The organism is Stenotrophomonas sp. STEN022, from assembly GCF_056760155.1.
Map to the genome: position 1 here is coordinate 1 of NZ_JBRREG010000026.1, position 50,562 is coordinate 50,562.

Below are 50,562 nucleotides of genomic sequence, written 5' to 3' on the forward strand. Positions count from 1 at the left end.
GGCGATTACCTCTGGCGCAGCAGCGCCAAGATCGGCGCGGGCAAGTTCAGGCCGCTACGGCCGCTGCAACCGGCTTAGCGTGCTTTATTTTCCGTTTTCTGAGACGACCCCTTATCGGCTATGACAACGCCCGCATAGGCTTGCGGCGTAGACACTACGCTGTGCGAAAGACGGTTGGAAAGCGACCTGCGCAGCGCCCATATCTGCAGTCGATCCGGAGAGTCAGAGATGGAGTTCTTTCGCAACCTCAGCATCGCCAGAAAACTCGCAGTTGCTTTCACCCTGACCACGCTGACCACCCTCGCCATGGGCGGCTTTGCCGTACAGCGCCTGCACCAGGCCACCGCCCAGCTCGACCAGGTCAGCACCCGCTACATGCCAGCCGTGCAGTATCTGGAGCGGATGCGTGCGGATCTGGCCGAGATCCGCATCGCCGAGTTGTCCCAGCTTTCCCATCTGAACGAGCCAGCCTTCGTTGCCGAGTACAACCAGCGCATCATCGAACAGCGGCAGAAACTGGCCGAACACCGCAAGCAGTACGAAGCATTGCCCGCCGACAGCACGCAGCAGAGTCTGTACGCCGAACTGGGCAAGACGCTGGAGGCCTACTTCAGTGCGCATGCCTTGATTGAGAAGGCGATCAACGAAGGTCAATCCGAACTGGCCCAGACCATATCCAACGATCAATCGCGCGTCAGCCGCCGCGACCTGTTCGACGCGGTGGAGAAACTCAGCGGTCACGTTGCCTCGGTACTGGACAAGGAAGTCGCAGCAGCCAAGGCTGCGCAGACACGCAGCACTACCGCCATCATCGTCTGCATGCTGTTGCTCGGCCTGTTGTCCGTCGCGCTGGGCGTGGTGATCGTGCGCGCCATCGTGCGTCCGGTGAACGATGCACTACGCGCCGCGGACGATGTCGCCAATGGTCGCCTGGACAGCAGCATCGACGGCAGCCGCAAGGACGAAGTCGGCGCCCTGCTTGCATCGATGCAGCGCGTGCAGAACCAGTTGAAGGCCGTTATCGGCGCACAGATCGAGATGGCGCGCGAACACGACCAGGGGACGATCAGCTTCCGCATTGACGAGTCCCGCTTCCCCGGCGAGTACGGACGCATGGTGCGCGAAGTCAACACGCTGGTTGCGCAGCACATCGGCGTCAAGATGCGGGTCGTCGAGGTGATGCGCCACTACGCCCGTGGCGATCTGTCGGTGGACATGGATCGTCTGCCTGGCGAGAAAGCCGCCATCACCCAGGCCATGGACAACACCAAAGCCAGCCTTTCGACGATCAACAACGAAATCAAGCGCCTGGCCCATGCAGCCGCGGCCGGCGACTTCAGCCAACGTGGCAATGCAGACCAGTTCGAGCACGATTTCCGCGACATGGTCGGTGGCGTCAACTCGTTGATGGAGACCACGGAGGACAACCTTGGACACCTTTCGCAGCTGCTGAAGGCGGTTGCCCAGGGCGATCTGACCCAGCGCATGGAAGGCGATTTCCGCGGGGTTTTTGCCCGCATGCGTGACGATGGCAACGCCACCATGGATCAGTTGACCAGCATCGTCTCGCGTATCCAGGCGGCCAGCGGCAGTATCAGCCTGTCGGCCAGCGAAATCGCCACCGGCAACGATGATCTCTCACGCCGCACCGAGCAGCAGGCGGCCAACCTGGAGGAAACCGCTGCATCCATGGAGGAACTCACCTCCACCGTACGCCAGAATGCAGAGCATGCGCGCCAGGCTGATCAGCTCGCACGCGGTGCCGCCGAGGTCGCAGCACAGGGTGGCAGCGTGGTTGGGCAGGTGGTGACCACCATGAGCGCGATCGAAGCCTCGTCGAAGAAGATCGCCGACATCATCAGCGTGATCGATGGCATCGCCTTCCAGACCAACATCCTCGCCCTCAATGCAGCGGTGGAAGCAGCGCGTGCCGGCGACCAAGGTCGCGGGTTTGCGGTGGTTGCCTCTGAAGTTCGCACGTTGGCGCAGCGTTCGGCGGCAGCGGCCAAGGAGATCAAGGGATTGATCGACAACTCGGTCGACAAGGTCGCCGAGGGCTCGCAACTGGTGCGCAACGCCGGCAACACCATGGACGAGATCGTTGCCTCGGTGCAGCGCGTCACCACCATCATGGCTGACATCTCCTCTGCCTCGCAGGAGCAGTCCACCGGTATCGACCAGGTCAACCAGACCGTCATGCAGATGGACGAAAGCACCCAGCAGAATGCTGCGCTGGTCGAAGAAGCCACCGCCGCAGCACGCTCGATGGAGGATCAGGCGCTCCAGCTCACCGAGGCGGTCGCGCAGTTCCGACTGGCTGGCTCGGTCAGTGCAACGTTGGCCAAGGTCGCTGCCAGCCCAGGCGCGGCGCCGCCGCGTGGACGGCCAGCATTGCGCGCCATCCCCAAGCCGGCCAGCCGCACACCGGTTGCCAGCACGGATGACTGGCAGGAGTTCTAAGCCAGCGATGGAGATGGCGGGCAGGACCTTTGGTTCTGCTCGCCATCGTCGGGCGCCATGGCGTTCCGCTGCGCGTTGTTGACGCCGTACAGCATCTGCCCATCCTTGCGTCAGCCAGATTCCTTGTGTCGCCCTGCAGCGATCCCTCCGGTTACCGCCACGCTTCAGCCCGCGACATACTCGCGCTCTGCGACGTCCGCCCCCAGCACCGACACACCCGGGAAGACACCCGCCGCGTCATAGCGCTGGCGCAGCCGCTGCAGTCGCCACCAGCTGTCCTCCGAGTAGCAACTGGCTACCTCTTGCGAGCGCGTCTCAAGGTCGAACTCATTGATGTAACTGCCGGTCGCAAATCGGGCCAGCTCGTCGTATACGCCGCGCAGCCAATCCCGGTTCAGCTCGTCCTCGTCCTCGTCGTTCCACTGCGCGTAGGTGGATACCGACATCCGCCCGTGCAACGAGTACGCCGCGTCGCCATAGCCGCGCTCCGGCCGCATGATCACCAGCGATAACGTCCTCGGCGAAGGCCGGGCCCGCATGCCGGAAAGCAGCGCATCAGCGACCTGCTCCACCGCGTCGCTCATGATGTTGTCGGCCCGGTAGCGCTTGCTGACCATGGCCTGTTGGGTCTGCTCATAGATGGGGTCGAAGCTGCCCAGCGCCCGCTCACCGAACTCCCCCACCCACGGATCCACATCCGCGCGCAAAGCCTCATGCAGCACGGTGGCCTGCCTCATGTCGTCGCAGAAGACGCTGGCGCTCAAGGCTGCAGGCAATCCCTCCGCACCACCCAGCGCCACCATGATCTGCATGCGCGGATCATCGCGCCGCGTGCACAGTGCCCGCAGCACATGTTTGAGGTTGACCGCATCCACCGGGTAGCTGCGTGCCAGGATTGCCTTCGGCTTCGGCCATACCTTCAGATGGAAACGAACCACCGCGAAGAACAAGCACGGACCGCCACCACGCGCCGCCCACAGCACTTCGGCATTCTCGGTCTCATTGGCATGCAGCAATCGTCCGTCTGCAGTCACCACATCCACTGCAATGACATTGAAAGTGCTCATGCCACCCCATGCATCGCAGTTGATGCCCAGACCGCCGCCGAGCAGGAAGCCCGCCAATCCTACGTTGCTACCATGGCCGGTTGGAAACGCCAACCCATGCGGTGCCAGGGCATCGGATAGCATGCCGCTGGTAACGCCAGGCCCAACCGTTGCCCGCTCGTGCTGTGCATCCACGTCTATCATGTTCAGCGCTGACAGATCCAGCAATACGCCACCACGGTGGAAGAAACTGCCAGCATAGCTATGCCCGGATCCCTTCAAGGCTACGCGCAGCCGGTGCGAGCGGGCGAAGTTGACGCTCTTGACTACATCGTCGATGGACGCGGCGCGGACGATGTACTCCGGATAGCGCTCAAAATCACGCTTGTTCCACGCGGTGCTGTAATACCAGCTGGCGTACTCGGCGTGATGACGGGACCTGACCCTGCCCTCCAGCGTCTGCGAGAAGGCGCAGAAGTCGTCGGGAAGAATCTTCGGATGCAGCGTGCCCATGTCAGTTCCCTTGGAGTGGCGAAACGGATAGAACTCAAGCGGCCACAATGCTGGTCGCCGAATACAGCGGCAGGGGCTGCAGCCCCAGGCGGGTCTTGATGCGCGCGTTCAAACGCCCAGCTTCGATGGTGCGCACACCGGCGGCCAATGCCCACTCGTAGGCATACGCAAAACTGACCGTGTAGGGACTGTACTCGGTCAGGTCATAACGCATGCCCGCCGACCAGATGCACATCAGCGGACCATCAACGAAGCAGATGAGTCCGCCCACGACCACACCCTTGTCTTCAATCAGCACAAGCCGCACCAGCCCATCGCAGGTCCGCACGAAACGGGCCAGCGCCTGCGCAGGGAAGTACTGCGGGGTGCCGTTGCGCGCAGTGGTCTGCTGACACAGTTCGGTCAACTGCTCCAGGCGCTGATCGAAAGGCGGAGCGTGCAGCCCGATTTGCGCGTTGGCGGCAGCGAATTTGCGCAACTGTCGGGTCATCTCATAGCGCCCATCCCTGGGCAGCGCCTTCAGTACCGCGTCGAACCCATCGAAGCGGCTCATGTCCATGAAATACCTGTCAACCAGATAACGAACTTCCAGACCCTGCTCCGCCAGCTGTTGTCGTGCTGGCTCGTGCGCCACGTTCAGAACCCCCACATAGTGCGCGTGCAGAGAAACTGCCAGCGCTTTCAAGGCGCGCACCAGTGCTGCCTCGACGGCGGCACCAGGCAACGCCATCACTTCGCTGTCAAAGCAGTGCATTACATGACTGAACAGCGCGCTCTGGCCGCGGTCACTCTCTATTCCCGCAGTCCGCGCCAGCAACCCGAACGGATCGACGGTATGCACTGATTGCAGATAGGCAGGCAAGAACCCTACCAAACGACCATCAGTGCGTGCCAGCAGATAGAACGCGCCGTTGATCGCCAGCAACGGTGAGTGCTCCGCGGCGCGCAGGAAGCGCCAATCGTAGAAAAAAGAAGCCTGACTCTCCCGATGGAAGGCACGGTACTCAGTCTCATCCACCGCTTCGATGGAAAGTCGCACTTCCACTTCAATGGACATTACCTGATCCTCAGGATCGCTCAGCACCCCGGATGTTCGGCCGGGGGCAGGAACGAATAGTTGGTTCATTGGCGGCAACTCCGCGGTCGCCGGAAAACACTATCTATTTGCAATCGCAGCTAGCGCTTGCGACACCCGATGATTGCCGCATGTGGCTCATGCACATACGCCTGCAGTGCTGGCGGCACCTCGGGTAAATCGTGCTTGGCCGCGAGCGTTGGATTGGACCATTGGATCGCGTCCGCGCCAGCCTTGCGCAATGCCGCCTCAATTGCCTGTTGCGACCAGTACCAGGCGTGCACGCTGGCGTCGTACTGGCGATAGCGCAGATCCAGACGCAGGCGCCCACCTTCGCGATGTGGCTGCGTGCTGTCATCCGGCGTCAGCATGAAGCCGCAGCCTTGGTAATAATTGGGCGCAGGTGCGTATTGCGGGTGGATGGGCAGGGCAATCAGCCTGCCACCCGCACGTAGTGGCGCCAGCATCTGCGCCGCCATTTGATCGAGCTCAGCCAGCGTCGTGGCATAAGGCAGCACATAGACCGCCAGCACTACATCGAACGCCGCATTGCCAGCCTCCTCCAAACTGGAGCAGAAACTGATGTCCAGCGCATCGCGCTGGGCGCAACGACGCGCATAATCGAGCATGCCTTCGGCAAGGTCATAGCCGACCACCATGCGTGCGCCGGCACGCTTCAGCAACCGTGAGTAGTAGCCGCTACCGCAGCCGAACTCGAGGACATCCAAACCTTCCAACCGCCCCAGCGCAGCGAACACGCTTGGTGTCTCGATGTACTTGCGGAAGGGCCATGTCGCCATGTCCTCATAGAGCGCTCCCAACTGATCGAACTGATCTGCTGCTTCCTTGCTCATCTGCTGTTCCCTTGCTTATGAGGGTACTGCGGTGGAAGTAGTCGCAGATGCTCAGGGATCGCAATATGCAGAACAGTGATAGATCTCACAAATCATCGATATTTCACACAAAACTCTCAAAGATGAAACCTACATTCAGCCGCCATCAAGCTGGCATGGAAGTGTTATTTCGATTATCTGCAAGGCAGTTGTTCCACAGCGGCCAAACACCTTAACGCTGTCGGCAAATCCCCGATGCATGGCGGAACTCGTAACAGTCCGGCTAAAGATGCTAAAAAGGCGGCCGTTATCACACTTTGCAGCGCATTGATCAGCGCTGCGCCGATCATCGACCCAACCGCAACCGTGTCCATGCCCGACCAAGAATCGCCCGCACCGACGCCCTCCCCGCACGCCGGCAACCTGTATGCCGACGACCGCTACATGGTGCGCAACCCGCATCAGGTGCGGCACCTGTTGCAGGCCATGATCGATCAACGCTCGATGATCAATGTGCACCCGGACGGGCGTGACCAGGCCTTCCCGTCAGCGGTATTGGACGTGGACATGCGCCACCTCGTACTGGATGCCAGCCCGGTGCCCTCGATCAACCGCACGGTCGAGACCGCCAACGACCTGCTCTGCTTCGGCCAGGTAGACAAGGTCACGGTGCGCTTCCAGTTGGAAGGCCATCGACGTATCGAGCGCGACGGCCATGTCGCCTTTGAAGTGCCACTGCCGGAAGAGGTCTATCACCTGCAGCGGCGCGAGTTCTACCGACTGGAGACCCCGGTTGGCGATTCGCCGTATTGCGTGCTGCCTGACCCAGACGGCGGCGAGGCCACTCGCTGGCGGGTGCTGGACATAAGCGCCGGCGGCATCGCACTGCTGCTGCCGCCCGATCAGAACCTGCTCAAGCTGCAGAACCGCTACAACTGCCTGCTGGAGATCCCTGAAAGCGCCCCGATTCCAACCCCGTTGGTGGTCTGCAACCTGCGCCAACAGAAGCAGCCCAATGGCACGGAGATGACCCGCATCGGGCTGCGCTTCGACGACCTGCCGCGCGGCGCGGACAACAGCATCCAGCGCTATATCTTCCGCATTGATCGTTTACGCAAGGCACGCAGCAATGGCGATTGAGGTGGACACCCTGGCGGACATCCGAATTTGAACCCTGGACGACGGCACTTTCTCCGCCCAAAGCCGCGCACAACCCCGCCTGCATCCGCAGGCGGTGTCCAGGTCGGAACGGCGCTGTCAGGGCCTCCGAGATGACGGAAAACTGGCGGCCTGAAACTTGATGCATCGCACATTTCAGCCTCGACGCCGAATCACATCGGGGCTTCTCCCGCTGGCCTCCTAAAGTCCCTTGCCACAACGCCGATACCGGTGCTTCAGCCGCATCACATCGGCAGCCCGCCAGGACCAGGATCCGCCATGAATGACTCCCGCAGCACCTCCGCCGACACCACCGGTGGCGAATACCTCAGCTTCACCCTCGGCAACGAGCACTACGGCGTGGATATCCTCAAGGTGCAGGAAATCCGCGGCTACGACGCAGTCACCCGCGTCCCAGACGCACCGGACTACATCAAGGGCGTGATCAACCTGCGCGGCACCATCGTGCCAGTCATCGACCTGCGCCTGAAGCTGCGCCTGGACGAAGCCCGCTATGACGCCTTCACCGTAATGATCGTGCTCAACGTCGAGGACCGCGTTGTCGGCATCGTCGTGGACAGCGTTTCCGACGTTATCCCGCTCAACGCAGAGCAGATCCGCCCGACCCCGGAGTTTGGTGCCGCCGTCGATACCCGGTTCATTTCCGGCATCGGCACCCAGGACGATCGCATGCTGATCCTGCTGGATATCGAGACCCTGCTCGACACCGCCGACCTCGGCCAACCGAGCGCTGCCAACGAAGCGGCCTGAACAGCCGTTTCGCAAAGCCGATCACATTTTCGCGCATGCAACTCAAGCGCGGCATCCGCAGGCCGATAGCCATTGCATGCCTGTCCTCCCCGACCGGCCCCCAATCCCTTCCCGGAGTTTCCGATGTACAAGCACGTACTTCCGCTGTTTGCTGCCACCGTACTGGCGACCGTCGCGTTCGACGCCGCCGCCGATGCCGAGATGATCCCGCCGGAAACCGCCGCGCGCTTCGCCGGCAAGGACGGCATGGTCTGTGGCAAGGTTGAGAAGGCCCGCTACGCCGAAGGCTCCGAAGGCCAGCCGACCTTCCTGCACATGGGCGGCATGTTCCCGCGCCACACCTTCTCGGCGCGCATCGCCGGCAGCAACCGCAGCAAGTTCGGCTTCCCGCTGGAGACCCTGGAAGGCAAGACCGTCTGCGTGATCGGCAAGATCCAGCGCGACGCGTCGCGCGCCGAAATCGAAGTGGCATCGCCGGCCAACCTGAAGCTGGCAAACATCAAGTAATCCGCCTTTCGTCACGCCGGCTCAGCCGGCGTGTCACCCCGCGCCCGTGACATGGCGGGGCCTGTTCCCGGAGATCACGCAAGATGCAGTGGATCAATTCGCTGAAACTGAAACCGAAGCTGATGCTGACTTTCGGCGTCGTGCTGTTCGTCATGTTGTTGCAGGGCGTCGTCGCGTATCGCGGCCTGCACTCACTGAACAACGCCACCACCGACCTCGCTGAGAAGCGTACCCCCAGCCTCCGTACCACCGGTGAGTTGAGCGGTATGGTCAGCGAGTATCGCAACGCGTCCTATCAGAGTTTGATCCGCGCCAGCGACGACGTAAAAGCCGACGCAAAAACCCGCGCGACCGAACTGCGCATGCAGATCGATACCACCATCGCCGCGTATCCAAAGCTGATCGACAGCCCGGAGCAGAAGAAACTCTTCGACACGTTTGTCGCCGACTGGGGCAAGACTGCGGCCTCATACGACGCGGTCAGTGAGATGCTGGCACTGGACCTGCCGGATGACGCCATCGATACCTTCGTTGGCGAAACCCGCAATCTGCACCGCAAGGCCTATGCGGCACTGCAAGCGCTTGCTGCAAACGACAATACCCGAGCCCAAGCCGCAGCCAAACAGGCCGCGGAAACCTATCGCGCGTCGGCCCTGCTGATCATCATCGCCGTTCTGGTCGGTGGCGCTGCCGGCTTGGCGCTGATCTGGCTGTTCGCCCGCTCGCTGGTCAACGCAATGCGCGGTGCGGTGGATGTGGCCAATGAGGTTGCAAGCGGCAAGCTGGACGGTACCATCGACCTGTCCCGTGCCGACGAGGTAGGCGACCTGCTGCGTGCCATGCAGCGCATGCAGCGCGACCTGCGCGAACGCATCGAGCGCGAGCAGATCGTCGCCAACGAGAATCTGCGCATCCGTACCGCCCTGGACTATTCCTCAACCGGCGTGTACCTGACAAACAACGATCTCAGCATCGTCTACGCCAACCGCGCCTTGCTCGATACGCTTGACCAGTACAGCGAGCAGATCACCACTGAATTGAGTCACTACGACACCTCCAAGCCGCTGATCGGGCAACCGGTTACCGCGCTTGAACACCGTGGCGAAGTCGACAACAAGGTGCTGGAAGCGCTGGATAAGAACGGCGTATTCAAGCGCGAGATGCGTTTTGGGGATGCCGAGTTCGCACAGACCATCTCGGTGATCCGCGACGACAACAATGTCGCCGTTGGGCACGTCGTTGAGTGGCGCGATCGCAGCACCGAAGCCCAGGTCGAGAAGGAAGTTGCGCGCATCATCGAGGCTGCCGCCGCCGGCGACCTGAGCGGCCGCATCGAGACCGCAGACAAGGACGGCTTCTTCCTGCAGCTGGCCAGCCAGATCAACGGCCTGCTCGACGCCAATGCCAGCAGCCTGGAGCAGATTTCCGCCCTGCTGTCGGGTCTGTCCCGCGGCGACCTGACCGTGCGCATGCACGGCGAGTACCAGGGCGTATTCGCCACCATGCGTGACGATGCCAATGCCACCGCCGAGCAGCTGACCGGCATTGTCGGCCGCATCAAGCAGTCGTCGGTGTCGATCAACTCGGCTGCCACCGAGATTGCCGCAGGCAACAACGATCTGTCCCGTCGCACCGAGCAGCAGGCCGCCAACCTCGAAGAAACGGCTGCGTCGATGGAGGAACTGACCTCCACCGTGCGCCAGAACGCCGAGTCGGCACGCCAGGCCAACCAGCTCGCCATCGGCGCTGCCTCGGTAGCCTCGCAGGGCGGCGAAGTGGTCAGCCAAGTGGTGACCACCATGACCCAGATCGAGCAGTCCTCGCGCAAGATCGCTGAAATCATCTCGGTCATCGACGGCATCGCCTTCCAGACCAACATCCTGGCCTTGAACGCTGCGGTGGAAGCCGCACGTGCTGGCGAACAGGGTCGCGGCTTTGCCGTGGTAGCCTCGGAAGTTCGTACGTTGGCACAGCGTTCTGCGGGTGCGGCAAAGGAAATCAAGGGCCTCATCGACGACCCGGTCGGCAAGGTCGCCGATGGTTCGGCGTTGGTCCGCAAGGCGGGCACCACCATGGGCGAGATCGTCGCCTCGGTGCAGCGCGTGACCGACATCATGGCCGAGATTTCCGCTGCCTCTCAGGAACAGTCCGCCGGTATCGAGCAGGTCAACCAGACCATCGTGCAGATGGACGAAACCACCCAGCAGAACGCCGCACTGGTGGAAGAAGCCACTGCCTCGGCCCGCTCGATGGAAGAGCAGGCTGCGCAGCTGGCAAGCGTGGTATCCGTGTTCCAGCTGGAAGAAGGCGCTGCAGTTACCGGCAACCCGGCTTCCGTACGTGAACCGGCGCCCCGCCCTGCCGTCCAGGCAGCAGCACCGGCACCGCGTCGTCGCACCGCAGGCGCACGCACGGCTGTAGCTGAACTCGCCGACTCGGATTGGCAGGAGTTCTAATCAGCAGGTTTCTCGGCGTTGACGGCAATGCCGCCAACCCGGGCAACTGAGTCACCCGAAATCCGATGCCAGTCCCTGGCATCGGATTTTTTTCTTGTGGGAGCGGCGCAAGCCGCGAAGCCACATCACCATCAGTCGGCGCAACACGAGCGTTTCAAGCACCAACGGCTTCGCGGCTGACGCAGGCCCTACAACAACTCCAGCAAAGCTCGGTGCCTGATCCGCTCCTGCTGCGCGCGGCACCAGCCGCGAATCTGCCACGCCATAAGTCGACCGACCACGGCACCTCAAACACTGCCAGCTTCGCGACTGACGTCGCTCCCACAAACAGCTGCCACAGAAACCGTCGCCCTTCTTCGCATACGTGAACGGATCAACTGCTCCCGCCAGCCGCTCACGTCCTGCCCCTCAATTCGCGCCCCTTCCGGCCGATAACCCGTTATCCCTTCACGCAGCGCTGATACCGCAAGGTAACCGGCGGATTCGATGACTATCTCCTCGCTCTGGAACAACTACATTTCCAATATCTCGGTCAGGCGCAAGCTGAACCTGTTGACCGCGCTGATCGTCATTGGCGTCATCGCCTTGTCGGTCATCGCGGCGCGCATGCAGTACCTGGACCTGTACGAGACCCGCAAGGAGGCGCTGCGTGCCCAGGTGGAAATGAGCTACGGCGTGCTCGACCACTACGCCAAGGAAGCAGAAACCGGTGCTATGCCGCTGGAAGACGCACAGAAGTACGCGATGGCCGCGCTACAGAAGATGCGCTCCGACGGCGACGTCAACTATTTCAACATCTACAGCAACAAGTACGTGCTGTTGATGCATCCATTCCGTGCCGATCTGGTTGGCAAGGACATGAAGGACTTCCGAGGCGAGGATGGCGTGCGCCTGTACTACGACCAGGTCGAGGCTGCACGCAAGGGCGGTGGCTACGTTGCCTACAGCTGGGCCAAACCAGGCAAGGATGGTGTGGTCGGCAAGCTCGCCTATGCCGGGATGTATACCCCATGGAACTGGGTGGTATCGAGCGGCGTCTACATGGACGACCTGCAAGCTCAGGCCCTGAAATTCACCGCAATCATGACGGTCGCTGGCGGTGTGCTGGTACTGCTGGTATTGGCGCTGAGTTGGATCATCGGTAACCGCATCGTACTGCCGCTGCGCAACGCAACCGCCGTCGCCACCGCCATTGCCAACGGCCGCATGGACAACCGCATCGCTGCGCCCAGCAAGGACGAGACTGGCCAGCTGCTCAGCAGCATGTCGCACATGCAGGACCAACTGCGCGCGGTGATTGGTGCGCAGGCCGAGATGGCACGCCAGCACGATGCCGGCATGATCCGTTATCGGATCGATTCCAGCAGCTTCCCCGGCGACTACGGGGTAATGGTGGAAGAAACCAACGTCCTGGTCAGCAATCACATCGACGTGAAAATGCAGGTTATCGCCTTGGCGCAGCGATATGCCGTTGGTGACCTCAGCCAGGACATGCCGCTGCTGCCGGGCGACAAGCGCGTCATCACCGACACAATGGCCGCAATCAAGCGCAACCTCGCCGCCATCAACAGCGAGATCAAGCGCCTGGGCGGCGCAGCAGCTGCCGGCGACTTCAGCCAGCGCGGCGATGAGGACCGCTTCGAACACGACTTCCATGCCATGGTCCGTTCACTGAACAACATGATGCAGGTCAGCGACGACAACCTCAGCGAGGTATCGCGCCTATTGCAGGCGCTTGCCGATGGCGACCTCACCGTCAAACTGAGCGGCGACGCCCAGGGTGTCTTCGCCAGCATGCGTGAAGATGCCAACAGCACCGTCACCCAGCTTGCAGGCATTGTTTCGGGCATCCAGCAGTCGGCTGACAGCATCAATCTGGCCGCGGGCGAGATTGCCACCGGCAACGCCGATCTCTCGCGCCGCACCGAGATGCAGGCTGCCAACCTCGAGGAAACCGCTGCTTCGATGGAGGAACTGACCTCCACCGTTCGCCAGAACGCGGAGTCCGCCCGCCAGGCCAACCAGCTCGCCATCGGTGCTGCCGGCGTGGCCTCGCGCGGCGGTCTCGTGGTCGACGAAGTCGTCACCACCATGGGTCAGATCCAGCAGTCCTCACGCCGCATCGCCGACATCATCAGCGTGATCGATGGCATCGCCTTCCAGACCAACATCCTGGCACTGAACGCTGCGGTCGAGGCCGCGCGAGCCGGTGAACAAGGTCGCGGCTTTGCGGTGGTTGCCGCCGAGGTCCGCACCCTCGCCCAGCGTTCGGCGGCTGCCGCCAAGGAAATCAAGACGCTGATCGAGGACTCGGTCGAGCGCGTGGACGAAGGCTCGCAGCTGGTGCAGCAGGCCGGCTCGACCATGGGCGAAATCGTGACCGCGGTACAACGCGTCACCGACATCATGGCCGAGATTTCCGCCGCTTCGCAGGAACAGTCTGCCGGCATCGAGCAGGTCAACCAGACCGTCATGCAGATGGACGAGACCACCCAACAGAATGCCGCCCTGGTGGAGGAAGCCACCGCCGCTGCGCGCGCGATGGAAGAACAGGCCACGTTGCTTGACGAGGCAGTGGCGGTATTCCAGCTGAGTGCCAAGCCTGCCGTGGCAAACCCGTCACAAACCCTGGCCTTGGCCAGCTGAGCGCACAGACCCCATGATCGATATGGACAGCAACGAGCGGGACTTCGAGTTCAACGACCGTGACTTTCGCCGCGTCTGCGAGCTGATCCACGCGCGTGCAGGCATCGCACTGGCGCCGGCCAAACGCGACATGGTCTATGGCCGCTTGTCGCGGCGGCTGCGCAACCTGGGCCTGCGCTCGTTCAAGGATTACCTGGACCAGCTGGAACAGCACGGCGGCGAGGAATGGCAGGCATTCACCAATGCGCTCACCACCAACCTGACCTCGTTCTTCCGCGAGCCGCATCATTTCGACAAGCTTCGCGAGGAACTGCAGGCGCGTGCGTCACGTGCGCCGCTGAAGCTGTGGTCGTGCGCTGCCTCTACTGGCGAGGAGCCCTACTCCATGGCGATCACCGCCTGCGAGGCGTTCTCATCGATGACTCCGCCGGTGCGCATCATCGCCACCGACGTTGATACCCAGGTGCTGGCCACCGCCAGCCAGGGTGTCTACGCGATGGACCGTATCGCAGGATTGGACCCGGCAATGAAGCGTCGCTACTTCCAGCGTGGCAGTGGTCCCAATGAAGGCAAGTGCCGGGTAGTCCCTGCCCTGCGCGCCCTGATCGAGTTCCGTCCGCTCAACCTTCTGGCCAACCGCTACGACGTGGGCGGCCCATTCGATGCGCTGTTCTGCCGCAACGTCATGATCTACTTCGACAAGCCAACCCAGCGCGGCATCCTGTCGCGGCTGGTGCAGCACATGGACGATGACAGCCTGCTCTACACCGGTCATTCCGAGAACTACCTGCACGCAGCCGATCTGATCCAGCCGTGCGGCCGCACCTTGTACCGCCGCAGCCGCAGGAATGGCGCATGAAGAACCCGCAGCACTACCCCGATGAGGTGATGCGTTACCGCGACACCCGTTTCCAGACGATTGCCGCCAAGCTGCTGCCAACCCAGTACCTGGTGGTGGACGACGATACCGCGCTGACCACTATTCTCGGCTCCTGTGTGGCGGCCTGCATCCGCGATCCCATCCTCGGCATTGGTGGCATGAACCACTTCCTGCTGCCAGAAGGCAATGTAGGCGACGGCGCGCCCGCACGTTACGGCAGCTATGCCATGGAACTGTTGATCAATGACCTGCTCAAGCGCGGCGCCCACCGCAAACGCCTGGAAGCCAAGGTGTTCGGTGGCGCCAACGTACTCAAGGGCTTCACCAGCAATCCGGTGGGCACCCGCAACGCCGAGTTCGTGCGCCAGTACCTGCGTGCTGAGCACATCCCGATTGTTGCTGAAGATCTATGCGGCATTCATCCGCGCAAGATCTGGTTCTTCCCGATCACCGGTCGCGTAGTGGTGCAGCGCTTGCCGCATGCCCACGATGCCGAAGTGGTCGCCACCGAAACCGCCGTTCGCGCCCGCCTGTCGCACACCCCGGTCAGTGGTGGCGTGGAGTTGTTTGAATGAGCCTGCAGGCACCCTGCCGGGTCTTGATCGTCGACGACTCGGCCCTGGTCCGCCAGGTGCTGACCGAGATCCTCGCCGCCGACCCGGCCATCGAAGTTGTAGGCACCGCCGCCGATCCGCTGCTGGCTCGCGAGAAAATCAAACGGCTCAACCCCGATGTGCTGACCCTGGACGTCGAGATGCCGCGCATGGACGGCTTGGCCTTCCTCGAGAATCTGATGCGCCTGCACCCGATGCCCGTGGTGATGGTGTCGTCGCTGACCGAGCGCGGCGCCGATACCACCCTGCAGGCCTTGTCGTTGGGCGCTGTGGATTTTGTCGCCAAGCCAAAGCTCGACGTCGCCCGCGGCCTGGACGCGTACGCAGAAGAAATCCGCAGCAAGGTGAAGATGGCGGCCCGATCGCGGGTACGCACCATCGCCGGCGGCCCACGTCGGCTGCCGCAGCGGCCGGCCAGCGCCAACAGTCTCGGTTTCCGCACTACCGATCGCCTGATCGCGATCGGTGCTTCAGCTGGCGGCACCGAAGCCCTGCGCGTGGTACTCGAGATGATGCCAGCCGATGCGCCCGCCATCGTGATGACCCAGCACCTCCCGGCCAGCTTCAGCACCGCCTTTGCCGAGCGTCTGGATCGTCACTCGGCGATGTCGGTACGCGAAGCCAGCGACGGTGAAGCCATTTTGCCCGGCCATGCCTACCTACCCGCTGGCGGTCGCCACTTGCGGGTGATACGCGATGGTGCGCGCTGGCGATGCCGGGTTGACGACGGCGTGCCTGTCAACCTGCACAAGCCCGCGGTCGATGTGCTGTTCCGCTCCGTTGCACAGAATGCCGGCGCCAATGCAGTTGGAGTGATCCTGACCGGCATGGGCGAAGATGGCGCTCGCGGCCTGCTGGAGATGAAACAGGCCGGTGCGACCACTTTGGCCCAGGACGAAGCAAGCTCGGTCGTATGGGGAATGCCAGGTAGCGCCGTGCGCTTGGGTGCCGCCGACGAAGTACTGCCGTTGGACAGGATCGCCGCGGGTTTTTTTGGCGCCGCCGGGGGCTTAACCCGGGGCCTGAGGGGCTACACCGGCCTATCTGGCCTCCGCTTGGCGCCTACACATGGCAGCCAGCACCGCGATGACCTCGGGCAGTTCGCTCGCAATGAACCGTGCGTTTGCTGTGACCTCGCCGAGCTCTACCTCAGGCTGTTCACAAAGAAGCTCAATTCGTTCGCAGATCTCCATCAGATGCGTAACCTGCAACAGACGCACGCCACCGTTGATGCGATGGACAAGGTTGGACATCCCCTTCGGTTCGAATCGTGGCAGCAAAGCCAGCAGCTCGGCCAGGTCACGTACGAAGCTCTTGTGCGCTTCAACGACCAGACTACGTGTCATCGCAGCGTCACCTCCGGTCAACTCCTGCAGCGTCGCGGCAATGTCCTGGATCTGTTGCAGACGCGGCTCTGCTGCCCCGATATCGGCAGCCTCACCCAGCGCAACCAGCATGCTGGAAAGCGTGCTGAGGCTGACCGGCTTGAAAAGACAATCATTCATGCCCGAGGCTATGCACTTGGCCCGCTCCTCCGGCTGCGCGTTGGCGGTGAAGCCGATGATCACGCAAGGCGGCAAGCCAGCAGCTTTTTCATGCCGGCGAATGGCCTTTGCCATCTCATGGCCATTCATCACCGGCATGTTGCAGTCGGTCACGACAATATCGACGCGTTCCTCAAGCCAACAATCAAGGCCTTCACGCCCGTCGGATGCGCTGCGTACGCGCTGCCCAAGAAATACCAACTGTTGGGTCAACAGGCTGCGATTGGCAGAGTGGTCATCAACCACCAGTACCTTCAAGCTTGGGTGCTTGGCATCCACCGTCTGCACAGCTTCGGCCGCTCCCGGAATCGCAGGCAGTACCTCCAACGGCAGATTCAGCACCACCGACGTGCCTTCGCCAAGCCTGCTGCGGATGGATATATCTCCCCCCATCAGCTCACACAGGAACTTGCATATCGGCAAACCAAGACCGGTACCACCGCGCGTGCTGTGGCCGTGATCGGCCTGCGCGAAGGGATCAAACAGGCGCGCGATATCAGCATCTGCGATGCCTATTCCGGTATCTGAAACTTCAAGTTGCAGACCCAGCTGCGCTCTTCCCACCGAGACAGCGCTGACCCGGATCGTGACCTTCCCACGATCGGTGAACTTGATGGCATTGCCGACAAGATTGGACAGCACTTGCTTGAACCGCATCGGATCTATCGACACATCACGATCCACGCTTGGGTCCAGCTCCACTATCAGATGCAAGGCCTTCTGCCGGGCTAGTCCATTGAACACCCGCACAACCGACTCGGTCATCTCGCGCAGATTTGCACGCTTGGGGCTTAGGCTGACGTGGCCAGACTCGATGCGCACCACGTCCAGAATGTCACCGATCAACTCCAGCAGACCGTGTGCCGAATCATATGCAACCGCAATGGCCGCCCGATCGAGACGCCCCTGATCGGCATGCCTCTGCGCAAGCTCGAGCATACCGATGATGGCGCTCATGGGTGTGCGTATCTCGTGGCTCATGGTCGCCAGGAAGGTGGTCTTGGCCCGGCTCGACTGGTCAGCGGCGTCGAGCGCACGGCGCAGCTCTTCCATCAGATGCAAACGGTCACTCACATCGATCCAGCCGCAGACCACTCCTTTCGCCTGCCCTTGCGAATCGAAGTATGGGTAAATCCAGTGGTAGATGCTCAGCACCCGACCTGGCAGGTGCAGCGTGCGATCCACTTCCAGCGGCTTGCCGTTGGCCATCACCCACAGATAGTCGTCGTGGAAACTCTGGGCTTCAAACGGGTCCAGCTTCGCACCTTCCATCGATGTCTTGCCGAGCACCTTCTTCTCGGTAACCGCCAGCATGTCAAGATAGTTGGTGTTGCAGGTCACCAGACGCCCCTGCTGGTCGCGAACGTAGATTGGATGTGGCGTTCCGTTGATCAAGGAACGCATGAAACTCAACTGCTCACCAAGCGCGTCCTCGGCCACTTGGCGACGACGGTACTGCGAACGGATGTGCACATTCCATATAAGCGACACCAGGATCAGAAGCAGTGCTCCAGCGGTGATCTTGTAGATCAGTGCACGGAAGTCGGTCCACGTTGCCGGCGATGCATCCGGACGCGGACGCCAGCGGTTCTGGAAGATATCCACCTCATCTGGGGGAATCAGCAACATCGCCTTGTCGATGATGCTGGCAAGCTCCGGCTCGTCCTTGCGCGTGGCGATAGCCAGCCAAGCAGGTGTATCTTCAACCACATCAGATACACGCAGTTTCTCGTTATGCAGCACCGATGTGTAATAGAGCGCCATTGGCAGGAATGCGATAGTGCCGTCCGCCTTGCCGTCCTTGACCAAGTCCATGGCAGCAGCCAAGGTATCGGTCTCGATGAAACGATAGTCTGATGCAGGCAACAGCATCTCCCTCAGAGCGTGGTGGGCTGGCAACGCAATCCGCTTTCCGCGCAGATCAGACAGTGACACCGGGCTACCAGCTTCCTCACGGGTAACTATGCCGAAGGAAGTCTGCACGAACGGCCTGGAAAAAGTGAAACGCTGCGCACGCGAAGCAGTTGGAATCAACATGGTAACGTCCGCCGTCTTCGCCTCGAGCGCTGCCATCTGCTGATCGAGCCGCGAGACCCTGACCGGCTCGAACTCCAAACCGGTACGTTGCGAGATAGCACGCATCATGTCAGCGCTCAAGCCACTGAAACGCCCATCGGTATCAAAATAGGAAAGCGGCGCCGTGTCGTTGCTGGTAGCGAATCGCACGACCGGATTGTCATTCATCCAGCGCTGCTCGGCAGGCGTCAGCTCGATCCGTGCTGAGGGCACGATACCACCGCCACCGGACCAGCGCTTCAGAATATCGCTTCCATGAGTCTGTTGCAGCTTGCTGAGCGCAAGATTCACGACGCGTTCCAAGGTCAACGCATCCTCATGCACGGCGAACGCAAACCCGCCGGTATCTATGCGCGGCGCAACCAACGTCCGAACATAGTTGAAGTAGCTGAGATTTACCAGGTAGTTGCTGGAAACCGTGTCTCCCAGATAGAGATCCGCGCTGCCGAACGCCAGCGAGGCCAACGCCTGCTCGCGCGATCGGTAATTGGAAATGACCGCATCCGGATACAGATCGCTTATCTGTACCCGTGGGAGATAGTCTTCGGCCACCGCAATACGCATACCAGCAAGTGCTGGCGGCATGCGCCGACGTTCCGCCTTTCGCACGTAGAGTACCGGCATGTCTTCAACATAGCGCTGCGTCAAACGCACCCCATGCCCGGCCAACTCGTAGTTGTTGGCACTACCAACCATATCGACCGCACCACGCTCAAGTGCACGCAAGGCTGCCGCCCTGTCTGGGTAGCGAACAACACGCAGCTCCACACCAAGCATCTCGCCGATCGCCCCGAATGCATCGGCAGTGATCCCTTCATAGCAGTCATTCCCCGAGAACACTTCCAGTGGCATGAAGCTTGGCGAGGCAACGCCCATCACCAGGACACCTTTGGCGCGCACCCAGGCTGCATCTTCTTTGCCCAGGTCAAGGGCAGCACTTGGAATGCTGGTACGAGCCAGCAACGTCACGTCCCTGACCACGTCGTTGGCAGCCAGAGCGGAGTGCGCCGCCAGCATCAGCAGGGCGCCAAGGAGCCATGCCGCCAGTAGGAAGCGACGCCCCAACACGATGTGCGGCATGGTTGCGATACCCGGAAGTTCAATCAACTGGTGGCGAGGCTGTGCTGGAGCTTGAACAGCTCTGCATCGGTACGAACCCCAAGCTTGCGAAATGCGGCTTGTTTCTGGCCGCTGATAGTCTTCATGCTGCGCATGAATTTGCGCGATATCTGCGAAACTGACATCCCGTCCAGACAGCAGCGCAGCACCTCACGCTCCTTGGGCGAGAGTGAAGGATCATTCAGCAGGCGCTGCGCGCCTTTGACATCGGGAGATGGACGCCCTGCGGCCAACGGCTGTCGCCCCAGGCGATAGGCCAACCCGGGTGATACATAGGTCTCGCCCGACGCAATCTTGCGAATAGCATCAACCAACAACTCAGCGCTTTCTGACTTTCCAAAAAATCCGTTTGCACCAACACTTAGCGACAGATTGACGACGGAAGGAGACTCCGCGGAGGAAGAAACAAGTATGCAAAGCGTTGGAAATCGGCGTCGTATCAGTCCGATAAGATGCAAGCCATCCAGTTCACTTGCACCAAGCGCATAGTCAAGCACCAGCAGATCGGCCGGAGTATCACCCAATGCAGCAAGCAGATCCCGGCTATTTGAGTAGACGCCAACAACCTTCATATCTGCTTCGCGTGATAAACGCAGCTCCAATGCCATCTGTATTAAGTAGTGGTCGTCCAACACCGCAACACGGAGTGGCGCCATGATTGACCATTTCACCGAATCAACTCCTCTACACTGCAAAGCCCAGCAACACCAATCAGAAGCCGGACAGCATGCTGGCCGGCGTTCTCCATCAACCCAGGCAAGCAGCCAGAGCGATCATTCTGGTCATCCAACATCGGGGCGGACTTTGACCCGAAGATCAGCGCCATTTTCTGCATTCAAAGTTCCGTTGTCCGTCGCATTTCCACGTGCAGCACAACCCGGCGATTGGGCGCATGGCAGACACGCTGTTGCTCAGCGCTACCGTAACAACCGTGCTTCACCAGCGCTCGGCTTCCCGCGCTTGTTGAATACGTCATCGACTGCGGAACACCATGGCTGTTCAAGGCGCCACGAGCGATTTCTGCCCAACGCTTGCCCAGCAGCTGACTGCCTGCCGAGGCACCTATTGGGTCAGTATTCCCCTCCACTTCAACACGGGTTATCTGCGCACCGTCCTGCTGCAGGTTCGCAAGCAACGATTGAATTTGCTCATTTCCGGACGCACTTGTTCCAAGGAGGCCACTGATCACCGAATCAACCGGAAGAACGTACTCACGAACAACCAGCGTTGGCGCGTCGAGGTAGCCGTAATGACGACAGGGTTCGGCCATGGAGGCGCGCGACAACAAGTGGGTCTGCTGCCGTTTCCCAACCAGTTCTACGGAAGCCACTGCCTTGGTCATCGCTAGCGGGAGATTCCCATCCTCTTCCCGAACCTTGAGGTAGTAGGTCGAGCCACCTTGCAGCGTCGCTGCGTACAACTCGTCATTCTTTCCCGAATAAGCTGGTGCATCATCAAGGTAGGCGCCCAGGATGTGACGGCCAGGCGCCGTACAAAAGGTGGTATAGCCACCGGGCTTCAGAGCGGTGATGAACTCCCTGTCCAGATAGACATTCGCGACAGCGGCAGCGTTGGCATCTGTGGAGCGATAGTAAACAACTTGAGCTTGGTCCTGCCCTACTGCCGCCACCACTGAGAACTGCCTGTCGAATGTGCGATCAGTTCTCCCCGCTACAGGCCCAGCCGCGGACACTGCACTGGTGGAAGCGAGCAGAATCAATACAGTCATTCCTTTTATACGATCAACTACCGCGCAGCACATCTGTACATCACTCCGTAGTGCCCGCTCACGCCAACTGATGTGACAGGCCAAATAGTCAATATCAGGCAGCAGCTCAACGCCACCGCTCAGATCCAGCGCTTTACTCGCGATGCGCGTATGCCTGAATGACGACGCGGCGGTTCGGTGCATTGCAAGCAATCAAGCGCGCGCGATCGCCCTGACAGTTGTCGACCAACAGCTCGCGAAAGCCTTTGGATTGAACAGATATTGACCCCACGGACAAACCGCTATCAGCCAGCATCCCGCGCACAGTCTGCGCGCGCAGCATACCCAACGCCTCATTGGCGGCCTCGCTACCGATTGCATCGGTATGACCCACCACATCAATCCGATCAAGCCCAATGCCTTCTTTATTCAGTTGGCTCGCAATTGCAACCACAGCATCACGGCCGTTCTCGCGGACATCGGCATAGCCGGCCTTTCCGAATGCAAACAATACGTCGCCGGACAGGGTGTACTCCTGGCGCTCTAGTGCGGCGGCGTAATTGCACTGAGTCACAGAAGACGCACGCGACAGGACGTGAACCTGACGCCGGCTGCCGGCAAGCTCGCGTTCTGCGTCCAAACGGGTGACCACCGTCGGCAGCAACGCAGCGTCCTCGCCTACCTTCAGGAAGTAGGTCATACCAGCCTCCAGCCTTGTTCGCGGCAGTGCCTGCTTGCCTTCATAGTGCGGTGCATCGTCCAGTACAGCATTCAGGCCGTGCGCACCCGGCGCGATGCAGAACACCGTAAATGCGCCTGGCAGAAGGCTAGTATGGAACTCACTATCGATGTAAACATGCGCTGCACTGGCCTTCTGTCCAGCTGCTCCATCACGGTAGTAAACCACCTGGCTCTGATTGGCCGCCACCGCGGGTACCGATTGATAGGCATCGCCAAAAGCAGACGCAGGGATCTCTGCATGCGCGGTGGCATACGCAAGAAAACATACCGTTACCCCAGCAACCGCCGATACCGCCCGTTTCGCCGTTCCATTCAAAGACATACCATATTCCTCACTATCGATTCTCCGGCCCGCGACTCCGCGTAAAAGCGAACGATTCGCTTCTGCGGTGAAGGAGCCCCCATTCTTCAGACGCTCAGATGAAACCGGCCATTCAGCGTGGCCGCGTCGAAATTCTCCGGCGAGCCGTGAGCGGCCGCCTCGTTGCTACCAGTATGTTTGTCACCAAAGACTCAATACATAGGGAAAGTCTCAAAATTCACTTCACTGCTGCAGGCGACGCAAAGGCGCGGCATGCGGTCCCACAACGGCATCCCACGTTGCCATTCAAATGAATACGGGGTCCCCCAACAGGGCAGTTATCCGCCCGCGCCCAGCCAACTCAGCAGCACCCCCGCACTTGCGTACTGCCTGACTACTGCCTGGTATCCATCAAATCGACTCGAAATTTCGCCAATCTGATTGTTGTAGTGTTCACTTTCTGAAGACAGGACATCGAGCAACGTACGCCGCCCAAGGTGATACCACTGTTCGTAGAACGCCGCGCGAATCTTGTCCGACTCCAGAGACAGACCACGATAGAGATCAGCGCGATCGGCGAGCGAGCGAGCATCCTGGTTCGCTGCACGAATACGGTACTCAAGGTCCTGCACCTGTTGCTCGGCAGCCATCCAGCCTGCTTGCGCGCGTTGCCGCGCGGCTTGCTCTGATGCACGGCCTGCGCCACCGCGAAACGCGGACCAGGACAGCGTCACTCCGGTCTGCCATGCAGACTCACGCCCATAAATGTCATCGCCGGTACTTTTGCTCACCACCCAGTTGACCTGTGGCAGAAGCGCAGAGCGCATCGCATCGGCCTGCATATCCAACGATCGTGCCGAAGCTCTGGCCTGCAGCACGGCGGGATGCCGCAGCGATGTGGCCAGCAGCCAGGGCAACTCAGGCAACCGAATATCCCAGTACTGCGATCTCGGAAGGTTTGGCAGTGCACGGTCACCCACCATCCGGCGCAGGTTGATCTCGATGTCACGTGATTTGGAGTCTGCTGCGCTACGCGAGGCTTCGGCCTGCAGCAATCGTGCCCGTGCCTGGGTCAGCTCACTTACCCGACCGGGATCATCAGCAACGATACCTTCAAGCATCTTTACCAGCTCCGCCATACGATCGACATAGCGCTGACTGGTTTCGACAACGATACGTTGCTTGGCGAGTTCAACCAGATTTGAGGTCACTTCGTAAGCCGAAAACTCCATCTGCGCCTGCACCGCAGAATCCGCGGCGTCAGCAAGATAGCTGCGACTTTCGATGGTCTTGCGAACCCGACCCCAGTCCAACAGTGTGGTGGTTATACCGAGGCTCAGCGATGGATCACTGAACCTCGAAGCGGCGTTTGAGCCAAACTCACGGGAAAGGCCGCGAGCACTGATATCCAACTGCGGATAGCGCTGACCTTTTGCCTCGGAGATATCGGACTTGGACGCTGCATATTGCGCCAACGCACCGGCTACCGCCGGACTGCGGCCATTCGCAGCATCAACCATACTCAGGAACATGCTGCGCAGCTCAACCTCTGGCACCTCGCCCATTCTTGCAACTGGTGTGGCCAGAGCAGCGGCATCAGTCACGGGCAGCGATGTGCTCAATGGTGCGATCGGGGCGACCAGAACCTCAGCCGCCACCGGAGCAGCTTCGCTGGAAACATCCGGCACACCTATCCGTAGCAATGGAAGGCGTTCGAGCACGAGTACATCCTCCCTCGGCCCATCGGATACTGGAACCGCCAGGCTTTCGCGAACCGATCGCACGACAACGGACGTTGAACTGGCTCTCTCCGCACCGGCACCGTGCCCGCCCAGCTGTGCAGCGAAAGATCGCGCGCCGACATTTGCGCCACCGGAAACGTTTTCCGGGGCGACCTGCTCGAATTGAAGAAGCTCATCTTCAGCAATCGCTTGCCCACTCATGACCGCCATGCAAGCCAATGCGATGGCTGTGCAGGTGACAACGGGTCTGTGCGCTGAACCTCTCCCATTGAAGGAGGGGTGCCTATCTAAAGTTCTCATCCACTACCTCAAAAGTACTCACTTCCCGAACAGGGAAGGCCGTGTGCTTGGGAAATGCCCGGCCTGACTGGAATCTGGACGTCGAAGCGCAACGGTCTCGAGCCTCCTTTGCCGATTCCGGCTGCCAAGCAACGCGTGCGCCCGTACGGCATCTTCAGAAGCAAACCGCCCAATCGGGCGCAGCTTCGTCATGCGCAAGCGTGGAAAACGCTCTTCCCAGAAGCATTTGAGGCGTTCTGGGCGCTTGCGACCTTCGGATAAACGCATCCCAAGCAACGTTGAAGGCTTCGATCACAGCCTTCGATGGTGTCGCTGCGGCCGCTGCAATGGAACACTGGAGCTTACGTTCCCAACACACCGCTTCTACGCCCCGAATCCATTCATACGAAACCTGCGTTGCGACCTCGCCAGAACATAGCGACCCCGCGGATGACAAAACCTTGATCGACGCGATGCCCACGGACCAGTCATCCGCGCGCCTGCATCTGGAAGATGCCGGAGTAGAAGGGGAGACAGCACTGAGCGCCATCCACTGAAACCACCTTTGGACGTGACCTCTGCTGGATCCAACCAGAGAGCGGGTGGCTAGACGCACCGCTCCAAGACGAGATACCCAGTGCCCAGACTGCGCCGCACGAGCCTCCTCTCGAGATGCACGAGAGTGTTCGATAGGGACGTCGGAAGAACCCGGAGAGTCTTGTGACTACCCTCCGGGCCACTCTTCCGTCAAACGGCCATATGCTGCTCGAGCGAGTAGTCCAACCCAATCGCGGCAACCGCTGACCAGTCGTTGCTTTCCATCACGTGATTGCCGCTGACAGCCCAGCTCTCCCGGGCCTCTGCTTCGATGGACAACGTTCGGTAGACAGCCTGCCCTGGATCACCCACTGTACCTCGCTGCGCAGTGTCCTCGCTGAAGAACTCAATCCGCGCTTCAGCCAGCAGCTCCTGCGCCGAAACAGGCAGCTCCGCGCTTCCATTGTCCTGCGCGGACCTCATCGCCATCGCGACGACAACCACCCATTCGTCCGAGGCGTCGCTTACGTTGCCTGCCACATCGAACGATTGGAAGGTAAAGCGATGTTCACCGTACGCCAAGCGCTCTGCGGTGTAAGTCCAGCCGCCAAGCTCATCGACTGTTGCGAAGCCCACTTCCTCCCCACCCTTGAAGACGATGATGGTCGAGCTCGGCTCCGCCTTGCCGACAAAGGTAGGGGTTCGGTCATCGGTGGTCTGACCGTTCTCAAGGTCCCCCATCCACGCACCAACGTTATCCCTTACAGCGTCGATGATCGGACGATCAGGAGCAATTGTGTCGACACGAACAGCATAAGTGTTGCTGGCAGCGCTCTCGGCCCCCCCCAGACTCACGGCGATCGCAGAGAACCCATGTGCGCCTTCACTCAGTGCGACTTCCGGTGTAAAGCTCCAGCGCCCGTTTTCGCCTACCACGGTACTCCCAAGAAGAACTGCGCCTGACCTGATTTCAATGAGCTCCCCCACCTTTCCGGTTCCGTTGATGGTGGGATTCGCATCATCCGTACTGCCTCCACTCTGGAGAATGCCTATGTACTCACCTACGTCATCCCTGACATTGGTGATTCTTGGCGCGGTCGGGACCGACGTATCTACGACGAGTTCAAAGGTATCGGAACGCACGCTCAAGTTTCCGGCTGCATCCATTGCTTGAATGCTCAGTGCGTGGCCGCCATCGGCCAGAGCCGCGGCGAGCTCGAGCGCCCACTTGCCGTTGGCATCTGCCACAGCACGGCCCAGCTCAAGCTCTCCGTCCATGATGATCACGATGCAACCAGCCTCGGCCCTACCACTAATGGTCGGCCGGGAATCATCGGTGATTCCACCCGCGGCGACATTGCCCTACGGGCGCCCTCATCGTCATATACCAGATCAATCATCGGCTTGCCTGGCGCAACCGTGTCGATCACGATATCGAACACAGCCGATGGCTGACTGATGTTTCCAGCTTTGTCAGCGGCTTTCACGGTGAACTCGTGCGCACCGTTGGGCAGTGAAGGGTTCGGCGTATAGCTCCAATCCCCCTTCTCGCCGGCAGTAACGCTAGCCAGCAAGCTGCCCTTGTCGTAGATGTTTACCGTACTGCCAACCTCAGCCTTTCCGGATAGGGTCGGCGTGCCGTCATCCGTGCTTTGCCCCTGTTTCAGCGCACCTTGGTGCACACCTACATTGTCAAGTATCTGCTCAATCGTGGGCGTGGCTGGGGCGGTCAAGTCAATGGTGAAATCGAATGCAGCGCTCTTCGCGCTTTCGCCATTGGTCGCGGTGGTCACGGTTGCTGACAGGCTATGCAGGCCTTCGCTCAGCCCAACGCTCGGCGTTAGGCTCCATTTGCCATCGCTGCCGGCCAAGACCTGCCCCAGCAGCGTGCTGCCTTCATATACCTTCACTGTACCGCCTGCGGTGGCCACGCCATGCAGCGTCGGTGTGGGGTCATCGGTCACACCCTTCATACCGATCTCACCTTTGATGGTGCCAACATCATCGACGGCGCCATCGATGCTGACGACGATGACGTTGGTGTTGACTTCGAATCCTATCGCAGGCGACTTCGGACCAACGTTGCCAGCCTTGTCCACCACTTCGTAATTCAAACTGTGCTGCCCATCCACGAGCACCGGAGAAGGCGTGAATTTCCAGTCGCCGCTTGCATTGGTTTGCACACGCCCGATCACCGCCCCTCCGTCATAGATCACCACGGTCGCGTTGGCTTCGGCCTTTCCCACGAAAGTTGGCGTGTTGTCGTCGGTCACCGTTCCGTTGCTGATCTGCCCGGTGATCTGGCCTACGTCATCCCACAGCGTCGCATCCGCCGGAAGCGGCTGCACCGGCGGCGTGGTGTCCACAATGATCGGGTATGGGCCGGTAAGATCACTGACGTTCCCCACTGCACTGGTGGCCTTGGCCGTAATGTTGCGCAGCCCGTCGACGAGGTCGGTCGTTGGTGTATAGCTCCATTCGCCGTTTGTACCAACAAGGGTACTGCCAACCAACGCGCCGTCGACGTAGATCGACACCTTCGTTCCTGCCTGCGCGGTACCAATTACTGTCGGGCGGGCGTCGTCGGTAACATCGCTCTTCTGCAAAACACCCGTTACCAAGCCGACATCGTCAACCACCGAGGTGATTGCCGGTGCAGCGGGCCGCTCGGGGCTGCCCAACGTCAGCTCGAAGATGCTGGAACGCGCACTGGTATTGCCTGCGGCATCGATTGCTTCTGCAGTCAGCTTGTGTGGACCCAGTCCCATCGGCAAGAACGGTTCAAACGACCACTTTCCTTTGGCGTCGGCAACGGCATGCCCGATCTCCAGGCCGTGATCCCTGATGACTACCTTGGCATATGCCTCGGCGCTACCGCTGATGGTCGGCTTGGAATCGTCCGTCCAGTCACCCGAATTGAGAGCACCGGTCTGACTGCCTTGATCGTCGATCACCAGTGAAATCACCGGCGATGCCGGTGGAACCGTGTCGATTGTTATGGAGAAACCGTCTGACTGCGCACTGGTACTCCCCGCTTTGTCCTGTGCGGTAGCAGTAAACATGTGACCACCGTCCAACAGCGGCGAACTCGGAGTGAAGCTCCACTTGCCTGCAGCATCGGCGACGGTATTGCCCAGTAGATTGCCGCTGTCGTAGATACGAATGGTGGCGCCGGCTTCGGCCTTGCCGGACAACGTCGGTGTCGTGTCGTCCGTGCTCTGCCCTTGGCTCAGAGCGCTCTGCAACGTCCCCCTGTCGTCATACACCTGCTCGATAGTTGGCTTGTCCGGGGCTGTGATGTCGACAGTGAAAACAAATGGGGTGCTCCGGCCGCTCTCACCCTTCGCCGCAGTAGTCACCGTCGCGGCAAGGTTGTGGGCTCCTTCGCTCAGGCCAACTGCCGGTATAAGCTCCCACTTCCCGTCCACACCCGCGGTTGCCTCGCCCAACAGCACTTGACCTTCGTAGACCTTGACGGTGCCACCGGCAGTAGCCGTACCAAACAAGCGCGGCTGCGTGTCATCAGTCACGCCGCCACTCATGAAGGTTCCCCTCACAAGGCCGACATCATCCTCCGCTGCGTAGATTTCTACCAGCTCAGGACGTGTATCAACCAAAAACTCAGTCGCAGAAGACTTCTCGCTTGCGTTCCCGGCACGATCGACCACAGCGTACTCGAGGATGTGCAAGCCATCTTCCAAGCCCGTACCGGGACTGAAACTCCACTTGCCATCGGCACCAACCAGCGCCCGGCCCAGCTCCACGCCCTTGTCATAGATGACAACGGTCGCATTCGCTTCCGCAACGCCATCAATGACTGGTCGACTGTCATCGGTAGTGGTGCCATTGCCTATCTGTCCCTGGATGCGCCCCTCATCATCCTTCATGCCAATGATGATGGGAGTGTCGGGCGCAACTGTGTCGACAAAGATGACATACGGGGCAGACACGTCGCTGAAGTCGTCGGCTCCATATTCATACATCACGGAAATTACGTGACGGCCATCGGCCAGTGGCAGACGCGGCACGAACGACCACGTCCCATCTGCGCCTGCCTGGGCAATACCGATGAGTTCCGCACCTTTGTAGATATGGACCAGTACACCGCTCTCTGCCTTGCCGACGATCCTCGGGCTGCCGTCATCGGTAAACCCGCCATTCGGGATGTTTCCCTGAATTGCCCCCTTGCCGTCCAGAACGCTGTCAATAGCAGCCTCCCGCGTTCGACCAGAGGCGACAGCAACACTCACGTCCCGTGCTTCGGAGACATCGCTGCTACCGCCTACGGATGCGCTTTCATCCTGGCGCCCGTCATCAAACGCGAAGACGTCCTTCGGTGTACCGCCGTTGCTATCCGCCGCATCACGCACGACGTCCACGTCCGCCAGGGGATTGGCTGCCGATCTGCGCGTCGCAGCTATCCCGACTGCGAAATCGACCGGTGCAACGTCAGCAGACTCCGCGACGGGAACAACGGACAATGCGACCATCGACGGTGCTGACTCATACCCAGCAGCAGATGACAGAACTGATCCATCAACCGCAAACAGTGAAGAACTCAGCACGGCGGTGGCAGGACTCGACGCCAGTTGCAGCAACGTCCCCCTCGCATCTTCCGCCGCGAAGGCTTTCGTGGCTTCATCAGCAACCAGTCTATAGGGCTGGTACTTCCCGTCGGTGCACAAGCCAAACAACTGCGCATGGCTGACAAAGAAATCTTCGATAGTCAACACGTCCTTCACGGAACCATCCGACTCCTCAGCCAGCAGCAGGTTCATCTCCGCGCGCTTGATGATCATGCCATCCGCTGCGCCCCGGCCATCGGCGGAAGCAAGAACATAGCGGCCGCCGACCACGGCCTGGATACTGGGCGGACCATTCGCACCCACGCCCTGCAGAACAAGGGTCTGGGCAACGGAACCTCCATTCAGCACAGATAAGATAGCAGCCATTTTTCGATCCACCTTTGTAGTTGATTTACCTAGCGAAACTGCAGCTGAACTCACACCCAGGAACACGAATTCCATGGGGCGCTTTCTAATTTTCTACAACACCCTGCAAACCCAATAAGCGCAGCGCGTGCTTCCTCACTTGCAAAACGCGCATCCCCACAATTCCTTGGGCCCAACTCGGGAGCGCGCGATGCAAGGAACGAATAGCAAGTCCCTAATCACATTATGTTTTCCAAACAATTCGCGGCATGTAGGAGAACCCTCAAGTTCATGTCGCGAGAACTACCATTGCGACCAGGTTGGTGCCGCCACGTATGAAAGAACGGCAAATGGAAGCACTGAATCGGACATCACGGGTAAAAGCAGCTGCACCCCTCCGTGGCATAGCGAAACCGGCATGTTTTCGTTGGAAACAAGCAGAAACCCTGGCAGTAGTGGGCAGCCTCCAAGCATCTACTCTGCCGAACCAGCCTCCTACTCCAACAGCCGTAAGCTTCAGCGGTCCAGCCCCGAGCCTCATGTATCCATTTACCCCGACCCTACAACCGCGGTTACAGAGAGTCCGAACCGGGCTGCCCGATACCCTGTTCAATCAATCAATTGCTGATCGAACAGATTGGCGTCTTCAGTCGTACTGCGAGTCCAGCTATCGGCTCCGCCTTGCATATCCCTGGTATTTATCGCCCAGCTGTCCTGCAAGATGCCTTGGTCGAAAAGACCCAATGCTGCAATCGAGAATACTTTTGCGGTGCCAGCACCGGTGGTTGCTGGGTTGAACATGTCCACTTCGCCATCCACCAGCAGCTCGTTCGCTGAGAACGATGCTTCCACCCCGCCGGTACCCAGCGAACGGACTGCTGCCGCAACTACCACACTCCAAGTCTCCGATACGTCACTCAAGTTTCCGGCAACATCAAAAGCCAGGAAGGTAAACCGGTGCTCGCCATACGCAAGTGGATCCGCTGTGTACTTCCAATTGCCATTCTCATCTACTGACGCGAAGCCCACTTCCTCGCCATGATTGAAGACCATGATGGTCGAGCTTGCCTCCGCCCTTCCAGAGAACGTAGGCGTCCTATCGTCGGTGGTCTGTCCGTTCTCAAGATTTCCGGTCCACACGCCGGCATTGTCATGAACGGCTTCGATGATGGGCGCATTGGGAGGGACGGTATCAACGCGAATCTGATAGGCGTCGCTGATTGCGCTTTCAGCACCACCGGCGCTTACCGCGACAGCTGTGAACACACGCACCCCATCTGCCACCGGCGCTGCAGGAGTGAAGCTCCAACGACTGTTGTCACCAACCACTACCGTGCCAAGCACGTTCCCATCCATGCGGACTTCGATGGTTTCGCCGGCTTTTCCATTGCCGTTTATCGTCGGCATGGCGTCGTCGGTTGTTCCACCATTGAGCAGGATGCCTGTGTACTCACCAACGTCGTCGCGTATGTTGGTTATTTTTGGCGCAGTGGGAATCGAGTCATCAACCGAGAATGTGAACTCGCTGGAAGACGCGCTGCTGTTGCCTGCAGCGTCGATCGCTTCAGCTATCAACTTGTGCTCTCCAGCTGCCAGTGCCTCAGCCGGCTCGAAGACCCATTTTCCATCCGAATCTGCGACGACACGACCAATTTCGGTTCCGTGATCCTTGATGACCACAGTGCTGTTCGCTTCGGCCTTCCCGCTGACGGTCGGAATGGCGTCATCAGTCGTCTCGCCCTGGTTCAGATTGCCGGTCTTGGAGCCCTTGTCGTCGTACACTACCTCGATGACCGGCGCATCCGGCGGGAGCGTGTCGATCACAATCCCAAACACAGGCGACGCCTCGCTCTCGTTACCTGCCTTGTCCTGTGCCGTTACCGTGAAGTCGTGCGCGCCATTGAGCAACGGCGGGCTCGGGGTGAAGCTCCAGTTGCCACTGGGGTCGGCCACAACACTCCCCAGCAGGCTACCCTTGTCATAGATGCTTACCGTGGTGCCTGCATCTGCCTTGCCAGACAGCGTCGGCGTGGCGTCGTCCGTATGCTGCCCCTGACCCAACGCGCCCTGCGAAGCTCCGACATCGTCGTTGATCTCTTCAATCGCGGGAACATTCGGCGGGGTCAGGTCGACGGTCAACTCAAATGGACCAACGCGCTCGCTCTCACCATTTGCAGCGGTGGTGACCGTCGCTGTCAGGCTGTGCAGACCTTCACTCAGCGGTACGACAGGAGTGAGGCTCCACTTGCCTTCAGCATCGACCACAGCCTCACCCAGCAGCGCGCTGCCTTCGTAGACCTTGACCATACCGCCGATAGTGCCCTTTCCATGCAAGGTCGGAGTAACGTCGTCAGTTACGCCGTTCTTGCCGATTTCGCCAGTAATAGTCCCCACATTGTCGAGTGCGCCGTCGATACTGACCTTGACGCCTGTGGTGTCGACCACAAAGTTGATCGGGTCCGACTTCGGACTCACGTTGCCGGCCTGGTCCACTACTTCGTAGCTGAGACTGTGGCTGCCGTCGCCCAGAGCCGGTGACGGAGTGAAGTTCCAAACTCCATTGGCGTCGCTCGGAACGCGACCAATCTCCTTGCCGTTGTCATAGATGATCACGCTACCATTCGGTTCACCCTTGCCCTCGAAGGTCGGGGTGGCGTCATCGGTCACTGTGCCATCCAGGATCGGGCCAGTTACGCTCCCTGCATCGTCAAGCAACACCGCATCGTCTGCACTCGGCTTGTCTGCAGGTCTGGTGTCCACGTTGATCGGATACTGTCCAGTCTCTGGACTGACATTGCCAACGCCATTGATAGCCTTGGCGGTGATGTTGTGCAGACCGTCAATCAGGTTGGCGGAGGGGGTGTAGCTCCACTCGTCATTTGCAGTTACCTCGGCGGTGCCGGACAGCACACCATCAATGTAGATCGACACAGTCGTGCCAGCCTGAGCGGTACCGTTGATGGTTGGGCGCGCGTCATCGGTGACAGCATTCTTTTGAATGTTTCCGGTGATATCTCCGACGTCGTCGACGACTGAGATGATCGCGGGTACCGAGGGAGCCACATCCGTGACCACCTCCAGATTAAAGCGATCGGACGGCAACGAGGTATTTCCCGCCTTGTCCACCGCCTCAACCGTAAACCCGTGCTTGCCGATGGACAACGGCTTGGTCGGCTCAAAGCTCCACTTGCCATCGCTACCGACCGGGGCACGTCCGATCTCCACGCCCTTGTCCTTGATGACGACCGTGGTGTTTGCCTCAGCGGAACCCGCCATCAGCGGCTTGCTGTCATCCGTGGCAGCGCCGGGCGATAGATTGCCGGTCACATCACCCTGATCGTCATACACGGACAGGATCAGTGGTTTGTTGGGAATTACGGTGTCGACGTTGATGCTGAACGTCTCCGACGGCTCGCTCGCATTTCCTGCCTTGTCCACGGCAATCACATCGAACTCATGCACACCGTTGCTCAGCGGGGTGGTCGGAGTGAAGCTCCAGCTGCCATTTCCATCAGCCACGGCAAAGCCCAGCAGGCTGCCGTTGTCATGGATGCGCACAGAGCTTCCCGGCTCGGCCTTGCCTGCAAGCGTTGGGGTGGTGTCATCGGTATGCTGGCCATCGACCAGCTTGCCCTGGATGCTGCCGACGTCATCGGTAATGCTGTCGATACGCGGCTTGTTCGGTGCGCTCAGGTCGATGACGAAATCAAACGGACCAACATGTGCACTCTCACCATCGACGCCGGTGGTGATCGTTGCGGTCAAGCTGTGCGGGCCTTCATTCATTGGAACCGATGGGGTCAGACTCCATCGTCCATCAGCGTCGACCACAGTCTCACCCAGCAACGCACCAGCTTCATAAACCTTGATCGTGCCCCCGATGCTGCCCTTGCCATGCAGGGTCGGGCTGGTGTCGTCAGTCACGCCATTCTTGCCAATTTCACCGGTTACGGTGCCTGCATCGTCAGTTGCACCGTCAATGCTGACCAGCACGCCTTCGGTGTTGACTAGGAAGGTGATCGCATCCGACTCCGGGCTGATATTGCCCGCTTGATCCACCACTCTATAGCTGAAGCTGTATTCACCATCTTCCAGCGCAGGCGACGGTGTGAAGGTCCAGCCACCATTCGCGTCACTCGACACTTCCCCGATCTGCTCGCCGTTGTTGTAGATGATCACACGGCCATTGGGCTCGCCCCTGCCCATGAAGGTCGGGGTAGCGTCGTCGGTCATCATACCGTCGGTGATATCACCGACGATCGCGCCCTCGTCGTCCAGCAACATTGCGTCGCCGGTACTCGGCTTGTCCGGGGCCTTGGTATCCACGTTGATCGGATACCTGCCGGTCTCCGGACTGATGTTTCCCACGGCATTGGTAGCCGTCGCGGATAGGTTGTGTGGGCCATCAGCGAGATTGTCGGCAGGTGTGTAACTCCACTCACCATTGGCCGCGGCCATGACAGTGCCGGACAGCACACCGTCGACATAGACCGAAACGGTCATGCCCGCCTGCGCGGTGCCGTTGATGGTCGGGCGTGCATCATCGGTTACTCCGTTCTTCTGGATATAGCCGGTAGTGTTGCCGACGTCGTCGACAACCGAAGTGATCGCAGGGGCTGCGGGCGCCCCCGGGTGGACGAGTACCAGGTCGAAGCGATCCGAAGGCGCGCTGGACGTGCCAGCCTGGTTTACAGCTACAGCTGTCAGTTTGTACGTACCCAACGCCAGTGGCAGTGAGGGCTCGAACACCCAACGGCCATCCACGCCTACCGGTACGCGACCTATCTCAACGCCGTCGTTCCTGATGATGACGATGGTGTTTGCCTGAGCGCTGCCCTCGATGGTCGGCTTGGCATCGTCAGTTGCGTCACCCGAGCCCAGGAAACCTGTCTGGCTGCCGTGATCGTCGTATACCGTCTCGATGACGGGCTTGTCCGGTAACCGGCTATCGACGTTGACCACGTACTCGTCCGACGGCTCGGAACTGTTGCCGGCCTGGTCAGTGACCACGACTTCAAAGACGTGCTCGCCTTCGCCAAGTGCCTCTTCCGGCGTAAAAGCCCAGGTACCGGTATCGCCCACCTGCACTTCGCCGATGACCTCGCCATTGTCGATGATGGTGACGGTGTCGCCGGCGTCGCCCTTGCCCGACAGCGTTGGCTGGGTATCGTCGGTAACACCACCGTTGGCGACAGGACCGGTGACAGCGCCGTGATCGTCAACAACGCTCTCGATACCAGGATTGGCCGGCGGCGTGGTGTCAACGGTGATAACGAACTCATCGGACGGACCGCTGCTGTTGCCGGCCGGATCGGTGACCACCACTTCGAAGGAATGCTCGCCTTCGCTCAAGGGTTCTCCCGGGGTGAAGGTCCAGGTGCCGTCTTCGTCAACTTCCACTTCACCAATGACGTTGCCGTTGTCGATGATGGTGACAGCATCACCTGCGTCGCCCTTGCCCGACAGCGTTGGCTGGGTATCGTCGGTAACACCACCGTTCTCGACGGGGCCGGTGACAGCCCCTTGATCGTCAATGATGCTCTCCACGCCCGGCTTGGTCGGCGCGGTGGTGTCGATGATGATCACGATTTCGTCAGACGGATCCGAGCTGTTGCCGGACGGGTCCTTGACCACGATCTCCAGCGAATGCTCGCCATCGCCCAGATCCGCATCCGGGGTGAACGTCCAGTTGCCATCTCCATCGACGATGGCTTCACCAATGACTTTGCCGTTATCAATCACGATGACCTTGTCACCAGGCTCCTGCCCCGAGCCACCCAGCGTAGGACGGTTATCGTCCGTCACATCACCTGGATTGATGCTGCCCTTTAGTGGACCCTTGTCATCAACTATCGAACCGATGCCCTTGTTCTCTGGCGCGATAGTGTCTTTTGGCTTTTTGCCTCCCTCCTTGTGGTGCTCGACTATCGCACCGCCGGCCAGCCCGGCAACCCCAGCCAGCACCCACGGCAACAAGCCAGCGCCTGCGAAGACCAAGCCGTCGCCGAAGCCAGCAAGCTGTGGGGACCCCAACGCCAACGGCGAGGACATACCTTCCATCAGGAATGCGGCGGCGCTGTCGGTATCGCCATCGGCGGCTACGTACTCGTGGTAGAGACCATCTTCACCCAGGCCGACCAGTTGGCTCTCAGAGCCAACGAAGTTCTCAATAACCAGCTCTGGCTGATCCAGATCGGAGCCCTCAAGTGCAACATGCAGATTCTTGCCTACGCGCTTGACGGTAATATTCTCCGGACCCATGCCATCGTCGTTCTCGGCAAGCAGGTACTGCCCACCTTTGACTGCCTTGACGCGAACAGACTTGCCGCCCTTGGCATCGGCCAGCGACTTATACAGGACAATGGCTCTATCGTTGACTACGGAAATACTGACGTTCATCGCTGAATCACCTGAATGATCATGACTTGATTGGCGGAGCCCATATAACAGGCGCCATATAATTTGAACCGACCGTCCAAGATCAGATTCATCAATGCAGGGATTATTGCCTTCGCGATTTCGCCCTTAAATAGGACGGGTCTCAAACCAAATCGGCTAATATAAAAAAGCAGAATAAATAAACTTCAACTTTCATATTTGAAACACGAAATATCCGCAATCACGCAAATGACCAACGCGATTTCCAGCGATAGTATCTTGCGCAGGGCTTGTTCAGCACAATAACAAAACGGTCTTGCAGCCGCGCCTCACCACCGTCGATATGTTCCGCAAATTCAACGCACTACGACCTAACTCCAACTGCGCCGCTGCCCGATAGACACAGCATTTGGGCGCCCCCCCCCAACATCACTCAACCAAACAGATAGCCACTCCTTGCGCCCCGCCCGACTTAAATATACTTGGCGACACCCAACATATTCGTCGTGACACAAAGCAGCAACAGTTCCATATTTGACACCAATGCAAGCTGGCAGCAACCAGCCGCCCGATAAACTCTAGCTGCGCATCCCATACATGACGACATATGCTGCGTTCCAACTGAGAGTTGGAAGCAAAATGGTTTCACATTTGATACCCGCGAAGGCAGCCCTGCGCTTTTCCACGCTTGCCTGACACGGCATTTGATCGAGAAACCAAGAAAGGCAGTGCAGCGACCGTTCGACCCGTAGGCGGGGCAAGCAAAGCCCCCCTGCGACTGTTGAAGAATATTCTGAAAACCCGCGAGACTCCTGCTTGCCGGCGCGCTACGGCGTAGCCCGGTTACAGAACTGTCGTTATTAAAGCATCGACCTGATCCGGACAGCCGATGCGGGCACTGTTGGTTGTAGAACGCAGCCCGATCACCGACAGTCCCAGATGGATCAACATGACTGGCAACACCTGCCCTACCTGTCTACCGGGAGGCAATCTGCCGATGTAGACGATGCGTGATCTCAGTCGTGTGCTGTCGCCGTCAACAACTACCGGCACCGTATCAACGGCGAAATGCAGCCCGACTGGGCAGAGTGCGCCAGGCGGAACACGAGGCAGCGGCGATGAGCCGCCGCTGCCTTTCTTCATCAGTAGGCCTCCAGTCTGTAGTCCTGCGTATCCAGCCAAAAGCCCTGCGCAGGATTGATGCCGACAACATTCACAACGATGTCGCCCCGGTCAAACACCAGAGTTGGCGAAGCGAAGAACTCATCCTCGGCTGCCACCAGGACCTCCGCTACTGCATCGAGAGCGGGTACAACAGACAGCTCTACAGCAGGCACCAACGCGGAGTTCGTCACCACCACATTCACACCTTGCTGAACCAGCAATTCCGCAGCCAGGGATGAATGTTGGAAGGATTCATACGTGACCCCCTCGATCACCATCGCAGCCTTCTTCACCCAATCTCCGTGATCGACGTTTCCGATGAGAAGGTCACTCAGATTTACCTTGTCGCCCGCATTGCCCTTGACCATCATCTGCACGCGAGCCGTGTCGCCGGCATGGAAGATGTTCGTGCCACCATTTCGTAGAACATCGGACAGATTCAGCGTCAGTGTATTGTTTCCGGCTCCTGTCAGATCAATGATTTCCATCGAACTGATCTTGCTACCCGCCGCGGTCAGGTCAAGTACATGGCTGGCACCAACGATCTTCAACGTGTCAGTTCCATCACCACCGTGAACCGCTGCAGTAGCCTGTCCAAAGTAGGTATGCGCATGCTGCGACATCGACACAACGTCGTTCGCCACCGAACCATAGAACGTCTCTGCCAGGAAATCGATCAGATTATGGTCGCGCTCGTCCGCCGTATGTGTCACCACGTATTGACTGAACAAATCCAAGGTCACATTTGCGCTCATCGCGATCACGGTGAATGATCCGATATCCGCCAAGCCTGTCTTGCTCCAACTGAAGGTTGCCACATGCCGTGCAGTTGCATCACCAAACACAGTCTGCTGGTGAAGAAGATTCCCGTTCACGTCGAACACTCGAATCTGCGCTCCCATGGCGTTGTCAGCACCACTCAGCCGCAGCGTAATCTGATCAGCTGGTTTGCTCAGTGTGAACGTTGCATTTGCCTGCTGGGCATCACTCAAAGTCAAACCCGCCAAACTACTGGTGGTAGCAGCGGTCTTGACCAAGCTACCGGTTGTGGTCACCGTGAAGCCGTTGCCAGTGTAGACATCTTCCAGCGGCGCTTGCTGCAGCGCATCACTTATCAGTGCACGGGCATACGATCCGGTGACGTTGTATGGTGCCGACAGCGCGCCAATGGAACCATCCTTCCCAATGATCTGCGCGGTTACCTTGAAATCGTAGTCGTAGCTCGCCGTAGAGTGCGTAACCGCCGCCGGTACATTGAGTGTGACGAAACCAATACTGATGTTAAGCGCGGTCAGAACCTGATCGTAAGTGCCGGTTCCCCACTGAATGTGCACTTTGTCGCCCGCCTTGGCGCCAGTAGCGGCCAGCGCCACAGTCATCTCCGAGCCATCCTTCGCCAACACCGAGGTGTAGATGTTCTCAGCCTCGGGAATGCTGGTGATGATTGGGGCTGCCAAAGCTTGAGCCAGGGTCACATCCTGTGCCAGCACCTGGGTGCCGTGGTTGGTTCCATCACTTATGCGCACCTGTATGTTCCAGCTGCTCGAATGTGCCGACATGTCGATGAAGGTCCAGTTCCTGCCGTGCGTAACCGCGTCCTGCCAGATGCTACCGCCATCCACTGATACCTGAACTTTCAGGCCCTTTGCCAGATGCTTTGACAGGGTTCCCGATACTTCCCGCCCTGCACTACCATCGGTAGTCAGGAGATCCCCCTGAACGCCAGTGTCCTTGCCCAACGCATCGATCTTCAGCAGATCACGTACGTGGGACTGCGAAAGAGCGATGTGCAAGTTGGCAGCCTGCGAAACACCACTGACGTCAAGCGCCATGTAGCCAAAGATCTCTTCCTTTGGGCTTTCGCCATGGTATAGCTGAATGAAATTTGATTGATACGTGTAGTCGCCTGCTTCGTGGCTGCCGGCCCCATGCATATAGACCTGCAGCGTGCCGTTTTCCGTCGTGATGCTGAGCAGGCCAGTCGCCGGCTCATAGACACCCTTCACGTTGGCACCGACATTCGTCATGACCAGCGAGTTGTTGGCTGCAATGCGGAACAGACCTCCGTCAAGACTGATCTGGGTCAGATACTCATTTCCATCTCTCGTCAGCTTGGCATCGTTGTCCAGCAGGTTGCCAGTGACACTGTCGCCGATCACCGACTCAAGCAGCACATCGGGCAATACTGCTGGCGAGGGAAGCTCGATGGCTTTCCCTCCTGTGGCCAGCCAATGGAACGAGTACCCGTAGTCCTTACTGAACGGCATCACACAGATCGGCGTGGACACGACGGGGGTGTCCAGGACTGCGCTACCCGTTGGATTGAGCAGCATTGCCTGCCACATTTCCGCAGTCGCCCGCAAAAGTTTGTTTTCCGCATCGCCGAGGATGAACACCTCACTCGGACCATCTCCCACTCGATGCCCTGCTTTGATGCTGGTTGCTGCCGCCTGAATTGCACTTTCGTAACTCGGCCCACCATCGGCAGACAGCGCGTCCACTGCCGCGATGAAGCTCGCATAGTCAGCATCTGCGTCGCTACTGAAGGTGTATTTCAACGGGGTGTTTTTGTTCATGCTCAGCAACGTCAACGTAACAGCTTGGCCGCCCGCAGAAACAAGATACTCGGCAGCCAACAATTTCAATGTTGCCTGCACGGACCGTATTGGCGCCCCAGCCATGCTTCCCGAATCGTCGACCACGACGATCGTGTTCACCGTCCTCCCCCCAAGGCCCACTGCACGCGGATGGTCATCGCCGTCCTGCACCACCACGAAGTCGAATCGATCCGATGGCATGCTGATGTTGCCCGCGACATCCATCGATTCCGCAGTGAGCCGGTGCGCGCCTTCTGCCAGGTTCAGCTGCGGCGTGAACATCCATATGCCATCTTCATCCGCCAGGACGCGGCCGATCTCGAATCCGTGATCCCTGATGATGACAGTGCTACCAGCCTCCGCCGTGCCACTGACGTCTGGCCGGCAGTCATCGGTCGCCTCCCCCATCGTCAGGTCTCCGGTCTTGCTACCGGCATCGTCGTAAACACGGTCAATGGTCGGCTTCTTCCCCGGAACGGTTTCAACAACGATCTCGAACACCTCCGAAAAGCCACTTAGATTGCCTGCCGCATCCTGGGAAGCAACGCTAAACCCATATTTTCCATCAACAAGCGCAGCCTCCGGTGTGTATGTCCACTTTCCGCTGGCGTCAGCAACCACGCTTCCCAATCGCATGCCGCCACTATGGATATGCACGATGCTGCCGGCTTCAGCCCTGCCGAGCAAGGTCGGTTTGTTGTCATCGGTGATTGCACGATTCTCCAATACGCCCTGCAGTACACCCACGTCATCCAGCGCTTGCTCGATGCTGGGATTTCCAGGCGCGGTCACATCCACGGTCAAATTGAACGGCTTGCTACGTTCGCTTTCACCCTTGGCGACCAGCGTCACTGTTGCATGGAAGCTATGCACGCCTTCACTCAGTGCAACATCCGGCGTGAACTGCCAGGTTCCATCGACGTCGGCCGTGGTCTGCCCCAACAGCATGCTGCCTTCGTAAATTTTCACAACGCCGCCGGCGGTGGCCGTACCAAACAACGTTGGCATGCTGTCATCGGTTGTGCCACCACTGAATATCTCGTCGATCAAGCTACCTACGTCATCCTCTGCGTAGTAGATGTTGATCTTCTCGGGACGGGTATCAACAACGAACTCGGAAACGGCGGTACGCTCGCTGCCGTTACCGGCGCGGTCTACAGCGGCGTAGCTCAGAATGTGCAACCCATCAGCCAACCCGGGCTCCGGCGTAAAGCTCCACTTGCCGTCTGCGCCGACCAGCGTGCGACCTATTTCCTTGTCCTTGTCATAGACAATCACCGTGGCGTTCGCTTCGGCGGTGCCATCGATGGTGGGACGATCATCATCGGTGATCGTGCCCGCAGCGATGGCCCCGGTAATGCGGCCCTGATCATCCTGCATGCGGGTGATGACGGGTGCATCGGGGACAGCTCGATCCACGACTATCACATACGGAGCCGAGAAGTCGCTGACGTCGCCATCCGGGTACTCATGGATGATACTGAACGCATGCCGGCCATCGAAGAGCGGCAGCTTCGGCGAGAACGACCAATCTCCGCTCGAACCGGCGACGACTTGACCGATCAGCTCCACACCGCGGTAGATGTGTACCAGCACGCCAGGCTCGGCCTTGCCCACGATCTGTGGCCTGCCGTCATCGGTATGTCCACCATTCTCTACCACGCCTTGAATCATGCCCTCGCTATCCAGGATGGCGCCGATGATTGGCGCTTCGCCGACAGAGCGCCCCGCGGCGGCAAAGCCCATTGGCGCGCTGTCGTCCACCAACAACCCTTTGGGTAGAACGTGCACAGCTTGCGCATCGTCCTTTACAACGGGAACGGAAGCCGTTTCTCCAGACTTGCTGAAGCCAATCACGTCATCATCCAAGGAGGATGAACCGGCGGTTGGCACACCCCCAAAAAGAGAACCAACAAGCACGTCATCCGCTGCCGCAAGGCTGCGCGCAGGCAGCGAAGGCCCAAACTCGCGGCCATCTCCATCATCCCACGTACTTCCCAAGGGAAAGTCACCGGCCGCTGCGGCCACAACCGACGATGCGTCATTGAATGCCGCAACTCCGGCTTCAGCGTATTCCACTTCGGCCAGCTCTCCGGCCGGACTCACAGCGAAGAGTGAAATTTCCGAAGAAACACCATCCCCCATCTCCGCGACACTGACAATACCCGTCTCGGTAATGGCCTGATAGTCGAGATACCCGCCATCGAGACTCAGGCCAAGCAATCTCCCCGCGTAGTCGTAGAAATTCTGAATTGCCAGTGATACCGGCGCAGATCCATCCATAGCCTGCTGCAGAACCAGACTGCCGCCAACGCGTCTGGCAGTGATATCTCCTGCGGCGGCTCCACCACCAATTTCCCCGAGCACGTAGCACGCGCCCTCCGCCGCGCTGAAATGCACCGCACTGCCACTCCCTGCAGCTTCAAGCCGCTGCGAGCCGATCACAGAGTCACCACCAATCATCGTTATCATCGCCGTCATTTCCATTCACCCGTTTTATCGCTTATGTAGAGACATCACGAAGCCACCTTGATGCTGACAACCAACTGTGACCCGTGAACTTTTTTGATGACCTGATCCATCTTCGGTTTCAACACAGAAACAGAATTGAACTAGTGCCCTACTCGCACTCAATTGGGCCTCCCATTGCCCAGGAGGCAGGCGCAGATACTCCACACACTGCTGCAACGACAGCTTCCGTCTTCCGCTACGACAATAGGCAAGAGGACCAAGCCCCCCTATAGGGATAGTCCTGAAGATCGGAATCAAGACAGCGCGACATCCACCGCACTTGCAGTTGTGACGAAACGCATCAACGCGAACCCATCCAACGTTGAACTCATCTTTCTACGCGCCTCGGTTTCACCGTGCTGTTCTACACGTAGCGCCCGAATGTCCATGACCCATAGATTCAAATCCTGGCGTAAACCTTACGCAGCATTGCGGCCATATCCGCGCTACGCGGCAACTGGAAACCAGACGTGCAGCCAATACAAAACATAGACCGAGCAATTGGGATCAATCCTATTCGCCATTACTTCGATCGACCCCAGACTTCTGCTCCTCGTCGGGAGCAGTTGGTGCCTTGCACTCCCGGATAAAAACCCACTCGCCTTCGCGGGCGGCTCCATCTGGATCTGCAATGACCAATCCAAGCGCGCCTGCTGACGAAGCTGCAGCGATGACGCTCAACCAGACCAGCATCGAGGACACACTGCTGCAAAGTGTTTCCTGGACGTGCAATCACTACGACATGAGCCGCAGCGCCGCCGCACTGATTGCCGGTTTGCCGTGGAACGGCACGCTGTCACCTTCATTGGCATTGCAGGCGCTCAGCAATGCCGGTCTTACCGGTGGCGTGGTGAGACGCGTTCTGGCGCAGCTCCCGGCGCAGGTAATGCCGATCATTCTGCTACGCAAGCAGCAAGGCGGCTGCGTGCTGCTGGAACGCAGGGAAATCCGCGATGAGGAAAACAAGCGGCAGCAGCGCTACACGGTTATCCTGCCTGAGGTGTCCGCGGAGCCTGTTGATCTGTCGCTCGAAGACCTGGATGCGATGTATTCCGGTCACGCCATTCTGGTCAAACCCCGCGCCCATGTGGACAATCGTGCCGGCGACGCACTGCCGGAAGCCAAGGGCCACTGGCTGTTCAGCACCTTGTGGCGCTACCGTCGCTACTACCGCAGCGCGGCCATCGCCGCGGTGCTTGCCAACGTATTGGCACTGGCAAGCATCTTCTTCACCATGAACGTCTACGACCGCGTGGTGCCCAACCAGGCGTTTGTCACGCTGTGGTCATTGGGAATCGGCGTGATCATCGCGATGGTATTTGAAGCTGTCATCCGCTTTGTGCGCGCCCACCTATTGGATGTCGCCGCCAAGAAGGCTGATCTGGTTCTTGGCACCATGCTGTTCCGTCAGGCGCTGTCGGTGAAGATGGAGCACAAGCCTGCTTCATCCGGCAGCTTCGCCAATCAATTGCGGGAATTCGAGTCGGTACGCGACTTTGCTACATCGGCAACGCTGGCAGCAATCTCGGACCTGCCATTCGTGCTGATGTTCGTCGGCGTTATTTTTGCCATTGGTGGTCCGCTGGGCTGGATTCCGCTGATGATCCTGCCACTGATCGTCATCATTTCGGTCAGCATTCAATGGCCGCTGGCACGGGTCATGAAGGAAAACCTGCGCGAGTCCTCGCTCAAGCAAGGCGTGCTGATCGAATCCATTGAAGGCATGGAGACGCTCAAATCCACGGGCGGCACCGCCAATATGCAGCGCCGCTGGCAACATTTCAGCGCACTGCAATCGGCAACCTCGATGAAGTCGCGGCGCCTGTCCAGCATCGCCACTGGCACTGTCACCTTGCTGCAGCAGCTGCAGACAGTGGTGCTGGTCATCACCGGCGTCTATCTGATCACGGCCGGCACCCTCAGCATGGGTGCGTTGATTGGCACCGTGATGTTGGCTGGCCGCGCTACCGCACCACTGGGCCAGGTGATCGGTCTCGCCGTTCGCTTCCAGCAGGCCAAGGCCGCGCTGGAATCCCTGAACAAGCTGATGGAGATGCCGCAGGACCGCGACCCCGCCCAGGACTATCTGCCAACGCCAAACCTGAGCGGACAGATCGCATTGAGGAACATCGGTTTCGCCTATCCGGCCCCACCAATGCAGCCCAACCCGCCGGTGCTGACCGATATCAACCTGTCCATCGCCCCAGGTGAGCGTGTTGCCATCCTCGGCCGCATAGGCAGCGGAAAGTCGACCTTGCTGCGGGTGATGTCACGCCTGTACTCGCCGACCGAAGGACAGATGTTCACCGACGGACTGGATGTCAACCAGATTGATCCGGCCGATTGGCGCAAGGCGGTTGGCTTCGTCAACCAGGAAGCGCGCCTGTTCCATGGCACCTTGCGCGAGAACGTAATGCTGGGCTGCCCGGATGCCAGCGTTGAAGAGTTCGTGCGCATACTGCGGCTCACTGGTCTTGACCAGTTTGCCGCCTCACATCCGCGCGGTGTGAACCTGCCCATCGGTGAAAATGGCGACGGTGTATCCGGCGGCCAACGCCAACTGATCTCACTGGCCCGCTCCCTACTCGCCCGTCCGCGCCTGTTGCTGATGGATGAGCCCACCAGCGCCATGGACGCACAGACCGAAGCCCACTTCCTGGAGCACCTGCATCGTGCGACCAAGGCGCAGACGCTGGTGGTGGTTACCCATCGGCCCTCGCTACTCGCCCTGGTGGAGCGAGTGATCGTGATGGACAACGGTCGCGTAGTCGCCGACGGCCCCAAGGCGAACGTGCTCACCGCCCTGCGCGCAAATGCCTACGGCGAGGTGCCAGCGCCGGATGCCATGCGAACACCCTCTACCACGCCAGCAAGTTCTGCTGTGGCTCCCACTGCCGCAGTTGCGGTAGCGCCCACACGCGTGCATCGTCGCAAACCGCAGCACCAGGAGGTGCAGTGATGAACCTCTGGAAGAAACAGAAGAAGCAAGCCCTATCGATCAGCGCTGCAGACGCAGCCTTCATGGACGATGTCTCCGAATCACTGCTCTCCCAAACCACGCCGGGCTCGCTCGTCGTCACCTATATGGTGCTGCTGGTCATACTGGTCGGCGTCACTTGGGCACATTTCGCCCGCGTTGAGGAAATCACCAAGGGCGAAGCCAGGATCATCTCCAAGAGCCGTGAGCAGATCATCCAGAGCCTGGAAGGCGGCATCCTCGCAGAGATGTCAGCGCAAGAAGGCGATGTGGTCGAGCGTGGCCAGGTACTACTGAAGATCGACCCCACCCGCGCCAACGCCAGCTACCGCGAGGCCCTGAGCAAGGTCATTTCGCTCAAGGCCACCATTGCCCGCCTGCGCGCCGAAGCCTATGGCGAAGCACTGGTGTTCGATGCGCAGGTGCGGGAGTTTGAAACCGAAGTCGCCAGCGAGACCCGTGCCTTCAACGCTCGCCGTCGCGCGTTGGAAGAGGGTGTCGCCTCGCTCGAGCAGAGCTACGCTCTGTCGATGCGCGAGATCGGCCTCGCCCAACCGCTGGCAGCCAAGGGGCTGCTGTCTGACGTGGAACTGCTACGCATGCGCCGGCAGGCCAACGACATTCGCTCACAGATTGTTGAGCGTCGCAACCGCTACCGCTCGGACGCCAACTCCGAGTTGGTAAAGCTGGAAATGGAGCTGTCACAGACCAGCGAGAACCTGGTCGGCCGCGCCGACGTGGTTGAGCGCACCACCATCACCGCACCGGTGCGCGGCACGGTGAAGAACGTGCGGGTCAACACCGCTGGCGGTGTGATCCAACCCGGCGAGCATATTCTGGAAATCGTTCCGCTCGAAGAGCAGCTGTTGGTGGAAGGTAAGATCCGTCCGTCCGATGTGGCCTTCCTGCGACCCGGCTTGCCGGCAACCGTGAAGATCACCGCCTATGACTACGGCATCTATGGCGGCCTGAGCGGAACCGTTGAGTTGATCAGCCCAGACACCTTGAAGGACGAAGAGAAAGGCGCAGCCGGCCGCCCGGACAGCACCTACTACCGAGTAACCGTGCTGACCGACAAGAGCGCACTGGAAGCTGGCGGCAAGGAGCTGCCGATCATCCCGGGCATGATCGCCTCGATGGAGATCCGTACCGGCGAGAAGACCGTGCTGGAGTATCTGCTCAAGCCGGTATTGAAGACACGCGAAGCATTCCGCGAACGGTGATCGCCGCAGGAGGGCACCACCTTGCGTGGTCCCGGCAAGCACAGCGCGACTGGGGCTCCCCAGGTACTTCCCGCCAAGAACGGTACCTCCCAGCCGCGCTGTGCTTCCCCGGGCCACGCAAGTTTTTGGACCGCTTTGCTTTTGTAGGAGTGGCGTAAGCCCCGAAGCTGGGTGAAATTAATGACCGCGCACTCCGCAATCTGCGAATCCACCACCTTCGCGGCTTACACCGCTCCCACAACAACAAACGCTGGTGTTCTCTGGCAACAAAAAACCCCGGCTTGCGCCGGGGTTTTTCGTTCAACCTTTACTGCTCAACTACAACTCAGGCGTTGACCGAATCGGCCACGTCCTTGTAATCGCTGATCTGGTCGAAGTTCATGTAGCGGTAGATCTCGCTGCCAGCTGCATCCAGCACGCCAACGTCGGCCATGTACTCTTCCTTGGTCGGGATGCGACCCAGACGCGAGCAGATTGCGGCCAGTTCGGCCGAACCCAGGTACACGTTGGTGTTGCGGCCCAGGCGGTTCGGGAAGTTGCGGGTCGAGGTCGACATCGCGGTGGAGCCTTCGCGGATCTGTGCCTGGTTGCCCATGCACAGCGAGCAGCCCGGCATTTCCATGCGCGCGCCGGCGGAACCGAAGGTGCCGTACACGCCTTCCTTGGTCAGCTCGGAAGCATCCATCTTGGTCGGCGGTGCAACCCACAGACGGGTCGGGATGTCGCGCTTGCCTTCCAGCAGCTTGGCAGCGGCACGGAAGTGACCGATGTTGGTCATGCACGAACCGATGAATACTTCGTCGATCTTGGCGCCAGCCACTTCCGACAGGGTCTTCACGTCGTCCGGGTCGTTCGGGCAGGCCACGATCGGCTCGTGGATGTCGGCCAGGTCGATTTCAATGACGGCGGCGTATTCGGCGTCGGCATCACCCTGCAGCAGTTCCGGGTTGGCCAGCCATGCTTCCATCTTCTCGATGCGGCGGGCCAGCGAACGGGCGTCCTGGTAACCTTCGGCAATCATCCACTTCAGCAGGGTGATGTTGCTGGTCAGGTACTCGATGATCGGCTCCTTGTTCAGGTGCACCGAGCAACCAGCGGCCGAACGCTCAGCCGAGGCATCGGACAGTTCGAACGCCTGCTCGACCTTCAGGTCCGGCAGACCTTCGATTTCAAGGATGCGGCCGGAGAAGATGTTTTTCTTGCCAGCCTTGGCCACGGTCAGCAGACCGGCCTTGATCGCGTACAGCGGGATCGCGTTGACCAGGTCACGCAGTGTCACGCCCGGCTGCATCTTGCCCTTGAAGCGCACCAGCACCGACTCCGGCATGTCCAGCGGCATGACGCCGGTGGCAGCGGCGAAGGCAACCAGACCCGAACCGGCCGGGAACGAGATGCCGACCGGGAAACGGGTGTGCGAGTCACCACCGGTACCGACGGTGTCCGGCAGCAGCATGCGGTTGAGCCAGCTGTGGATCACGCCGTCGCCGGGACGCAGCGAGACGCCGCCACGAGTGGAGATGAACTCCGGCAGGGTGTGGTGGGTCTTGACGTCCACCGGCTTCGGGTAAGCCGCGGTGTGGCAGAACGACTGCATCACCAGGTCGGCCGAGAAACCCAGGCAGGCCAGGTCCTTAAGCTCGTCACGGGTCATCGGACCGGTGGTGTCCTGCGAGCCCACCGAGGTCATCTTCGGTTCGCAGTAGGTGCCCGGGCGCATACCCTTGCCTTCCGGCAGGCCACAGGCGCGGCCAACCATCTTCTGTGCCAGCGAGTAGCCCTTGCCGGTGTCGGCCGGCTGCACCGGCAGACGGAACAGGTCGGTGACCGGCAGGCCCAGCGCTTCACGCGCCTTGGGGGTCAGGCCACGGCCGATGATCAGCGGAATGCGGCCGCCGGCGCGCACTTCGTCGAACAGCACGTCGCTCTTGACCTGGAATTCGGCGATGACTTCGCCGTTCTTCAGTGCCTTGCCGTCGTACGGACGCAGCTCGACAACATCGCCGTGCTCCATCTTCGACACGTCCAGTTCGATCGGCAGTGCGCCGGCGTCTTCCATGGTGTTGTAGAAGATCGGCGCGATCTTCGAACCCAGGCAGACGCCGCCGAAGCGCTTGTTCGGGATGAAGGGAATGTCTTCACCGGTGAACCACAGCACCGAGTTGGTGGCGGACTTGCGGCTGGAGCCGGTGCCGACCACGTCGCCGACGTAGGCAACCAGATGGCCCTTGTCCTTCAGCGACAGGATTTCCTGGATCGGGCCGCGCTTGCCGTCTTCTTCCGGCACGAACGGCGCGTCGGGACGCTTGTTCTTCAGCATCGCCAGGGCGTGCATCGGGATGTCCGGGCGGGTGGTGGCATCCGGAGCCGGCGACAGGTCGTCGGTATTGGTTTCGCCCGGCACCTTGAACACGGTGATGGTCAGGCTCTGCGGCACTTCTGGCTTGCTGGTGAACCACTCGGCATCGGCCCAGCTCTGCAGCACGCCCTGTGCATTGGCGTTGCCGGCCTTGGCCTTTTCCTGCACGTCGTGGAATGCATCAAACACCAGCAAGGTGTGCTTCAGGCCTTCAGCGGCAATGGCGCCGACTTCGGCGTCGTCCAGCAACTGGATCAACGGCGCGACGTTGTAGCCGCCGAGCATGGTGCCCAGCAGTTCGGTGGCGCGCGCACGGCTGATCAGTGCGTTCTTCTCGCTGCCGAAGGCGATGGCGGCCAGGTACGAGGCCTTGACCTTGGCGGCGTCATCGACACCGGCCGGCACGCGGTTGGTGATCAGGTCGAGCAGGAACTCGGCTTCGCCAGCCGGCGGGTTCTTCAGCAGCTCGATGACGTCGGCCGTCTGCTGTGCAGTCAGCGGCAACGGCGGGATGCCAAGCGCGGCGCGCTCGGCTACGTGGTGGCGGTAGGCTTCCAACATGACAACTCCCGGGTGTATCGGTTAAAGAATGGATGGGCTCTCAGGCTTGCGGCACGATCAGCTTCAGGCCCTTGAAGTAGTCGCGATAAAACGTGTCGTTCCAGGTGATCAGGCCATCGCACTGCAGCAGTGCATGCGCGCCCACCATGAAATCGTCGATGCGGCGGTTGTCGCCGCTGCGCTGCCGGTGGCGGCGATGCATTTCGCCGGCACGCAGCGCGGATTTGGCTTCCAGCGGATTGAAATGGACACCCATTTCTTCCAGCGCGCCCTGCACCTCGGCACCACCGCGCAGCGAGGCGCAGATTTCGGCCAACGTGGTACCGCAGATGACCACCCGGCCGCCGACCAAGGCCTGCCGCAGGCAGGCTTCCACCGCGTCGGCACGTGGGCCGTCGCTGAGCAGCTCGATCAGGACCGGGGAATCGACGGCGATCATCATGCCTCGCCGGCCTCGTCACGGACGGTGCGCACGGCCTGTTCGGCCGACTCGAACCCGTCGAGGGCGAACTTGCCGCGGGCGCGGGAAATGGCGTCATCCACGCTCTTGCGCAGGATGATGCGACTGCCCTCCAGCTCAACCTTGAGCTGGGTGCCCTTGGTCAGGCCCAAAGCGTCGCGTACGGCCTTGGGCAGGGTGATCTGCCCGCGTTCAGCTACGGTGGCTTCCATGGGACCTCCAATGAAGTATGTACGAATTATACATACTTCGGTCGACATACCCCAAACCCACCTCTGCAGCGCCGAGCCATGCTCGGCTGAGCCTCACCTGTAGTGGGGGCGGGGGCGGGGGCGGGCGCCCCCCCCCCGAAGCGCCGGGCCCCGGGCGGGGGGGGGGGGGGGGGTGGTGTGTGGGGG

26 protein-coding genes and 1 pseudogene are annotated in these 50,562 nt (G+C 60.1%); 11 read left to right on the forward strand and 16 right to left on the reverse strand.

Annotated elements, in window-relative coordinates; genetic code table 11:
* Nucleotides 1-228 precede the first annotated feature (228 nt).
* Entirely contained in the window at nt 229-2,460 is a 2,232-nt protein-coding gene (locus tag ACVOMF_RS07610; RefSeq protein WP_481508735.1) for a methyl-accepting chemotaxis protein, read from the forward strand.
* Between the two features lie 164 nt (nt 2,461-2,624).
* On the opposite strand, the gene ACVOMF_RS07615 is transcribed toward ACVOMF_RS07610, so the two are convergent.
* The 3 genes from ACVOMF_RS07615 to ACVOMF_RS07625 form a co-directional block, all read right to left on the reverse strand.
* The gene (locus ACVOMF_RS07615) at nt 2,625-4,019 is read right to left on the reverse strand and encodes an FAD-binding oxidoreductase (RefSeq protein ID WP_481508736.1); all 1,395 of its coding nucleotides are present in this window, start codon (nt 4,017-4,019) and stop codon (nt 2,625-2,627) included.
* Between the two features lie 34 nt (nt 4,020-4,053).
* Nucleotides 4,054-5,076: a GNAT family N-acetyltransferase gene (locus ACVOMF_RS07620; protein WP_481508737.1), complete on the reverse strand. Its 1,023-nt coding sequence runs from the start codon at nt 5,074-5,076 to the stop codon at nt 4,054-4,056.
* Between the two features lie 119 nt (nt 5,077-5,195).
* On the reverse strand, nt 5,196-5,948 hold the full coding sequence (locus ACVOMF_RS07625) for a class I SAM-dependent methyltransferase (protein ID WP_481508738.1): 753 nt from the start codon (nt 5,946-5,948) through the stop codon (nt 5,196-5,198).
* Between the two features lie 351 nt (nt 5,949-6,299).
* On the opposite strand from ACVOMF_RS07625, the gene ACVOMF_RS07630 reads away from it, so the two are divergent.
* The 8 genes and pseudogenes from ACVOMF_RS07630 to ACVOMF_RS07665 form a co-directional block, all read left to right on the forward strand.
* Nucleotides 6,300-7,067, forward strand: coding sequence for a flagellar brake protein (locus ACVOMF_RS07630; RefSeq protein WP_481508739.1), 768 nt, complete (start codon nt 6,300-6,302; stop codon nt 7,065-7,067).
* 297 nt (nt 7,068-7,364) lie between these two features.
* Nucleotides 7,365-7,856, forward strand: a complete 492-nt coding sequence (locus ACVOMF_RS07635; RefSeq protein WP_481508740.1) for a chemotaxis protein CheW — start codon at nt 7,365-7,367, stop codon at nt 7,854-7,856.
* 123 nt (nt 7,857-7,979) lie between these two features.
* Complete coding sequence (locus ACVOMF_RS07640) at nt 7,980-8,363, forward strand: hypothetical protein (RefSeq protein WP_481508741.1); 384 nt, start codon at nt 7,980-7,982, stop codon at nt 8,361-8,363.
* Nucleotides 8,364-8,446: 83 nt separating this feature from the next.
* On the forward strand, nt 8,447-10,819 hold the full coding sequence (locus ACVOMF_RS07645) for a methyl-accepting chemotaxis protein (RefSeq protein WP_481508742.1): 2,373 nt from the start codon (nt 8,447-8,449) through the stop codon (nt 10,817-10,819).
* Nucleotides 10,820-11,305: 486 nt separating this feature from the next.
* Complete coding sequence (locus ACVOMF_RS07650) at nt 11,306-13,465, forward strand: methyl-accepting chemotaxis protein (RefSeq protein WP_481508743.1); 2,160 nt, start codon at nt 11,306-11,308, stop codon at nt 13,463-13,465.
* A gap of 13 nt (nt 13,466-13,478) precedes the next feature.
* Complete coding sequence (locus tag ACVOMF_RS07655; protein WP_481508744.1) at nt 13,479-14,324, forward strand: CheR family methyltransferase; 846 nt, start codon at nt 13,479-13,481, stop codon at nt 14,322-14,324.
* Entirely contained in the window at nt 14,321-14,920 is a 600-nt protein-coding gene (gene cheD, locus ACVOMF_RS07660) for a chemoreceptor glutamine deamidase CheD (protein ID WP_481508745.1), read from the forward strand. The genes ACVOMF_RS07655 and cheD overlap by 4 nt, the downstream gene beginning before the upstream one ends.
* A pseudogene (locus tag ACVOMF_RS07665) lies at nt 14,917-15,942 on the forward strand (protein-glutamate methylesterase/protein-glutamine glutaminase); the annotation flags it as partial. The gene cheD and the pseudogene ACVOMF_RS07665, both read left to right, overlap by 4 nt.
* Nucleotides 15,943-15,999: 57 nt before the next feature.
* Here ACVOMF_RS07665 and ACVOMF_RS07670 read toward each other — a convergent pair.
* The 10 genes from ACVOMF_RS07670 to ACVOMF_RS07715 all read right to left on the reverse strand — a co-directional run bounded on the left by ACVOMF_RS07670 (nt 16,000) and on the right by ACVOMF_RS07715 (nt 42,557).
* Nucleotides 16,000-19,659, reverse strand: coding sequence for an ATP-binding protein (locus ACVOMF_RS07670; protein ID WP_481508746.1), 3,660 nt, complete (start codon nt 19,657-19,659; stop codon nt 16,000-16,002).
* Nucleotides 19,660-19,682: 23 nt separating this feature from the next.
* Nucleotides 19,683-20,369, reverse strand: coding sequence for a response regulator (locus tag ACVOMF_RS07675; protein ID WP_481508747.1), 687 nt, complete (start codon nt 20,367-20,369; stop codon nt 19,683-19,685).
* 164 nt (nt 20,370-20,533) lie between these two features.
* The gene (locus ACVOMF_RS07680) at nt 20,534-21,610 is read right to left on the reverse strand and encodes an OmpA family protein (protein ID WP_481508748.1); all 1,077 of its coding nucleotides are present in this window, start codon (nt 21,608-21,610) and stop codon (nt 20,534-20,536) included.
* The gene (locus ACVOMF_RS07685; RefSeq protein ID WP_481508749.1) at nt 21,561-22,469 is read right to left on the reverse strand and encodes an OmpA family protein; all 909 of its coding nucleotides are present in this window, start codon (nt 22,467-22,469) and stop codon (nt 21,561-21,563) included. The genes ACVOMF_RS07680 and ACVOMF_RS07685 overlap by 50 nt, the downstream gene beginning before the upstream one ends.
* A 317-nt stretch (nt 22,470-22,786) precedes the next feature.
* Nucleotides 22,787-24,400 (reverse strand): TolC family protein, encoded by a 1,614-nt coding sequence (locus tag ACVOMF_RS07690; protein WP_481508750.1) that lies wholly within the window; start codon nt 24,398-24,400, stop codon nt 22,787-22,789.
* A gap of 816 nt (nt 24,401-25,216) precedes the next feature.
* Complete coding sequence (locus ACVOMF_RS07695) at nt 25,217-26,293, reverse strand: Ig-like domain-containing protein (protein WP_481508751.1); 1,077 nt, start codon at nt 26,291-26,293, stop codon at nt 25,217-25,219.
* Nucleotides 26,290-30,033 carry an Ig-like domain-containing protein gene (locus ACVOMF_RS07700; RefSeq protein WP_481508752.1) on the reverse strand — a complete coding sequence of 1,248 codons (3,744 nt, stop codon included), beginning with the start codon at nt 30,031-30,033 and terminating at the stop codon, nt 26,290-26,292. Before ACVOMF_RS07700 ends, ACVOMF_RS07695 begins: the two co-directional genes overlap by 4 nt.
* A 513-nt stretch (nt 30,034-30,546) precedes the next feature.
* Nucleotides 30,547-36,336 carry an Ig-like domain-containing protein gene (locus ACVOMF_RS07705; protein WP_481508753.1) on the reverse strand — a complete coding sequence of 1,930 codons (5,790 nt, stop codon included), beginning with the start codon at nt 36,334-36,336 and terminating at the stop codon, nt 30,547-30,549.
* An 822-nt stretch (nt 36,337-37,158) separates the two neighbouring features.
* Nucleotides 37,159-37,458, reverse strand: a complete 300-nt coding sequence (locus ACVOMF_RS07710; protein ID WP_481508754.1) for a hypothetical protein — start codon at nt 37,456-37,458, stop codon at nt 37,159-37,161.
* The gene (locus ACVOMF_RS07715) at nt 37,458-42,557 is read right to left on the reverse strand and encodes an Ig-like domain-containing protein (protein ID WP_481508755.1); all 5,100 of its coding nucleotides are present in this window, start codon (nt 42,555-42,557) and stop codon (nt 37,458-37,460) included. The genes ACVOMF_RS07710 and ACVOMF_RS07715 overlap by 1 nt, the downstream gene beginning before the upstream one ends.
* Before the next feature lie 661 nt (nt 42,558-43,218).
* Here ACVOMF_RS07715 and ACVOMF_RS07720 point away from each other — a divergent pair.
* A complete protein-coding gene (locus ACVOMF_RS07720; RefSeq protein ID WP_481508756.1) occupies nt 43,219-45,546 on the forward strand; it encodes a type I secretion system permease/ATPase in 2,328 nt (775 codons plus the stop codon).
* Nucleotides 45,546-46,787: an HlyD family type I secretion periplasmic adaptor subunit gene (locus ACVOMF_RS07725; protein ID WP_481508757.1), complete on the forward strand. Its 1,242-nt coding sequence runs from the start codon at nt 45,546-45,548 to the stop codon at nt 46,785-46,787. The genes ACVOMF_RS07720 and ACVOMF_RS07725 overlap by 1 nt, the downstream gene beginning before the upstream one ends.
* A 325-nt stretch (nt 46,788-47,112) precedes the next feature.
* Here the strand turns inward: ACVOMF_RS07725 and acnB are convergent, their stop codons facing one another.
* Genes acnB through ACVOMF_RS07740 form a run of 3 tightly spaced genes read right to left on the reverse strand, consistent with a single transcriptional unit; the run spans nt 47,113 to nt 50,376 of the window.
* Entirely contained in the window at nt 47,113-49,704 is a 2,592-nt protein-coding gene (gene acnB, locus ACVOMF_RS07730) for a bifunctional aconitate hydratase 2/2-methylisocitrate dehydratase (RefSeq protein ID WP_481508758.1), read from the reverse strand.
* 40 nt (nt 49,705-49,744) lie between these two features.
* Nucleotides 49,745-50,143, reverse strand: a complete 399-nt coding sequence (locus ACVOMF_RS07735) for a type II toxin-antitoxin system VapC family toxin (RefSeq protein ID WP_481508759.1) — start codon at nt 50,141-50,143, stop codon at nt 49,745-49,747.
* On the reverse strand, nt 50,143-50,376 hold the full coding sequence (locus ACVOMF_RS07740; protein ID WP_282271410.1) for an AbrB/MazE/SpoVT family DNA-binding domain-containing protein: 234 nt from the start codon (nt 50,374-50,376) through the stop codon (nt 50,143-50,145). Before ACVOMF_RS07740 ends, ACVOMF_RS07735 begins: the two co-directional genes overlap by 1 nt.
* Nucleotides 50,377-50,562 lie beyond the last annotated feature (186 nt).

Coding starts and splice junctions, on each gene's coding strand:
- ACVOMF_RS07725 (WP_481508757.1), top strand. CDS start 45,546: ATGAACCTCTGGAAGAAACAGAAGAAGCAAGCCCTATCGATCAGCGCT.
- ACVOMF_RS07635 (WP_481508740.1), top strand. CDS start 7,365: ATGAATGACTCCCGCAGCACCTCCGCCGACACCACCGGTGGCGAATAC.
- ACVOMF_RS07740 (WP_282271410.1), bottom strand. CDS start 50,376: ATGGAAGCCACCGTAGCTGAACGCGGGCAGATCACCCTGCCCAAGGCC.
- ACVOMF_RS07655 (WP_481508744.1), top strand. CDS start 13,479: ATGATCGATATGGACAGCAACGAGCGGGACTTCGAGTTCAACGACCGT.
- ACVOMF_RS07685 (WP_481508749.1), bottom strand. CDS start 22,469: ATGTCTTTGAATGGAACGGCGAAACGGGCGGTATCGGCGGTTGCTGGG.
- ACVOMF_RS07645 (WP_481508742.1), top strand. CDS start 8,447: ATGCAGTGGATCAATTCGCTGAAACTGAAACCGAAGCTGATGCTGACT.
- ACVOMF_RS07710 (WP_481508754.1), bottom strand. CDS start 37,458: ATGAAGAAAGGCAGCGGCGGCTCATCGCCGCTGCCTCGTGTTCCGCCT.
- ACVOMF_RS07610 (WP_481508735.1), top strand. CDS start 229: ATGGAGTTCTTTCGCAACCTCAGCATCGCCAGAAAACTCGCAGTTGCT.
- ACVOMF_RS07680 (WP_481508748.1), bottom strand. CDS start 21,610: ATGCACCGAACCGCCGCGTCGTCATTCAGGCATACGCGCATCGCGAGT.
- ACVOMF_RS07650 (WP_481508743.1), top strand. CDS start 11,306: ATGACTATCTCCTCGCTCTGGAACAACTACATTTCCAATATCTCGGTC.
- ACVOMF_RS07640 (WP_481508741.1), top strand. CDS start 7,980: ATGTACAAGCACGTACTTCCGCTGTTTGCTGCCACCGTACTGGCGACC.
- ACVOMF_RS07670 (WP_481508746.1), bottom strand. CDS start 19,659: ATGCCGCACATCGTGTTGGGGCGTCGCTTCCTACTGGCGGCATGGCTC.
- ACVOMF_RS07735 (WP_481508759.1), bottom strand. CDS start 50,143: ATGATCGCCGTCGATTCCCCGGTCCTGATCGAGCTGCTCAGCGACGGC.
- acnB (WP_481508758.1), bottom strand. CDS start 49,704: ATGTTGGAAGCCTACCGCCACCACGTAGCCGAGCGCGCCGCGCTTGGC.
- ACVOMF_RS07700 (WP_481508752.1), bottom strand. CDS start 30,033: ATGGAATTCGTGTTCCTGGGTGTGAGTTCAGCTGCAGTTTCGCTAGGT.
- ACVOMF_RS07690 (WP_481508750.1), bottom strand. CDS start 24,400: ATGGCGGTCATGAGTGGGCAAGCGATTGCTGAAGATGAGCTTCTTCAA.
- ACVOMF_RS07715 (WP_481508755.1), bottom strand. CDS start 42,557: ATGACGGCGATGATAACGATGATTGGTGGTGACTCTGTGATCGGCTCG.
- cheD (WP_481508745.1), top strand. CDS start 14,321: ATGAAGAACCCGCAGCACTACCCCGATGAGGTGATGCGTTACCGCGAC.
- ACVOMF_RS07720 (WP_481508756.1), top strand. CDS start 43,219: ATGACCAATCCAAGCGCGCCTGCTGACGAAGCTGCAGCGATGACGCTC.
- ACVOMF_RS07625 (WP_481508738.1), bottom strand. CDS start 5,948: ATGAGCAAGGAAGCAGCAGATCAGTTCGATCAGTTGGGAGCGCTCTAT.
- ACVOMF_RS07620 (WP_481508737.1), bottom strand. CDS start 5,076: ATGTCCATTGAAGTGGAAGTGCGACTTTCCATCGAAGCGGTGGATGAG.
- ACVOMF_RS07615 (WP_481508736.1), bottom strand. CDS start 4,019: ATGGGCACGCTGCATCCGAAGATTCTTCCCGACGACTTCTGCGCCTTC.
- ACVOMF_RS07630 (WP_481508739.1), top strand. CDS start 6,300: ATGCCCGACCAAGAATCGCCCGCACCGACGCCCTCCCCGCACGCCGGC.
- ACVOMF_RS07705 (WP_481508753.1), bottom strand. CDS start 36,336: ATGAACGTCAGTATTTCCGTAGTCAACGATAGAGCCATTGTCCTGTAT.